The organism is Aquabacter sediminis, assembly GCF_028863665.1.
Taxonomy (GTDB): domain Bacteria; phylum Pseudomonadota; class Alphaproteobacteria; order Rhizobiales; family Xanthobacteraceae; genus L1I39.
Map to the genome: position 1 here is coordinate 56,070 of NZ_JARBFX010000005.1, position 54,614 is coordinate 110,683.

Consider the following 54,614-nt stretch of genomic DNA (forward strand, 5'->3'; position numbering starts at 1 on the left):
CGTCACCGGCGCCGTCGCGCTGAAGACGCGCGGCGTCTATTTCATCATGATCACCCTGGCCTTCGGGCAAATGGCCTTCTTCGTGACGCAGAGCCTGTCCGCCTATGGGGGCGATGACGGCCTCCCCCTGGCGGTGCGTTCCACGCTCGCCGGCCAGCGCTGGCTGAAGGGGGCGGTGCCCTTCCATTACGCCACCCTCGGCTTCCTGGCGGCCACCTTCCTTGTGTGCCTCACCCTCCTGTCCTCGCCCTTCGGCCGCACCTTGCGGGCGGCCAAGGAGAATGAGCGGCGCACGCGGGCGCTGGGCCTTGATCCCTATCCCTACCGCCTCGTCGCCTATGCGCTCGCCGGCGCCCTGGCGGGGCTGGCGGGGGCGTTGTTCGCAAACCTCACCGAGTTCGTCTCCCCGGCCTACCTGTCCTGGCACCGCTCGGGCGAGTTGATCGTGATGGTGGTGGCCGGCGGCATGCTGATGGGGCGCATGGGCACGCTCACGGGCGCCATCATCGGCGCATTGGGCGTGGTGCTGGTGGAGGAAGGGCTCGCCCATTTCACCGAGCATTGGCGCATTCTGTTCGGCCCGCTTTTGGTGCTACTGGTCCTGCTGCCGCCGGCTCTGGCGCGCCTGATGCGGCGGGGGAGGGCGGCATGAGCGCGCCCCTCCTGGAGATTTCCGGCCTCTCCAAGGCCTATGGCGCCCTGGTGGTGACTGATGGGGTGGACCTGTCCGTCCATGCCGGCGAAATCCATGCGGTCATCGGCCCCAATGGCGCGGGCAAGACGACGCTGGTCTCGCAGATCGCCGGCGAGGTGACGCCCGATGGCGGGCGCATCCTGTTCGAGGGGCGGGACATCACTCGCTTGCCGGTGCACCGGCGCGCCAAGGCGGGGCTCTCCCGTTCGTTCCAGATCACCTCGGTCTTTGCTGCCTTCACGGCCCTGGAAAACGTCGCTTTCGCCCTCCAGGCCGCCTTCGGCCCCTCCTTCCGCCTGCTGCCGGCCTTCCATGCGGGGCGGCGGCAGAGGGCGGAGGCGCGGGATCTGCTCGCAATGGCGGGCCTGGAGGCGCGCGGGGATATCCGTGCGGCGGATCTCAGCCACGGCGAGAAGCGGGCGCTGGAGCTGGCCATGGCGCTCGCCTGCCGGCCCCGCCTCCTGCTGCTGGATGAGCCCATGGCGGGCACCGGGCCGGAGGAAAGCCGGCGCATGGTGACGCTTATCGAGCAGGTGCGTCAGCACTGTCCCATCCTTCTGGTGGAGCATGACATGGAGGCGGTGTTCCGCCTCGCGGACCGCATCAGCGTGCTGGTAGCCGGCCGCGTCATCGCCTGCGGCACCGGGGCCGAAGTGCGCGCCGACCCCGCCGTGCGGGCCGCCTATCTGGGGGACGAGGCATGAGCGCGCCTGTCCCGCTCCTCAGCGTGCGCGGCCTCAAGGCGGGCTATGGCGGCGCGCCGGTCCTGTTCGGCGTGGAGCTGGAGGTGCCCGAGCGGGGCATCCTGGCGCTGCTTGGGCGCAACGGCATGGGCAAGACCACCTCGGTGCGGGCCATCATGGGCCTGGTCACGCCGCAGGCGGGCGAGATCGTCTTTTCCGGCGGCGCCATGGCGGGCGCGCCCCCGCACCGCATCGCCCGCGCCGGCATCGGCCTCGTGCCCGAGGGGCGGCAGGTGTTTCCCACCCTGACGGTGGAGGAAAATCTCGTCGCCACCTCGGCCCCGGCGCGGGCCGGCCTGCCGGCCTGGACGCTGGAGCGCGTCTATGGCCTGTTCCCGCGCCTTGCCGAGCGGCGCGGCCATTATGGCAACAAGCTCTCCGGCGGCGAGCAGCAGATGCTGGCCATCGGCCGCGCCCTCATGACCAATCCGCGCCTCCTGATCCTGGACGAGGCCACCGAGGGCCTCGCACCTTTGATCCGGGCGGAAATCTGGGCCGTCATCCGCACCCTGAAGGGGGAGGGGCTCTCCATCCTCGTCATCGACAAGCATGTGGACGTGCTGGCGGGTCTCGCCGACCGAATGGTCGTGCTGGAAAAGGGACGGACGGTGTTCGCTGGCACGCCCGCCGACCTGCTGGCGGACCCGCAGGTGCGCGCGACTTATCTTTCCGTCTGACCCGCCACCGCCAGATGGTGGAGCACGATGCCGGAGGTGGTGGCGACGTTCAGGCTGTCGAATCCTGCGGCCATGGGAATGGAGACGGTGTGGGTGCGCGCCAGGATCTCGCCCGGCAGGCCTGGCCCTTCCGTTCCGAACACGGCGGCGATCCGAGGTGGCCGCGCCAGGCGATGCAGCGGCGTCGCGCCCGCGGGTGAGAGGGAGGCGACGGCGAACCCCGCCTCCTCCAGCAGGGCGATCATGCCCGCGCCCGTCTCCACCCGCGCATAGGGCACGATCAGGCTCGCCCCCACCGAGACGCGGATGGCTTTGCGATAGAGCGGGTCGCAGCAGGCGCCGTCCATGAGAACGGCATCCACCCCGAAGGCCGCCGCATTGCGGAAGATGCCGCCCACATTGTCGTGGTTGGTGATGCCCACCAGCCCCGCCACCACGGCGTGCTCCGGCAGTTCGGCCAGGAGCGTGGCGGCCTCCGGCACCGGACGGGGCGCCACCAGGGCGAGGATGCCGCGATGGATGTGGAAGCCGACAATGGCGTCCATCACCTTCTGCTCGGCCACGTGCACGGGCACTGCCGGATCGAGGCCCGAAAGGGCCGGCGCGAGGCGGGCGAGGCTCGACTGGGAGAGCAGCAGCGAGAGGATGCGGTGTTCGGGCCGCGACAGGAGCAAGCGCAACACCACCTCGCCCTCGGCGATGCAGCGGCCTTGCCGGCCCACCAGGTCGCGTTCCCGCACGGCGAGGAAGTCGGCGATGCGGGGGTCGTCGGGATCGGTAACGGGCAGGATCATCTGGCGTGGCGCGTGACCGGCTTGGGCGGCCCGGCGGAGCCGCGCACCACCAGGTTCGGTTCCAGCACCACCCGCTCCACCGGCCGGGCGGGGTCGGCGATGCGGGCCAATGCCAGGGTTGCAGCTGCCCGGCCATATTCGGGAATGCGCGTATAGACCGTGGTGAGGGCGGGATGCCACAGCGCCGCTTCGCCAATGTCGTCATAGCCGACGATGGAGACATCCTCGCCCACCACGAGCCCGGCGGCCTGGACACCGATCATGGCGCCGAAGGCACACAGATCGTTGAAGCTGACGGCGGCTGTGGGCGGCTCGGGCAGGGCCAGCAACTGCTCCATGGCATGGCGGCCATGCTCACGCGTGCCCCGGCCGGTCATGACGAGGGCTGGATCAAGGGGCTGGCCCGCCGCCTCCAAGCCGGCCTTGTAGCCGGCAAAGCGCCGCCGCCCGGTGGACGCCGCCTCGAAGCCCCCAATCATGGCGATGCGCCGATGGCCGAGCGCCACCAGATGGGAAACGGCCAGCCGCACGCCGGTCACGTCGTCCGAGCCGGCAAAGTCGAAGCCGGAGCCTTCCACCTCCCGCGTCACCTGCACCACGGCGATCCCGGTGGCAGCGAGCGCCCGCAAGTCATCCACGCCGGTGCCGGCGGCGGGGGAGACGATGAAGGCGTCGGGCCGGTATTCCGCCAGCGTGCCAAGCACCTGCGTCTGGCGCGCCACGTCCTCCTGCCCCACGCCCAGCAGCACCGTCTTGCCGGCGGCACTGAGCGCATCCTCCAGGGCGGCCAGAAGCTCGGTGAAGGAGGGGTTGATGATGTCGTGGAGGCCCACCCCGATGATGTTGGTGCGCGCCGTGCGCAGCGAGGCGGCACCGCGATTGGCCACATAGCCGCGCGCCCGCGCCACCTCTTGCACCTTCTGCCGGGTGGCTTCCGCCACCACCGGGCTGTCACGCAAGGCGAGCGAGACCGTGGCCGTGGAAAGGCCAAGTTCCAGAGCCAGGCGCTGGAGCGTCACCTTGCCCCGGCCGGCATGCAGCGTGTCGTCCATCGCCCCTCCCCCGATTGCTGTTCTTAGACGTTTCATGTGGGCGTTTCATCCATGCTAAACGATTTAATCCGCGCGACCAAAAGGCAATCTGCAGGGAAGGAGAGACCCCATGGAAAAGCCCAGGATCGGCTTCATCGGCGTCGGGCTGATGGGCCACGGCATGGCGAAGAACATCGTGGAGAAGGGTTTTTCCCTCACGGTGATGGGCCATCGCAACCGGGCTCCGGTTGAGGATCTGGTGGCGCGGGGCGCCCGCGAGGCGAAGACGCCGGCCGAGTTGGCCTCAGCTTCCGACATCGTTGTCCTGTGCGTCACCGGGGCGCCGCAGGTTGAGGCGGTGGTGCGCGGGCCGCAGGGCCTGGTGGCGGGCGCGCAGCCCGGGCTCCACATCGTCGACACCTCCACCTCCGAGCCGGCCTTGACCATGGCCCTGCACGCGGAGCTGAAGGAAAAGGGCATCCACTATTGCGACGCCCCTCTCGGCGGCACGCCGATCCAGGCAGAGGAGGGCAAGCTTTCCGCCATGGTGGGGGCGGAAGAGGCTGCCTTTCGCACGGTCGAGCCGGCCATTGCCGCCTTCGCCGCGCGCATCATCCATGTGGGCGGCCCGGGCGCCGGCCACACCATGAAGCTGCTCAACAATTTCCTGTCGCTGGGCTATGGCGCCATCTATGCGGAAGCACTGGCCATCGCCGCCAAGGTGGGGGTGACGCCGCAGGTGTTCGACAGCGTCATTTCCGGCTCGCGCATGGATTGCGGCTTCTACCAGACCTTCTTCAAATATGTGCTGGAGCGGGATGTGAACGCCCACCGCTTCACGCTGTCCAACGCCCACAAGGACATGCGCTACGTGAACAATCTGGCGAGCGCCGTGGGGGCGGCCAATTTCGTCGGCGCCAGCGTCAAGAATGTCTATGCGGCGGCAGAGGGTCTCGGCCGGGGGGACTGGAATGTCCCGCAGATTTCCGACGTGGTGGCGGAGCTGAACGGCGTCTCGCTCGGCCCGGTGCCGCAGCTGGAGCAGGAGGGCTAGGGCGCGATCCGGCGACATCGAGCCGCGACGCGGCTCTATCCGGTCGGTGGATCCGGCTCTGGCTTATTGAACAGAGGCGGATTCACCGAGCACATGGAATCGCCGTGCAATTCAATGTGCTGGGATCCGGCTCGAGGCGCGCTCAGCCCGTCGCGGCTGCCGGCGCTTTTTCACCCGCGCCGCAAGGGGCGCGCGTACCATAGGCCCTCAGGAAGAAGGTGGCGGCGCGCCGCGCGGACGTCTCGATCTGCTCAGGGGACGGCGTCTCCTCCGAGCCGCCCAGCAGGATGGGGGTCATCACCCCATCCTTGCACAGGAGCAGGAACTGGCTGGCGGCGGTCTCCAGGTCCTCGATCTCCAGCAGGCCCTGGTCCACCTTCGTCTTCAGGAAGGCGGCGACTCGCCGGTTGCCGGACATGGGACCCGCCTCCAGAAAGCGGCGCCCGATCTCTGGGAACTTGCCGGCGATGGCGATGACGGTGCGCAGGATGGCCACGTTGCAGGGCAGAACCATCATTTCCAGATAGGACGTGCCGAGCCTGGTGAGCGCCGTTGCCAGATCCAGGCCGCTGGCTTCCAGATGGAAGGTGCGCTCCGCCGTCCCGTCGCACTGGTGGGTGACCAGCGAGGCGAACAGGTCCACCTTGTCCTCGAAATAGACGTAGAGCGTGCCTTTGGAGACACCTGCGGCGCGGGCGATATCCCCCATGCTGGCGGCATCGAAGCCGCGCTCGAAGAACACCTGCCGGGCGCCATCAAGGATCTGGCGCCGCTTTTCCGGATCCTGCCCGGCGGCCGGCGAATCCCTCGTCTCCACATGCGTCAACTGGTGAACTCCTGCCGGACCCACGCCCCCCTTCAGCCCGCGTGCGAGCTTAGAAATGTTCTCCGGTAGAAATTGAGGCAAGGCAAGCGTTGCAGGGGGGGTGAGAGAAAAATTTTGACCGAACCGTTCGGTTTGATGTTGCGCGCGTCGGGAAAGAGGTCTAAAACACTTCCATTGACTGAACGGTTCGGTCTGATTTCGGACCGCAACCCGGGATCCGGCCGTTCCGGAGGGAGGAGAGCACCGCCCCCGCTCTCCTCCCTCCCTCCCTCCCTCCCCTCCTCCCCTTCGCCGCTCAGGCGTACGGGAAAGTCCATTCCGAAGCGGCGGACACTCCTCCCCTCATCTTTCCTGTCATCGGGTGACCGAGGGCCAGTTCGCGCCCTTTCCGGGACCGGAACGGCGCGCGCTGCACACAGGCTACGCCTCGACCCGAGGTGAACGGCGCGACGGCTTGCCGCGTACGTCTTGAGACTGTGAGCATCCTGGGCCATTTTCCGCACAGGCAGTCGTCAGGAGCGTTCAGATGCTCCGGACCCAACAGCGGATAAGACGCATGATGTTCGGCACGAAGCTTGGCGGCCTTGCCGCCGCCGCGGCCATTGCCGCACTGTCCGGCCTCGCGGCAGACGAGGCGCGCGCGGAGCCGTGCATCGAGCAGATCGTGGCTCTCCAGCAGAGGCTCAAGGCCACCGATCCGTCCGCCGCTCCCAAGCCGCCCACGCAGCCGCAGAGCATCGGCGCGCAGATTGATCGGCAGCCGACCCCCTCGTCGGTAGCTCAGGCCGAGGGCAACCTGCCTGCGCCGGTCGGGCCGGCCGCAGCGCTCAACGCCGCCCAGAATTTCCAGGCGGCCGGCGACGAGCAGTCCTGCCTCAAGGCCGTCGCCGAGGCCCGCAAGATGATGGACGGCAAGTGAACGCAGGTTGGTGATCCCAACGCCGGCCGGCGGCGCCGGACGGTCGCGGCCGGTCAGAGCCGGTCGCGCAGCGCGTAATAGGTCAGGCCGGCCACCATCATGGGATAGCGTAGAAGGGTGCCGCCAAAGAAAGCCGGCACTGGCAGCCTGCCGAGCAGGTCAAACCGGCCGACCTGCCCCGCCACCGCCTCGGCGAGGATCTTGCCGTAAAGCGGGGCGAGGGCGACGCCCTGGCCGCTATAGCCGGCAGAGACCATCACCTGGCTCGACAGCCTCCGCACGTAGGGCAGGCGGGTCATGGTGATGCCCAGCGTACCACCCCAGGCATAATCCAGCCGTGCGTCCGCCAGTTGCGGGAAGATGCGCAGCATGAAGGGCCGCACGAAGCTCTTCACGTCCGCGCGGAGCGTGCGGCGGTAGTTTTCGCCGCCGCCGAACAGCAGGCGGCCGTCCGGCGTCATCCGGTAATAGTTCACGACGAAACGGCTGTCGGCCACCGCCGCGCCATTGGAGATGATCTCCTTTGCCCGCGCGCCCAGGGGCTCGGTGACCGCGATGTAGTTGTTGATGGGCATCACATGGGTGTCCACCCGCCCGTCGAGCCCGTCCATCAGCCCATTGCCGCACAGGAGCAGCATGTCGGCCTTCACGGAGCCGCCGCCGTCCGTCACCACGGTCACGCCGCCGCCGGCCCCGTTTTCCTGGAAACGAACCGCGCGGGTCCCCTCATGGATGCGCGCCCCTGCCGCCAAAGCCGCGCGGGCCAGGCCGAGGGCGAAGTTGAGCGGATGCAGGTGCCCCGCCCCATGGTCGATCATGCCGCCATAATAGCCGTCTGACCCCACCAAAGCGCGCAACTGCTCGCGGTCCAGGAGGTCGATGCGGTCATAGCCGTACTCGGCTTTGAGACGCCGCACATAGGCTTGCGTCATCGGGACGTAATTGGGCTTGTGGTCGGCGATGATCAGGCCGTCGGACAGGTCGCAGGCGATGGCATGGCGCGTGACGAGGTCCCGCACCAAGCCCTTGGCTTCCTCCGCGAGCGCCCAGAGCTTGGCGGTATCGTCCTTGCCGACGGCGCCTTCCAGATAGTCCACGTCGCGGCGCTGGCCGGAATGGATCTGCCCGCCATTGCGGCCGGAGGCGCCGGAGGCGATGCGTCCGCCCTCCAGCACCACCACGCTGAGGCCGCGCTCGGCAAGGTGCAGGGCGGCGGACAGGCCCGTATAGCCGGCTCCGACAATGACGACGTCCGCCGTGACGGGACCGCGCAAGGCAGGCTGTTCGGGCAGGAGGTCCGCCGTCGCGGCGTACCAGGAAGGGGGATGGCCGGTAAGATTCATGTCGTGCACGCCGCATGCGCCGCGCGCCGAAGCGCGCGGCAGGGAAGCGCTGCGCCTCAGACGTTGAGCAGGAGATATTCCCGCTCCCAGGGGGAGATGACGCGCATGAAGGTCTCGAACTCGGCCTGCTTGACCGCCGAATAGGTGGTCACGAAGCTCTTGCCGAGCACTTCGGCCAGGTCGTCATTCTCCTCGAAGGCGGCGACCGCCTCCAGGAGTCCGCGCGGCAGGTCGAAGTCGAGATTCTTCGCGTCGCCCTCCAGCGGCTCGGTGGGGCGCAGGCCCTTGATCATGCCGAGATAGCCGCAGGCCAGTGACGCCGCGATGACCAGATAGGGATTGGCGTCGGACGAGGGGACCCGGTTCTCCACCCGGCGCGCGGCGGGTGTCGCCGGCGGCACGCGCAGGCCGGCGGTGCGGTTGTCATAGCCCCACTGCACATTGATGGGCGCCATGGAATCGCGGGTCAGGCGCCGGTAGGAATTCACATAAGGCGCCAGGATGCACATGACCGCCGGCAGGTATTTCTGGTGGCCGGCCAGGAAGGAAAAGAATTCGGGCGTCGGATCGCCGTCCTCGTCGGAGAAGATGTTCTTGCCGTTCTCCGCCGAGACCACCGACTGGTGGATATGCATGGCGCTGCCCGGCTCGTTGGCGATGGGCTTGGCCATGAAGGTCGCGTAGATCTTGTGGCTGAGCGCCGCCTCGCGAATGGTGCGCTTGAACAGAAACACCTGGTCCGCCAGTTCCAGCGGGTCGCCGTGGCGCAGGTTGATTTCCATCTGCGCCGCGCCGTCCTCGTGGATCAGCGTGTCGATCTCCAGGCCCTGGGCCTCGGAATAGTCGTAGATGTCCTCGAACAGCGCGTCGAACTCGTTCACGGCCTGGATCGAATAGGACTGGCGGCCGATCTCGGGCCGGCCCGAGCGGCCCACCGGCGGCTTCAGCGGATAGTCCGGGTCGGTGTTGGGCTCCACCAGGTAGAACTCGATCTCGGGCGCCACCACCGGCTTCCAGCCATGCTTGGCATAGAGGCCGAGCACGTGCTTGAGCACCTGGCGCGGCGCCAGTTCCACGGGGCGGCCGTCGCGGTGGAAGGCGTTGTGGATCACCTGGGCGGTGGGGTCCTGGGCCCAAGGCACGGTGCACAGGGTGGAGAAGTCCGGCTCCATGACCAGGTCGGAATCGGCGATCACCGAATCCACCAGCCCGTCATAGTCGGGATATTCGCCCGAAATGGTCTGGAAGAAGATGGAGAGCGGCAGGTTCATGACGGGCGAGGAGAAGAACTTCGACGCCGGCATGATCTTGCCGCGCGCCACCCCGGCGAGATCCGGCACGGTGCACTCGATTTCCGTAATGCCCCGCGCGGCCATCCAGGCCTTCGCTTCGGCAAGGGTCTTCACACCGCGCGGCATCTGAGCCGCTTCCTGATCGCCCGCTTTTCGTTTCGCCATGATGTCCTCTGGCGTGACCAAACGCACGCCCGCCAAGGGAACACCTCCACACGGCGAGGTGTCAACGCGGGCGTCGCAGTTTCATTTCGGGATTTAGGGGAACGGGAGCGGAACGAATCGCGAGCGAATCGCGTCGAAGTCCAGTTCGCGCTTCGCCCCCTCTCAAAAGTCGTGGGTTACGCCGGGCGGGTCACAAACGCGCGGCGCACTCTCACGGCCTGGGCCGAAAGCGTCCTAGGATCTGGTCCTAGGGCTTGGGTGAATTCACCGGGATGGTCTTCTCCTTGGCTTCCGTCTTGAAGCTGGTGGCCTCGAACAGGACGGTGCCCACCAAGGTGGCCACCTGCACCTTGAACGGGGCCATCAGCCTTGTGCCCGCGATCGGCACCAGCCAGACGGACATATCCTTGTTTTCTTGCATGTATTTGACGGTGCTGCGGGTCGGGCGGTGCCCGGCGACGGGGACATAGCGCACCTGGCACACCACCGCCTTGCCGGCAAAGCCCTTCTCGATCTTCACGTCCTCGACCCGATCGAAGGACAGGACGATGTCGTAGCGCTGCCGGCCGTCGAAGACCGGCACGGTCCGGTCGCAGGCGGCGGCGGAGAGCATGTCGGCCTTGCCCGGAACGGACACGAACGCGCCCGTCAACGGATCGGTCACGTTGAGGAGATGAGCGTCGGTGATTTCGATGCGGTCGGGATAGGGCTTGGGCGGCGGGCTGACATCCAGGTCCTTCACCACATTGTCAGTGATGGCGAACTTGATCAGCTCGTCCTTGCCGTCGGCCCGGGCGCTGACGACGAACAGGCGTGGCACGGACTTGCCGGCCGCCATGCCCCCGCGCGCCGCCACGCTGCCCTTGCCGGACGAAACGGCGCGCAGGACGCCCGTCACCCGGCCGGTTCCCAGAATGTCGTAGCCCGCATCGGTGGCGTTTACCGTCACTTCCGCGCGGCCCACCTCGATCCCCGCCAGCGACAACGCATACTTGGCTTCAAGCTGGCCATCCGCCGCGGCGGGAGAGACCGAGGCGAGAAGTCCGCTTCCCAGAAGCGCGGCCAGCGGCGCCTTGGACGCAAGGTGAGAAAACGCTTGCATCATGCGGGTTTCCCTGCCCACGAGTGGTTCAGCGGGGCGATGCATCATGACTGATCGCATGGCGCCGGAAGGCGGCTGAACTGTGGCTGCGGCGCGCCGAGGCCGCGGAAGCGGCAGGCGCGATGTGCGCCAATCGCCGCGAAACCGTTGTTGGTCATTGACTTTAAGCACGACAATCCCGATGTTCCCTCTTCGCCTGACATGGTGCCGGGCCTAGGCGCGTCGATCCGCGCCGGCTGTGCCACGTCCGGTCATGTTCAATGGCAGAGGAGATTATCGCCATTCGCCGCCCCATGAGACCCGTCGCGCCGGAGAAGGATGGCCCGCGCGTCAACGAAGAGATCCGCATCCGCGAAGTTCAGCTCATCGACCAGGAAGGCCAGAACCTGGGCGTCATGGCCACGCGCGACGCGTTGCTGCTGGCTCAGGAGGCCGGGCTCGATCTCGTGGAGATCTCGCCGAACTCCGCGCCGCCGGTGTGCAAGATCCTGGATTTCGGCCGGTTCAAATACCAGAACCAGAAGAAGGCCAGCGAGGCGCGCAAGAAGCAGAAGGTGGTCGAGGTCAAGGAGATCAAGCTTCGCCCCGGCATCGACACCCATGACTACGAAGTCAAGATGAAGGCCATGCAGCGCTTCTTTGAGGAAGGCGACAAGGTCAAGGTGACCCTGCGCTTCCGTGGACGCGAGATGGCCCATCAGGACATCGGCTTCAAGCTGCTTCAGAAGCTGAAGGAAGATGTGTCCACCATCGCCAAGGTGGAAGCCGAGCCCATGCTCGAAGGCCGCCAGATGATCATGATTCTCGCGCCGCGCTGACGCGCGCGAGACTGTCTTCGTGAAAACGCCTCCGCGGATGCCGCGGAGGCGTTTTGCGTTCTAGCGGTTGCCTCGCCGTTGGAGGCACATGCACCGGTCAGGACTTACTGACAGGCATGGCGCTTGCCGTCATAGCCCAGATAGGTGCCGCTTGCCGGATCGAAGGAGCGGTACTTGGACGAGCAATAGGCCACCCAGTCGCTCCCGCCTGCGCGGGCTGAGGCGGAATTGTTGGCGGCGGCAGCCGCGGCTGCCCCAAGGGCCAAGCCTCCGATCACACCGGCCGCGACGGCCGCACCATTGTTGTTACACCCGCCCCAACCGCAATTGCGGTAGCCGGGACCGTAGGCGTAAGGACCGCCGCGCCAGCCCGGGCCGCGATAGCCGGGATTGCCACGCCAGCCTGGATTCCCGCGCCAGCCCGGCTTACCCCGGTATCCTGGGCCACTGCGCCAGTTGCGGTCGCCTCGATACTGGACCTCGGTGGCCGCGCCCTGGCCCTTCAGGGCCGTTCCCTGCAGCGGGGCCACGGGTCCGAGTGCGCCGGCGGCGGCGCCCGCAATGCCCGACAGGAAGAAGGCGCCCGCCGCGGCCACGGCCATGACGCGGCCCTTGAAGCTGTGAGAAGTGCGTTTCATTGGCAATGTCTCCTTGCGGAAACAACGCCAGACGGGCGATTGAGGTCATCCGGCTCGCGGACCTGTGATGCCAGGCCGGGGCGGAAAAGGCGCTCCCCTTGGCAGGGGAGGCGCAGGGCGCGTGCGCTAAGACTAAACAATCACAAGGGGTTGTCCAAATGAACATCCGCCGCCCGAGGGCGGCGGATGAAGGGCTGCTGCGGCTCACGGGCAGGCGTGGCGCCGCCCGTCATAGCCCAGATAGGTGCCGGTGCGCGGGTTGTAGGACTTGAAGCGCTGGGAGCAATACGCGACCCAATTGCCATAAGCGGGCGCTGGCGGCGGGGGGCTGGCGGCGGCGGAGCCGATGATGATGCCGGTGGCCAAGCCCGGCCCGAAGCCCCAGCCCGGTCCCCAGCCCCAGCCTGGGCCATAGCCGGGCGCATAGCCCCAGCCCCCGTTCCAGACCGGCCGAGGTCCCCAACCAGGCCCCCAGCCCGGCCGTGGACCAGGCCCCCATCCCGGCCCCCATCCCGGGCGAGGCCCCCATCCGGGGCCGCCCCAGCCGGGTCGCGGGCCTGGCCCCCATCCGGGGCGTGGTCCAGGTCCCCAGCCGGGGCGTCCGCCCCAGCCCGGCCGACCGCCCCATCCGGGGCCGCCGCGATACTGGACCTGCTCGGCGGCCAGGGGGGAGGCCAGGGCCGTGGCCTTGAGGTGTGGAGCCGCCCCGAGGCGCAAGGCCTGGGCCTGCGCTCCCGACGTGGGAAGCATCAGGGCGGCGGTGAGGAGGGCGGATGAAAGACACAGCGTGCTGCGCATGGGACGTCTCCTTGCCGACAACCTGATAGAAGGCGCGGCGACAAGCTTTTGATCCGCTTGGTTTGGTCCATCTCACAGAAGTGACGCGGCGGCATGAGGGCGCCAACAGGGCGCCTTTGGGCACCTTCGCGGCGTCCGTGAGGCGGCTTGCCTTTTCGGCGCGCCTCCTGTAACGAGTGCGGCCTTCGGACCGGCCGGCTGATAAAGGGCTGCCGCGCTGGTCCCTGATGCTCACAGCAACAACCGGCTGGAGAGGTTGCGCCCCGCGCGCGATGCGTCTCGGCCACGGAGAGCCAAATGCCCAAGATGAAGACCAAGTCGGGAGCGAAGAAGCGCTTCCGCCTGACGGGTTCGGGAAAAGTGATTGCGGCCCAGGCCGGCAAGCGCCACGGCATGATCAAGCGGACCAACAACCAGATCCGCAATCTGCGCGGCACCACCATCCTGTGCGAGAGCGATGCGCGCATCATCCGCAAGTCGTTCCTGCCGAACGGCTGACGCCACCGCGATCTGAAGGAGATTTCCCATGGCCCGCGTCAAACGTGGCGTTACGTCCCACGCCAAGCACAAGAAGGTCTTCAAAGCCGCCAAGGGCTTTTACGGCCGTCGCAAGAATACCATCCGCGCTGCGAAGTCCGCCGTCGAGCGGTCGATGCAGTATGCGTATCGCGATCGCAAGGTGAAGAAGCGGAACTTCCGCGCCTTGTGGATCCAGCGCATCAATGCCGGCGTGCGCGCCCTTGATCTCGACCTGACCTATTCTCGATTTATCGATGGTCTCGGCAAGGCCGGGATCGAGGTCGACCGCAAGGTGCTCTCGGATATCGCCATCCACGAGCCCGACGCGTTCAAGGCCCTGGTGGAGAAGGCCAAGGCCGCTCTGGCCTGACCTTTCACCCCCGCCCTTTCCGAGACCCGATGAGCCCCGGCGGAATTCCGTTCGGGGCTTTTCGTCTTGGGGATGGGCTGGCTATAAGACCGCGCCCTCTCCGGGATGCCTTCGTCGCCGGGTCCACCGGCCATCCCCCAGGGCTGCGCCTCGATTGTGCCGTGATCGTGCTTCGACCGCGCGCGAGCCATTAAAGGACTAGGGTCCATGTCCGAACTCGTTCTCACCGATCATCCCGGCCTCGACGCGCTGGAGCGCGAGATCGCAAGCGGCATCCTGGCCGCCGGCGACGAGGCGGCCCTCGAACAGGTGCGCATCGCCGCGCTGGGCAAGAAGGGCTCGGTCTCCGAGCTTCTGAAGTCGCTGGGCGCCATGAGCCCCGACGAGCGCAAGATGATGGGACCGGCCATTAACGGCCTGCGCGACCGCATCCAGGGCCTGATGGCCGTGCGCCGTGAGACGCTGAAGGCCGCCGCCCTGGAGGCCCGCCTCGCCACCGAGCGGGTGGACGTCACTCTGCCCCTGCGCGAGACGCCGGCCGAGATCGGCCGCGTGCACCCCATCGCCCAGGTCACCGAGGAACTGACCGCCATCTTCGCCGACATGGGCTTCGCGGTGGCGGAGGGGCCGGACATCGAGACCGACTTCCATAACTTCACGGCGCTGAACTTCCCTGCTGGCCATCCGGCGCGGGAGATGCACGACACCTTCTTCCTGCCGCCCGGCCCCGATGGCGAGCGCAAGGTGCTGCGCACCCATACCTCCCCGGTGCAGGTGCGCACCATGCTCACCCAGAAGCCGCCCATCCGCGTCATCTGCCCCGGCCGCACCTATCGCTGCGACAGCGACCAGACCCACACGCCCATGTTCCACCAGGTGGAGGGCCTCGTCATCGACAAGGGTTCCCATCTGGGTCACCTGAAGTGGATCCTGGAGGAGTTCTGCAAGGCCTTCTTCGAGGTGGACCGCGTGACCATGCGCTTCCGCCCCTCCTTCTTCCCCTTCACGGAACCTTCCATGGAGGTGGACATCCAGTGCGACCGCTCCCGCCCCGGCGAGATCCGGTTCGGCGAGGGCAATGACTGGCTGGAAATCCTGGGCTGCGGGATGGTGCATCCCAACGTGCTGCGCAATTGCGGCATCGACCCGGACGAGTATCAGGGCTTTGCCTGGGGCATGGGGATCGACCGCATCGCCATGCTGAAATACGGCATGAACGACCTGCGCGCCTTCTTCGAGGCCGATGTGCGCTGGCTCTCCCATTACGGCTTCCGGCCCCTGGACTTCCCCACCCTGGCGGGCGGGCTGAGCGCGTGAGCTGGAAGAGGATCTGAGATCATGAAATTCACCCTCTCCTGGCTCAAGGAGCATCTGGACACCACCGCCTCCCTCGACGAGATCGTCGAGCTCCTCACCCTGATCGGGCTCGAGGTGGAAGGGGTGGAGGACAAGGCCAAGGCGCTTGCCCCCTTCGTGGTGGGCGAGGTGCTGACCGCCGAGAAGCACCCCAATGCCGACAAGCTGCGGGTCTGCACCGTCTCCACCGGCGGCGCGCCCATCCAGGTGGTGTGCGGCGCCCCCAATGCGCGGGCGGGCCTGAAGACCGTCTTCGCCGCCCCCGGCACGGTCATCCCCGCCACCGGCACGGAACTGAAGATCGGCAAGATCCGCGACGTGGAAAGCCGGGGCATGCTGTGCTCGGCCCGCGAGATGGGCCTCTCCGAAGAGCATGACGGCATCCTGGAACTGCCGGCGGATGCGCCCGTCGGCGCGCCGTTTGCCGAAGTGCTCGGCCTTGGCGATCCCGTCATCGAGATCGCCGTCACCCCCAACCGGGCCGATTGCCTGGGCATCTGGGGCGTGGCGCGCGATCTGGCCGCCGCCGGCCTCGGCACGCTGAAGACCCGCGACGTGAAGCCGGTGGAAGGCACCTTCCCCTCGCCGGTCCAGGTGCGGCTCGACTTCGGCGACACGCCCTCCCTCTGCCCGCTCTTCGCGCTGCGTGTGGTGCGGGGCGTGAAGAATGGCCCGTCGCCCGAATGGCTCCAGGCCAAGCTGCGCGCCATCGGCCTGCGGCCCATCAATGCGCTGGTGGATATCACCAACCTGCTCACCATGGACCGTGACCGGCCGCTCCATGTCTTCGACCTGAAGAAGGTTCATGGCGACCTTGTGGTGCGGCGGGGCCGGACGGGCGAGAGCCTCCTGGCGCTCGACGGGCGCACCTATGCGCTCGATGACACCATGTGCGTGATCGCCGACGACAAGGGCGTGGAGAGCCTCGCCGGCATCATGGGCGGCGAGGAATCGGGCTGCGACGAGGACACCACCGACGTGGTGATCGAATCTGCCCTCTGGGAGCCCATCAACATCGCCCAGACCGGCCGCAAGCTCGGCATCAATTCCGACGCCCGCTTCCGGTTCGAACGCGGCATCGATCCTGCCTTCGCGCTGCCCGGCCTGGAACTGGCCACGCGCCTGGTCATGGACCTGTGCGGCGGCGAGCCCTCGCAGGTGGTGGTGGCGGGCGCCGAGCCCGACACCCGCCGCACCCTCGACTTCCCCCTCTCCGAGGTGAAGCGCCTGTCTGGCCTCGAGGCCTCCGAGGCTGAGATGATCGGCGTGCTGGAGCGGCTCGGCTTCGTGGTGAGCGGGTCTGCGCCTGTGGTGCAGGTGGTGCCGCCCTCCTGGCGCGCAGACGTGGAGGGGAAGGCGGACCTGGTGGAAGAGGTGGTGCGTATCCTGGGCCTCGCCCGCGTGCCTTCCACCGAACTGCCGCGGGATGGCGGTGGCCGCCGGCCGGTGCTCACCGCCCTGCAATTGCGCACCCGCAAGGCCCGCCGGGCGCTGGCCGCCCGCGGTCTTGTGGAAGCGGTGACCTGGTCCTTCGTCTCCAAGGCGCAGGCGGAGCTGTTTGGCGGTGGCAAGCCGGAACTGGCCTTGTCCAACCCCATCGCATCCGACCTCTCCGACATGCGCCCGAGCCTCCTGCCCGGCCTCATCCGCGCGGCCCAGGCCAATGCGGACCGGGGCTATGGCGACGTGGCCCTGTTCGAGGTGGGCCAGGTGTTCGCGGGTGACCAGCCCAAGGACCAGACCATGTCCGCCGCCGGCCTGCGCCGGGCGACTGCCAAGCCCTTTGGCGCCGGCCGCCACTGGTCGGGCGCGGCCAAGCCGGTGGATGTGTTCGACGCCAAGGCGGACGCGCTGGCAGCGCTTGCCGCCTGCGGCGCGCCGGTGGGCAATCTCCAGGTCACGGCGGATGCGCCCGGCTGGTACCATCCCGGCCGCTCGGGCAGCTTCCGCCTGGGGCCGAACGTGATCGGCGTGTTCGGGGAGCTGCACCCCACGGTGCTGGAGGCGCTCGACGTGTCCGGCCCGCTGGTGGCGTTCGAGCTGACGCTGGACCGGGTGCCGGAGCCCAAGGCCAAGGCCACCAAGGTGAAGCCCCTCATCGACCTCTCCGCCTTCCAGCCGGTGCGGCGCGACTTCGCCTTCATCGTCGACCGGACGGTGGGCGCGGCCGATATCCTCAAGGCGGCCCAGGGCGTCGACAAGAAGCTCATCACCGGGGCGAGCGTGTTCGACGTTTATGAGGGCGCGGGCATCGACGCGGCCAAGAAGTCGGTGGCCATCGAGGTCACTCTCCAGCCGCGCGAACGCACGCTCACCGATGCGGAAATCGAGACGGTGGCGGGCAAGATCGTCGCCGAGGTGACCAAGAAGACCGGCGCCACGCTGCGTGCGTGATCTCGGTCTTAAGGGATGGGTGCGGGCGGCTCAGGCCGCCCGCGCCACCACCACCAGTCCCGGCACCGGCACGCTTTTTTCGGTGCGGGTGGAGACGGCGGCAAGCTCCAGGGGCGTGAACCCGGCCTTAGCGAGCGCGCGCTCCACATAGGCGCGGCCATGGGCATAGCGCAGGGTGTCGCGCAGGATCACGCCGTCCGCCTCGTGGGTCTCAACGGTGAAGGCGAGCAGCCCTTCTTCTTCTAGCGCTGTGCGCGCGGCGGCAAGAATGTCGGCAAGATCGCCGAGATAGCAGAAGGCATCCGCCGCCAGCACCAGATCGGCGCTTCGAGCCTCCTGGTCGCGCAGGAAGGCCACCATCTCCCCCACATGGAGCGCGGCATAAAGGCCGAGCCGCTCCGCGCGCTCCACCATGGCGGGGGCAAGGTCCACGCCCTCCAGCACGGTGCACCAGGGGGCAAACAGCGGCGCGGCGAGGCCGGTGCCGCATCCCAGATCCAGCGCGCGGGCAAAGGCGGGGGCGCGGCCGAGGCGCCGGCAGGCCGCCTCCACCGCCGCCGCCAGCACCTCCGGCCCGCGATAGGAGAGCTTCTCCCGCAAGGCGGTGTCGAATCGGCCGGCATATTGGTCGAACAGGGTGCGGACAAAATCCGCCGACATGGCCCCTTCCGCCGGCCGCGCGCCGAGGCGGGCGAGGCGCAAGGCCGCGCCCAGCGGGTCGGCGGCATCACGGGCCAGGGCCGCCTCATAGGCGGCGATAGCGGCGGCGGTCTGGCCCAGCCCCTCCCGCACCTCGCCCAAGAGGAACCACGCCGCGAGAAAATCCGGCGCCTCTTCCACCAGGTCCGCCAGCATGCCTTCGGCGGCTTCGCGGTCGCCGCCTTCCGCATAAGAGCGCGCCCAGTCCAGGCGCCGGTCGAGGGCGGGATGTCCCGAAGAATGCAACATGGCGCGCTACCTGGTCTCGCCCTTATGGATCGCGCCCCCATATAACGGAGAACCATGCGCCCGGAAGACCTGCTGCGTCCTTCGCCCCGCGGCCTTTATTGCCCCGTCGGCGACTTCTACATCGATCCGACCCGCGCGGTGGACCGGGCGGTGATCACCCACGGCCATTCCGACCATGCCCGCGCCGGCCACGGCCATGTGCTGGCGACGGAGGAAACCCTGCGCCTCATGGCCATCCGCTATGGGGAAGGATTTGCCGGCGCCAGCCAGCCGGTGGCTTATGGGGAGAGCGTGGAGGTGGGCGGCGTGCGTCTCACGCCCCATCCGGCGGGCCATGTGCTGGGCTCGGCGCAATGGGAATTGTCCTGGCGCGGGCTCACCATCGTGGCGTCGGGTGACTACAAGGACGCTCTTGATCCCACCTGCGCGCCGTTCGAGCCGGTGCGCTGCCATGTCTTCATTTCCGAGGCGACCTTCGGCCTGCCGGTCTTCCGCCATCCCGATGCGGCGGCGGAGACGGCCAAGCTGCTGGCCTCCGTGCGGCTGTTCCCGGAGCGCACCCACGTGGTGGGCGCCTATTCGCTGGGCAAGGCGCAGCGCATGATGGCGCTGATGCGGGAGGCCGGCTTTAGCGCGCCCATCCTCATCCATGGGGCGCTGGAGGCCATCAGCGCCTATTATGTCAGCCAGGGCATCCCGCTCGGTGAATTGCGCCCGGTGCGCGGCCTGAAGAAGGCGGAGCTGGCGGGCGCGGTGGTCATCGCCCCGCCCATGGCGCTCTCCGACCTGTTCCTGCGCGGCTTTCCCGAGCCCGTGAGCGCCTTTGCCTCCGGCTGGATGCGGGTGCGCGCGCGGGCGCGCCAGCGGGGCGTCGACCTGCCGCTGGTGGTCTCCGACCATGCGGACTGGGACGGGCTCATCGCCTCCACCCTCGCCACCGGCTGCGAGGAGCTGTGGGTCACCCATGGGGCCGAGGATGCCCTTGTTCATTGGGCCGGCACAAAGGGCCTTCGGGCGCGTCCGCTCCACATGGTCGGCTATGGGGAGGAGGAAGAGGAGGCGGCTCCTGCTCCCACGTCCGAGGCCAAGGAGGCGGCGCCATGAACCGCTTCGCCGCTCTTCTCGACCGCATGGGCTATGAGGCCGGCCGAAATGCCAAGATCCGCCTGATGGCGGACTATTTCCGCTCGACGCCCGATCCCGAGCGCGGCTTTGCGCTGGCCGCCCTCACCGGGGCGCTGTCCTTCGCCAATGCCAAGCCGGGCCTCGTGCGCGGCCTCATTGCCGAGCGCACCGATCCGGTCCTGTTCGCCATGTCCTATGACTATGTGGGCGACCTGTCGGAGACGGTGGCCCTCATGTGGCCGGTAGCGCCCGAGGCGCGGCCGAATCGTTCGCCGGAACTGTCCGAGATCATCGAGGCGCTCCACACCACGCCCAAGCGCGAGCTGCCCCAGCGTCTCGCGCATTGGCTGGACGGCCTGGACGAGACCGGCCGCTGGGCGCTCCTGAAGCTTATCACCGGCGCCTTGCGGGTGGGCGCGTCCGCCCGCCTCGCCAAGACGGCGGTGGCGAGCCTGGGCGACCTGGAGCCGGACGCGGTGGAACTGGTCTGGCCCGGTCTCACGCCGCCTTATCTGGATCTCTTCGCCTGGGTGGAAGGGCGCGGTCCCGCGCCCCGCAGCGACAATCCCGCCCCGTTCCGGCCGGTCATGCTGTCCCATCCCCTGGAGGCGGCCGACCTCGAAACTCTCGCCCCCTCCGAATTCCGCGCCGAGTGGAAATGGGACGGCATCCGCGTCCAGGCGGTGGCGGGGCGCATGGCGGATGGGAGCCGCATGGCGCGCCTCTATAGCCGCACCGGGGAGGATATTTCCCCCGCCTTCCCGGACCTCATGGAGGCCCTGGACTTCGAGGGTGCCATAGACGGGGAATTGCTGATCCTGAAGGAGGGGCGCGTCCAGTCCTTCAACGTCCTGCAGCAGCGCCTCAACCGGAAGGCCGTGACCCCGAAGATGCTGCGGGACTTCCCCGCCCATGTGCGGGCCTATGACCTGCTGGTGGATGGCACCCAGGACCTGCGCGACCTGCCTTTCCTGGAGCGCCGCGCGCGCCTGGAGGCCTTGGTCGCGCGCACCGCCTCGCCCCGGCTGGATCTCTCCCCGCTCGTCCCCTTCGCCACCTGGGAGGAGCTGGTCGCCGCCCGCGCCGAGCCGGCCTCCGCCGGGGCGGGGGAGGATGCCGAGGCGGTGGAGGGGGTGATGCTCAAGCGGGTGGACAGCCTCTATCTGCCCGGCCGTCCCAAGGGACCGTGGTGGAAGTGGAAGCGCGATCCCCACTCCGTGGATGCGGTGCTCATGTATGCCCAGCGCGGCCACGGCAAGCGCTCGTCCTATTATTCCGACTACACTTTCGGGGTCTGGACGGTGGCCGAGGGGCAGGAGGTTCTGGTACCCGTGGGCAAGGCCTATTTCGGCTTCACCGACGCGGAGCTGTTGCAGATCGACCGCTTCGTGCGGGGCCACACGGTCAACAAGTTCGGCCCGGTGCGGGAGGTGGTGCACACGGCGGACGAGGGGCTGGTGCTGGAAGTGGCGTTCGAGGGGCTCGCCCGCTCGGCCCGGCATCGCTCGGGGGTGGCCATGCGCTTTCCCCGCATCGCCCGCCTGCGCTGGGACAAGCCGCCCCGCGAGGCGGACCGGCTTGAGTCGCTGGAAGCCTTGCTGCGCACCGAACCGGGCGTGGCGCAGGACTGAAACCGCCCCGCGCCTGAACGCCCCGCGCCCTCGGCTTTACTGCGTGACCCAGATCACCCGCGCGATCCACAACAGGTCGGTGGTGGCGAACTGGCGGTCCTCATGGTCGGGATTGAGTGAGCGCAGCTCCACCGTGCGGGCGGTGCGGCGGACCAGCTCCTTGGCCAGCACCTCGCCCTCGCGGGTCTTGACGATCACCCGGTCGCCGCGCCGCACGGAGGCGGTGGGGGAGACGATGACAATGTCGCCTTCCCGGTAGACCGGCAGCATGGAATCGCCCGCGATTTCCAGCGCATAGGCATGCTCGTCCTCGACGCCGGGGAAGACGATCTCGTCCCAGCCCGCGCCAACCGGAAAGCCGGCATCGTCGAAATAGCCGCCCTTGCCCGCCTGGGCGAGGCCGAGATGGGGGATGGTGCGCACCCGGGCGGGCGCGGGCGCTTCCTCGGCAAAGCCGGGATGGGGCGGGCGCGGGGCCGGGGGCGGCGGCTCCCGTCCTTCGAGGAGGGCGGTGAAATCCTCGATGCTGGCGCCGGTGGCATCCAGCACCTTGGCGATGCTCTCGGTGGAGGGCCAGCGGGGGCGCCCGTCCGCGGTGATGCGCTTGGAGCGGTTGAAGGCGGTGGCATCAAGCCCCGCTTTCTTGGCGAGCCCCGACGCCGAGAGGCCGTGCAAGGCGGCGAGGCGGTCGAGGGCGGTCCACACCTGGCCGTGGGTGAGCATCTGCATGTGGCGTTCCGTCAAGCCGAAGCGCTGAAAGCGTCGCCTGCGCCCCATGCGCAGGCAGGAGACCGGAGAGAGCGCCCTGCTCGCCCCAACCGCCCCCCGTCACGCCAGAAGGAGAACTGCTGCCATCGGGTGCGCACAGCTCTCCTCGCCTTTAGGAAAATATGGTTTAAATGCGTCCCTGTCCAGGAATTTTGTCTTTAAAGCAACGCTTCTGTTTTCCCCCGCCCAGGACATTTGAATTGCCACGCCTCCTCAAGACTTTATCGCACCGCCACAGCTTTCAGGCGAGTGCTGTCCCGAGGTCGGTGAGTTGCAGGCGAGGGTGAAAACCCGCAGTGCGGGCGTCCGCAATACTGTGGCGCAACCGGGCCCCATCTTCCCAAGGGCACGCGGCCATGCTGTAGAGCCGGCGGAAGAAGGAGACGAGCGCATGACCGGCACCGATCCCGTGGTTTTCAAGATCGCCCCTGCGGCCCTCTGGGCTGAGGCCGAGGCGGCAGGGCGGTTCGGGGGCGCGCCGGTGGACCTCGCCGACGGCTATATCCACTTCTCGACCGCCGCCCAGGTGGCCGAGACCGCGCGCAAGCATTTCGCCGGGCAGGGTGACCTCTTGCTGGTGGCGGTGGATGCGACGGCTCTGGCAGAGGGATTGCGCTGGGAAGTCTCCCGGGGCGGCGCACTGTTTCCCCACCTCTATGGCCCTTTGCCCCTGTCGGCGGTGCTCTGGGTGAAGCCGCTGCCGCTGGGGGCGGACGGCGTCCACGCCTTTCCCGATCTGTCCGCCTGACGCTTCAGATCAGGGCAAGGGAAAAGGGCTCGCCTTCATAGGCGTCGCGGCCCCGGCCGATGGACTCGATGGCGCGCACCATCCGGCCGTCCCGCCGCAGCGCCCGGTCCGCCAGCGCCACCAGGCGCGCATTGGGCGTCGCGGTGGGGGAGGCGGCGCGCAGGCGCGTGGCAATCTCCGCCTCGTCCTGCTCGGGCAGCAGCGCGCACACGGTGGCATAGGCGGCGGCGGTGGAGCGGGAAATGCCCGCATAGCAATGGATCACCAGCGGCGCCTCGCGCGGCCAGGCGCGCACGAATTCCAGCAGCTCGTTCATATGCGCCTCGCCTGGGGCGACGAGGCCTTCCATCTCTTCCACGATGTCGTTGATGCCAAGGAAGAGGTGGTTGGTGGGGTCCACGTTCGAGGGACGGGTGAACACCGTATTGCCATTGATCAGGCTGATCACATGGCGGGCGCCGGTGGCCTCCACCGTCGCATGGAGACGGGCGAGGGAGCAGACATGGATCATGGCGCAAGCTCCTCGAAACGGGCGATGAAGCGGGCCTTCGCCGCATCCGCCGTCCAGGGTGTCAGATAATCCTTCTCGACCGTGTCGTCGAGCCGCACTGGGCGGCCGAAAAAGGCCAGGGCTTCCTGCGGCTCGAACCCGGCAAGGTGGGTCGCCTCCAGATAGGCGGCAGCCCGGTCCGCGCCCTTGGCCAGCTTCACCAGGGCGTCCGGCCACACCGGCGGCAGGCCGAAGCGGATGGAAATCGCCCCCAGCAGGCGCGCCTCCACCGCCTTGTAGTCGCCGCCCAGCACCGCCTTGAAGGGCGAGATCATGTCGCCGATGACATATTCGGGCGCGTCATGCAGCAGTACGGCGAGGCGCCAGCGCGGTTCGATATTGGGCGCGGTGCGGCGGGCGAGGCGTTCCACCAGGAGGGAATGCTGGGCCACCGAGAAGATATTGTCGCCCCGCGTCTGGCCGTTCCAGCGCGCGACACGCGCCAGGCCATGGGCGATGTCCTCGATTTCCACATCGAGCGGGGAGGGGTCGAGCAGGTCGAGGCGCCGTCCGGAGAGCATGCGCTGCCAGGCGCGCGGGGGAGGGGGCGCGGCCTTGCCGGCGGCGGGCGCGCGGCCAGGGGATGGGGTTTGGGGCGTCTGCGCCATCTGAAACTCGATCAGCCTTCACTCACGACACGAAAGGCGGGCCCCAGGGGGGGGCGCCTTTCCGTCCCGGTCCCGCGCACGCGACGCGCTGGCCCGGGCCGTCCTCCGGGTATAAGGAGGCGCACCGCAGGAGCAAGGCCCCGATGACACAGCCGGTCCGTCCCACGCTTGCCGCCAGCGCCGCCGTGTTCCGCGAGGGGCGGGTGCTTCTGGCCCGGCGCGGCTTCAATCCCGGCCTTGGCCTGTGGAGCCTGCCCGGCGGGCGGGTGGAGCCGGGCGAGACCGTGGCGCAGGCGGCGGCACGGGAGGTGATGGAAGAGGTGCAGGTCGAGGCGCGGGTGCTGGGCGTCGCGGCGGTGCTGGACTTCATCACCACGGACGAAGCGGGCGTGCTGAAAAGCCATTTCGTCGTCATTGCCCATGCCGCCCTCTGGCTGGCGGGCGAGCCGCAGGTGGGGGAGGAGGCAACCGAGATCGGATGGTTTCGCCCGGAGGAGGTGGCGGGCCTTGCCACCACGCGCGGCCTTGCCGATGTGGTCGCGCGCGCCGCGGGTCTCGTGTCGCTCCCGACGGCGACCGGCGCGGCTTGACCCGGCGCCCGGAACGCGCGACGACACACGCATGCGCCTGGCTGCCGTGCTCCTTGCTCTCCTCTGTGTCGCCTTAGGCGGGGCCGGCGCGCGCGCGGCGGAAGGCTCGACGCCGCCTTACGAGAGCGATCTCCTGCGTCTCGCCGAAATCCTGGGCGGGCTGCATTATCTGCGCCCCCTGTGCGGCATGAGCGCGGAGGCCCAGAGCTGGCGCAACGAGATGCAGGGCCTGATTGAGACCGAGCAACCTTCCGACACCCGCAAGAGCCGGCTCGTGGCGGCCTTCAACCAGGGCTATAACAGCTATGCGCAGGTCTATCGCACCTGCACGCCGGCCGCCGCCGTGGCGGTTCAGCGCCAGCTGGACGAAGGGGCCCGCCTCTCCCACGAAATCGTCGTGCGCTACGGCGGAAACTGACGCGCTGTCGGCCCACGCGATTGTGCGGGGCCTCTTCAAGGGCCGTTAACCTTTCGTTTAGAACTTCCACGACGCGCGGTCGTGCTGTGCTAGTGAAAGGGCGCGCCCGGGAGACGGCGCGCCGGAGGCCCCCTTGTCCAGCATCAGTTCATACCGTCCCTCCAAGGAGATCGCCGAGGCCGCGTCCGACGAGCGCCATGCGGCCTTGTCCTACCTGGACGATGCCTGGGTGGAAGCCATGCGGGATGGCCTGGACGAGGATTGCATGGTGCATGCGGCCCTGTTCACCGCCCTGCGCCGCCTCGTCTCCACCTATGGGGAGGACGCCTGCGCGGACTATGTGGAGAGCCTCTCCGCCCGCATCCGCGCCGGGGAATATACGGTGATCGGCCCGCGCCAATAATCCGCCGGGAGATCCCGGCGGTTCGTCTCAGGCTTCCGCCGGCTCCAAGGCCAGGCGCGCATAGGCCAGGAAGGCCCTGTCGTCCCGTGCGGGTCCACGGGCGGCGATGAACTGGTCCGGCCGCACCAGCACCCACCCGGGTTCCGAAAAGCCATAGCGCTGCAGAAGCTCGGGCGCCTCGCTCTCTTCGATGCCCAGCGCCGGCCCGATGCGCGCCGCATGGGCCCGCAGGGCCCCGTGGGCATCGGGGGCTCCCAGGAGCAGCAAGGTGTGCCGGGCACCGGAAAGGCGCGGCCAGAGGGTGGTGCCGTCGAAGGTGGCATCCAGGGCCCGGTGGCCGGGCGCGGGCGTCCCGCGGGCGGTGGTGCGCTCCACCGCCTCGATCAGCGGGCCGCTGTCATAGGCGATGTCGGTCTCCGACAATTCCACCTGTAGCTTGCGCCGCACCGCCGGCACCCGCGAGGCCACCGAGACCAGGGCGTCGCGCACCACCCGCGTCGCGGTGCTCGTGGACACCATGCCGAACCGCAATTTCTGGGCCGCACCCGCCACCACGTGGCGGGCCACCGGCCGTCGTTCGGCCTCGTAGCTGCCCAGGACCGCGTCGGCCACCCCTCGCCCGGACAGGACGGTGGCAAGTTTCCAGCCGAGATTCATGGCATCCTGGATGCCCGTATTCATCCCTTGGCCACCGGCCGGGCTGTGGATGTGGGCGGCATCGCCCGCCAGGAACACCCGTCCCCGGCCATAGCTGGCCACCAGGCGTTCATTCACCCGGAAGGCGGACAGCCAGGTGGGATCATGGGCCACCACGCCGAGACCCGAGGCGGTGAGGTGGCGCTGGATTTCTTCCAGCGTCGGGGGCGCGTCGGAGGCGGGGTCCTCCCGCATGGCAAAGGTGCGCCAGACGCCCGGCGTCACCGGGAAGAGGGCCACCGAGCCCGCCTGGCTCCACCAGATATAGATGGAGGCGGGGTCGAGCGGTCCTTCCATGCGGGTGTCGGACAGGATGAAGGTCTGGGGCTCCGTATAGCCCTCGAAGGGAATGTCGAGGCCGTGCCGCACCGCGCTGCGGGCACCGTCGCACCCCACCAGGAAAGAGCAGGCCACTTCCTCCTCGTCCCCGTCGGCGTGCACGAGGCGGGCTTCCACCACGGGGCCGGCCTCGGTGAAGCCGAGCAGTTCCACCCCGCGCTCCACCGTGATGCCGCTTCGTGCGAGACGCTCCGCCAGGATGGCCTCGGTGCGCGACTGGGGCAGGATGAGGGTGAAGGGGAACGGGCTGTCCACGCCCTCGGCGATGGGCATGGCGGCGAGGGGGTGGGAAGTGTCTCCAATTCGGATGTTTTCCATCCGCATTCCCTCGGCGATGAAGCGCTCGGCAAGGCCCAGCGCCCCGAAGGCCTCAAGGCTCCCGCTCCACACCGCCAGCGCCTTTGAGACGGTGGCGGGAGCGGCGAGCTTGTCGATGATGCGGAAGGCAATGCCCTGTGTCAGCAAGGCGTTGGCCAGCGTCAGGCCGGTCGGGCCGGCGCCGACGATGAGAACGGGGGAGGGCGGCGCCATCTTCGAACTTCCCTGCTTGTCCCACCACCTTCCAGGGAACGATGGATGCACGCAAGGGTCAAGCTGAGAATGTTCCACGCACCAAAGCGGGCAGGCGCAGGGCCTGGAAGCCGCCGCGCGCCGCCAGGAACACCAGAAGCGACAGCCACAGCCCGGCATTGCCCAGGAATGAGAGGGCGAAGAAGGCCATGAGATAGGCGGCGAGCGCCGCCACCATGAGGTTGCGCATGTCCCGCGACCAGAGCGCACCAATATAGATGCCGTCGAAGGCATAGGCGAACACGCCCACCATCGGCAGGATGGCCGCGAAGACCAGGAATGTCCGCGCGGCGGCCCGCACCTCGGCATTTGTGGTCATGAGGTCGATCACCATCGGCCCGGCGCTGAGATAGGCAAGGCAGGCGGCGATCGCCACGCCAAAGCCCCACAGGATCACCAGCCGCATGCCCTTCATGAAGGAGGTGCGGTCCCGCGCGCCCACCGCCTGGCCGCAGATCTGCTCGGCGGCGGTGGCGAAGCCGTCGAGGAAATAGGCGGCCAGCAGCACCATGTTGTTCAGGAGCGCATTGGCCGCCAGCGTCACGTCGCCCGCCCGCGCGCCTTGGGCCGCGAAGAAGCCGAAGGCGAACATGAGGGCGGCCGTGCGGATCATGATGTCGCGGTTCAGCGCGAGCGTCGCCAGCAACTCCCGCCGGTCCAGCAGCACCGCGCGGGGGACGGCGAGGCGGAACCCCAGCAGACGGGCGCACAGGACAAGCCCCACCAGCGCGCCGGCCATCTCGGCCGCCAGCGTGCCCGCCGCGGACCCCGCCACGCCCCAGCCGAGGCCCAGCACCAGCCAGATGGTCAGGGCGGTGTTGAGGAGGCCGATGCCCACCTGCAGCGCCAGCGCGTGCCCTGTGCGGCCGAGCCCCGTGAGCCAGCCCAGCAGGGCATAATTGGCGAGGCTGAAGGGGGCGGCGAAGATGCGCACCTGAAAATAGGTGGCCACCGCCGCGTTCACCTCGGCCGACGCCCCGCCCAGCGCCAGCGCCGCAGTCTCAATGGGATGGCGCAGCAGGATGAGGGCCAGGCCGCACACAAGGGCCAGCATCAGGGCACGGGCGAGGACCGCCCGCTCCTCCAGCTTGTCCCGGCGCCCCAGCGCCTGGGCGGCAAGGCCCACGGTGCCCATGCGCAGGAAGCCGAAGCCCCAGAACAGGAAGTCGAACACCACCGCGCCCAGGGCGACGCCGCCGAGAAGCGCGGCATCGCCGAGACGCCCGACCACGGCGGTGTCGATGATCCCCAGGAACGGCGTCGTCAGGTGCGCCACCGTCATGGGCAGCGCGATGGCGAGCACCCGGCGGTGCGTCACCGCCTCCGGGCTCGCGGTCAGGGCGGTGTTCACCGTCCCAGGCCGTTGAAGAGGCGCAGCAGCAGCCAGAGGGGGATGACCACCACGGCGCCCAGAAGGAAATAGCGCCAGACCCGTTCCACCGCGCCGAAGCCGAGGTCATAGAGGCCATGGGCAAAGCTCACCAGGCTGTCGAGGATGTTGCGCGGATCAAGCCCGATGGCGGCGAGGATGACCCCCACCACCACGCACAGGATGACCAGGCGCAGCAGGACCATGGTCGGCGATCCGCCGAAAAAACGCGTGAGCTGGTCATTCGCCATGGCAACCTCCGTCCGGTGCGGCCCGATCTAGCACGGGGCTGCGCCGGACGGGAGGCAGGCGCTTAGCGATACAGCTTCTTCTCCGCGAGCCAGGTCTGGATGAGGCCGGCCACCTCGTCGCTGTTGCGGTCCATCATGATCATGTGGCTGTTGCCCTTGATGCCCTTCTCGGGAAGGTTGACCACATCCACCGTGCCGCCGGCCTCGCGAACCAGCTTGGCGAAGTCCATGCCGCGCTGGCGGATGGTCGGCCAGCGGCTGTCGGTCTCGATATAGTCGCCATACAGCATGAGGACCGGCACGCCCGCGAGCTTGGCCGCCAGCTTGGGATCGCCTACGGCGGCGGGCTCCACGGCGATGAGCGCCTTCACCTTGTCCGGGTGCTTCTGGGCCATGTCGAAGCCGAACTTGCCGGCCTGGCTGTGCACCAGGATCACGCAGGGGCAGACCTTCTCGATCTCCTGGCTGTAGGCGTCGAGGATGAGGCTGTCGGTGGTGGTCCAGCGCGGCACGTTCTGCTTTATGAACTGGGTATAGGCGTCCACCGGGAACTGGTTGCCCGGCAGCACCTTGCGCTTGGCCGGATCATCCGACCAGGAGCCTGCGCCATCGCCGATGCGGAAGCGGTCGAAGGGGCCGGAGACGGTCAGGAAGACCGGTTCGCCGGGAAAGATGTCCGGATATTGCGCCCAACCGGAGCGGCCGCGCTCCACGGCGTCGGAATTATAGACCGCCCAGCCCTTGCGCAGGAAATAGTTGAGCCAGCCCTCGCGGCCATCGGGCGTGGTCTCATAGGTCACGCCCGTGAGCCCGCCGCCGTGCCACATGAGCAGGGGATAGGCGCCGCGCTCCTCCTGGGGAATGAAATACTGCACATACATCTGACCGGCGATGTAGGTGCCGTTGGGGTCGATCTTGGCCGGCACGCCGCCGGGCGAGAACAGGACCTCCTTCACCGGCTTGCCCGAGATCTCGAAGGTCTTGCCGCCGATATGGAAGGAGCCCATGGCCTTCAGGCTGATGGGCGGCTGCTGTGCCAGAGCAGGGGCAGGGCCGCTTGCGGCGGCGCAGGCCAGAAGCGTGGACGTGACGGCGGCTGCAAGCGTGGACTTCATTCAGGCCTCCCCGGGATGCCGGTGGCATCTCCATGAACCCGGTCCGCCCCGGCGCTTCGGCCGGAGGTCCAGGCGATTGTGGGAATGCCCCAGACCCTTCAGCTGGGGCATTCACCGGGGATTTCAGCTGAGCTTAGACCAAAGTCCAATGCGTGTTTTCTGCGTATTGATGCGCGCGGCGCATGAACGCCACGCGCGCGGGCGAAAGGCCTTGAGGAAACGGGCCTCACTTGCCGGGCTGGGCCACCACGCGGAGATACGGCTTCACCGTCTTCCAGCCCTCGGGGAACTTGGCCTTGGCGGCCTCGTCGGAGACGGAGGGGACGATGATGACGTCATCGCCCTGCTTCCAATCCACCGGGGTTGCGACCGCGTGCTGGGCGGTCAGCTGGAGGGAATCGATCACCCGCAGGATTTCCTGGAAGTTGCGGCCCGTGCTCGCCGGATAGGTGAGGGTGAGCTTCAGCTTCTTGTCCGGCCCGATCACGAACACCGAGCGCACGGTGGCGGTGTCGCTCGCATTGGGGTGGATCAGGTCATAGAGGTCGGAGACCTTGCGGTCGGCATCGGCGATCAGCGGGAAGTTGAGTTGCGCGCCGGTGGCATCGGCGATGTCCTGGACCCAGGCGGGATGGTTGTCGAGGCTGTCCACGGACAGGCCGATGACCTTGACGCCACGCTTGTCGAACTCGCCCTTCAAGTGCGCCACCTGGCCGAGCTCGGTGGTGCAGACCGGGGTGAAGTTCTTGGGGTGCGAGAACAGCACGCCCCAGCCATCGCCCAGCCATTCATGGAAGCTGACCGGGCCCTGCGTGGTCTCGGCGGTGAAATCGGGGACCACATCTCCCAGGCGCAGCGTCATGGCTCTCTCCAATAAACATTAAATCCATGGATTTAATTCTAATTACCATGGGTACCTGGCAATGGGAAGGGTCGCCGCGTTGCTTGCGTGAGATGTCGCAGGCCGTTCGGCGCGCGGCGGCGCCGCGCGCCGCACCGTTCAGCCGCGGGTCAGTTCCCCGGCGAGCGCCTTGGCAATCAGCGCCCGTGTCTCGGGAATGCCATAGGCGGCCACGAAGGTGCCGAAGCGCGGCCCTTCCTTCTCGCCCAGCAGCAATTCGTAGAGCGCGCTGAACCAGGCGAAGGAAACGCCCGGCCCGCCATTGGGGCCCTTCTTCTTCAGGTCCTGGTAGCGCGGAATGGCGCGGGCCACGTCGAGCACTGCATTCTGGATCGCCTCGCGATCCTCCCCATCCAGCACAGCCAAGGCCGCGTCGAGGGCGCTGAGCGCCTCCGCCTCGGTCTCGTCCGGCAGGCGATAGGTGCGGTGCGGCTTCACTCGGTCGACGAAATAGCGCACCGCATAGCCGGCCAGCTTGTCCACGGTGGGATGCGTGGCGGCGGACACGCCGGGCGCATAGCGCTCAATGAAGCGCCACAGCACGCCCTTCTCCTCCGCATTGGAGGCGGAGGCGAGCTTCAGCATCAGGCCGAAGGACAGAGGCAGCTCTTCCACCGGCGGGTTGCCCGCATGGATGTGCCACACCGGATTGCCGAGGCGGGTCTTCCAGTCCTGCGCGGGATAGCGGGCCAGGAAGTTGAAATATTCGTCCACCGCCTTGGGGATCACATCGAAATGCAGCTTCTTGGCCGAGCGGGGCGACTGGAACATGTAGAGCGCCAGGCTTTCCGGGCTCGCATAGGTCAGCCACTCGTCGATGGTCAGGCCATTGCCCTTCGACTTGGAGATCTTCTGGCCCTTTTCGTCCAGGAACAGTTCGTAGACGAAATGCTCGGGCGCGACGCCGCCAATGATCTCGCAGATGCGGTCATAGATGGGGGCGTTGGTCTGGTGGTCCTTGCCGAACATCTCGAAGTCCACGTCGAGCGCGGCCCAACGGGCGCCGAAGTCCGGCTTCCACTGCAGCTTCACCTTGCCGCCGGTGACGGGCAGCGTGGTCTCGGTGCCGTCCTCGTCGTCGAAGGTGATGGTGCCGGCCTCGGCATCCACCGCCTTCAGCGGCACATAGAGCACCCGGCCCGAGATGGGGGAGATGGGCAGGAAGGGCGAATAGGTGGCCTGCCGCTCCTCGCCCAGCGTGGGCAGCATCACCTCCATGATGGCGTCGTACTTTTCCGCCGCCTTCAGCAGCACCGGGTCGAGCTTGCCGGAGGCATAATACTCGGTGGCGCTGGCGAATTCGTACGCGAAGCCGAACGTGTCCAGGAAGCGCCGCAGCATGGCGTTGTTGTGGTCGCCGAAGCTGGCATAGCCGCCGCCGAACGGGTTCGGCACGCGGGTCAGCGGCATCTGGAGATAGGGCTTCAGCGCGGCGGGGTCCGGCACGTTCTCCGGGATCTTGCGCATGCCGTCCATGTCGTCCGAGAAGCACAGGAGCCGGGTGGGGATCTTGTCTTCGGTGAGGATGCGGAAGGCATGGCGCACCATGGTGGTGCGGGCCACCTCGCCGAACGTGCCGATATGGGGCAGGCCCGAGGGGCCATAGCCGGTCTCGAACAGCACCTCATCCTTGGGATGGCGCTTCAGCCGCTCGACGATTTTGCGGGCTTCCTCGAACGGCCAGGCGGCGGCGGTCTCGGCGACAGCCTTCAGCTCGCGGGCGAGATCGGCCGGATCGGCGAGGGCGGACGAGGGTTCGGTCATGACGGCAAGGCTCCCAAACGGGCCGCGGCGAGAGGTGTCTTCCCCGCCGTGGCACCGCCTCGATTTAGGTCGTGCGGGGCTCTCTATCAACGATTTAGAGGCGCAAAGGATGGGGGAGGACGATTCGACCTGCCCGATACCGCCTCTACGGGGCGTCCGGCCGGCTCGTCAACGCTGGCCTTGCCCGCCTGTGTCCTCGCCCCGCTTGCCTTTCGCGCGGTCTGCCTCACTTGGCGCGGCGACGGGCCAGCGGGATCACCAGATGCACCATGCCCACCACCATGAAGGGGACGGCCAGGAGCGTCGTGCCCCAATGGGTCCAGCCGGCGGTGAGGGGTGCCAGGAGTTCGAGCAGGAGGTTGATGAGCGTATAGGCCCCCGCCATCAGGATGCCGAGGAAGCGGATATGGCCGAGGAGAGCGAGCAGCGGCATGGGACTGTCTCTTTAATAAACGAAACGATCCGTTTCGATTGGAATTTGATATATACGATCCGTTTCGTTATGCAAGAGGAAAGAGCGCTTTCGCGCAGGGGAGACCATGGTGCCGGAGCAACAGGCCAAGACCGTCCGGCGAGCCTCCATCGGAGCCCGGCGCAATCCCGCCACGGAGGAGGCCATCATCACCGCCGCGCGGGACCTGCTGGCGGAGCGCGGCTATGCCGGCTTTTCCTTCGATGAGGTGGCCCGCCGCGCCGGGGCAGGCAAGCCTACCCTCTATCGCTGGTGGCCCACCCGTGCGGACCTGTTGATGGAGGTCTATTCCGCGGAGAAGGCGGCCACCATGACGGCGCCCGACACCGGGACTTTGTCCGGGGACCTCCTGGTTTACACCCGCGCGCTGTGGTCCTTCTGGCGGGAGACGCCGACGGGGAGGGCCTTCCGCGGGCTGATCGCCGAGGCGCAGGCGGGCGAGGCGGCGCAGGCGCTGCTTCGCGAGAAGTTTCTGCCGGAGCGTCTGAAAGACGTGCGGGCCATGTTCGCGCGGGCGGGGATGCGGGGCGAGATCGACGCAGAGACGGTGGACGACCTGATCGCCCTCTATGTGGGCTTCAACTGGTTCCGCCTCACCACCGGATGCATTGCCGACGATGCGCCCGCCATCACGCGCATGGCCCTTCTGCTCACGAAAGCGGGGGCTCCCGCAGGGGCGTGAGCGGAGGCGGCCGTCAATTCTGGCCGGGACCGGCCGGCGCCGCCGACGCACCTGCCTGGGTTCCACACGGCTCGCTGCCCATGAAGGCCAGCACCTCGGTGAAGGGTGCGCGGGGCACGCGCAACTGGCCCGTGAAGGGGCCATTCATTTCGATCACCAGGAAGATGGCGGATGCGATGCACACCATGGCCGCCAGGAAACCGCACAGGACCAGCGGCGTGCGCGGCGCGAACACGCCGAGGTTTCCATAGATCAAGGCCAGCCAGAAGATGACGGCGATGATGAAGGTGTTCGGTGTCCGGTCGCTCGTGTAGTCGCTGATCCGCCAGCGATATTCCAGCAATTGGTGGCCCAGCGAGAGAAGGGTCTCGCGCACGTCGTTCTGCGGCGTGAGATGGGAGAGCTTTCGGGTCAGGTCCAGCAGCAGGGCGGTGGCCGGGCGCGCATCCGTGAGGACCGGGGTGTCGTCCGTCTTGGGCCAGGTCTGGGCCAGAAGATGCGTGATGAAGTCTCGCAGCGGCCCCCGCAATTCACAGGCCGGGCCGCCGAAATTGGTGAGCTCGATGTCCATCCGCATCAGCGTGGTGGCATACATATGGACGTCCTTTTCGGCGTCCGAATATTGGTAGCGGGCGGAATTGACCATCAGGCCGAGGATGAGCGCGGTCATGGTGGCGACCAGGGCCATGGCCGCCTTCAGGCTTTCGATGGAGGGTTCGCCCAGAAAGCTCTCCGGCAGCCGGCGCGCCACCAGCGAGCCGCACGCGGCCGCACCGGCCATGGCGAGGAAGGCGACGATGGCCAGGGGCAAGGCGTTCATGGCACGCTCGATTCTCGCGGGAGCCGACTGTTCCAGTGGTAGCCACTGCGTGCCTTGACGCCAAGCTCACGCCATGTGCGTCATGGCGTGTTCTCAATAGAAGCCCACCGGGAACCAGCGCAAATAGAGGTCGGCATAGACCCCCTTCTCCCAGATCCGTTGCAGGGCATAGTCGATGGCCCGCTTCAACTGGTCGTTGCCGCTCTTCACGGCCACCGCGAGCCCATCGCCGAAATAGCGGCTCTCCGTGAAGGGGCCGCCCGCGAAGACGCAGCAGTTTTCCGAACTGGTGCCGTTCAGCCAGAGCGAGAGGCCGATGCCATCGCCGAAGAGGAGGTCCACCTCACCCTTCTTCAATGCCTCCCGCGCCGCAGCGGAATCGGGATAGGGACGGATGGCCGCTTCGTTGAAAAAGGCGCGCAGATACGCCTCGTGGGCGGTGCCCTGCACCACCGCCACGCGCTTGGCCGCCACTGCTTCCGGCGTGACCTGCGAGAGCACGTTCGCCTTGCGGGTGACGAACCGGGCGGGTGTGCCGAGATAGCGTTCGCTGAAGTCAGCCCTCTGGCGGCTCGCCGGGGTCGAGGCAAGGCCCGCAATAACCGCATCGCCCCGGTTCTGCTCAAGCCCGTCCAGCAGCGTATCGAAGGCAGCGGCCTCGATGGTGCAGGTGAGGGACAGCTCGGCGCAGATGGCGCGCGCCAGATCCACATTGAACCCGAGCAGCGCGCCGTCCTGGCCGACAAAGTTGAAGGGGGGATAATCGTCCGAGGTCAGGAAGCGGATGGAGGAGGGCAAGCGGGTGGCATCCGGCCGCTCCACCCGCCGTTCCACGTTCCAGAAATTGGGCACGACGGCGCCTTGCGCCCAGGCCCGGTCCACACTTTCCCCAAGCCCGCCGAGGAATGCCGCACACGCCAGCATATAAGAAATCAGGTTGCACAATCTTGATGCTGTCCGGATCGGTTGCTTCATCTTACGCTTCGGCATGCTGGGGCTCCCAGGCTGGGAGGGTGGGGCATGTTGGAAGAGCCGGGCGCGCGCCGCAAGCCGGTGGCGTGCGCGCGAAGCGTTGTGCGCACGCCGGACGGCCGCGAGCCGGGCGTTCGCGCGCTGGTGCCGCTCGAATTGAGGGCTCTCGCGCCGCTGGTGGATTGGCCCACCATGCAGTGGGCCATCGCGCGGGCGCAGTCCCTCGGGGTCAGCGCCGACGAGGTGCTGGTGGCCCATGGCTTCGTACATGCCGACACTGTGGCCGCCTGGCAGGGCGCCCATCTGGGGCTGGCCCCGGCGCCCCGGGAGCCGTTCGGCCTGCCGCCTGGAAGCGGGCCTGCGGCCCTTGCCATGGGCTTTGCCCTTGGGCCGCGGGACGGACCGGACCCGCGGATCGTCGTGGGCGCCCGGGGACGGGTGCTGCGGCGGCTGCGCCGTGCCCTCGCGGAGGATCCGGGGCTGCGGGAGCGCCTGCACCTGGTGTCGCCGGAGCGCTTCCGGTCGAAGGTGCGCAGCGAGTGCGCGGCGGACTTCGGCGTTCGCGCCGCCTTCGGCTTGAGGGATCGGGCACCGGACCTGTCCGCACAGACCTTGCGGCCCGGGGTGGTGCTTCTTCGCATGGTGGTCGCGCTGGCCCTTCTGGGCGCCCTCCTGGTGCTCCTTGTCCCGGATTTTGCCGCCGTCGCGCTCCCCGGTGCCTTGTCCGCCTTGTTCCTCGCGACCATCGGGCTGAAGGCGGCGGCCTGCCTTGTGCCCGCCGAGGTCGCGGCATCCCCGGACATGTCGGCAGGAGATGACGGGCGGCTCCCCGCTTATACCCTGATCGTTCCGCTCTACCGCGAGGTGGCCGTCCTCCCCCGCCTGCGCGACGCCTTGCTGGCGCTGGATTATCCGGTGGAGAAGCTGGACATCAAGATGGTGGTTGAGCCGGACGACCACGAACTGCGTCATGCCTTGGCCGCCACACCCTTGCCGCCCCACTTCGAGGTGGTGGTGGCCCCTGACATCGGGCCGCGCACGAAGCCGAAGGCGATGAACGCGGCGCTGCCGTTGGCGCGGGGAACCCTGGTTGCCATCTTCGACGCGGAGGACGTGCCCCATCCCCGCCAGCTGCGCGAGGCGGTGGCCGCGTTTGCCACCGGAGGCCGGCGCCTGGGCTGCGTGCAGGCGCGCCTTGCCATCGACAATGCCGCCGACAGCATCATCAGCCGCTGCTTCGCCATGGAATATGCGGTGCAGTTCGACGTGCTGATCCCGGCCCTTGCGGCGTTCGGGCTGCCCTTGCCGCTTGGCGGCACCTCCAATCATTTCCGGCGCGCCGCGCTGGAGGATGTGGGCGGGTGGGATCCGTTCAATGTCACCGAGGACGCCGATCTCGGCCTGCGGCTCGCCCGCATGGGGTGGCGCACGCGCACCATCGCCTCTACCACCCAGGAGGAGGCGCCCGTCACCGTGCGGGCCTGGCTGCGCCAGCGCGGGCGCTGGATGAAGGGCTGGATGCAGACCCTGATGGTTCACGGCCGCGCCCCCCGCCGCCTCTGCGCCGACCTGGGGCTCCTGACGGCGCTCGGCTCCGCCTTGGTGATGGCCGCGCCCATCATCGCCGTTCTGGTGCACCCGCTCTGCCTTGCGGTGGTGGCCTATGATGCCTGGGCCGGCGCCGTCTGGCGCGCGCCGACATCGCTGGCGCAGGTGCTCACCTGCGCCATGTGCTACACCAACCTGCTGCTGGGCTATGGGGTGATGGCGGCCTCAAGCATCCTGGGCGCCTGGCGCCGCCAGATGGTGGCATATCTGTGGGTGCTGCCCTTCATTCCGCTCTATTGGCTGCTGCAGAGCCTGGCCACCTGGCGGGCGGTGCATGGCCTCGTCACCGCGCCGCATCATTGGGACAAGACGGAGCATGGCCTCGCCAGGCGAGGTGCCGCTTGGCACAGCCAGCCGGCGGAGCGGCCGTCAAAGATTGCGACGTAGATCCGCCGCCGCCTCCGCAGGCGGGCGCTTGGCGTTGAAAGGCGCGAGGAAGGCGCCGGACTTGTCCATGAGGTAGATCACCGCCGTGTGGTCCATGGTGTAGTCGCCCCCGTCGAGCGGCACCTTCTTGGAATAGACGCGGTAGGCCCGCTTCATGGCGTCGATCTGCTCCGGCGTGCCGCTGAGGCCGCGGACTTGCGGATTGAAGGAGCTGAGATAGGTCTTCAACACCTCCGGCGTGTCCCGCTCGGGATCGACAGTGACGAACATGACCTGCACCTTGGAGGCATCGGGGCCGAGCGCGGCCAGGATCTCCGACATCTCGAACAAGGCCGTGGGGCAAATGTCGGGGCAATGGGTGAAGCCGAAGAAGATGAGGGTGAGCTTCCCCTTCAGGTCCGCCTCCGTGACCCGGGCGCCGGTCTGGTCCACCAGTTGGAAGGGTCCGCCGACGCTGGCGCTGCCGCTGCTTGTGCCGCCTTGCCGCGACGGCATGAGCGCCGTGGCGGCGATGACCAGCAGCAGGGCGCCGATGGCAAAGGCGGACAGCGGGAGGAGAAGCTTGGAACGGGACGACATCAAAAACTCCGGGCGGGGCAGGGCGAGGGCCCGTTGCCGGGACTGAACGGGCCGGAGGGGCAGGGGACGGCTGCGCGGGAGGTTCCGACGGGGGCCGGGGCAAGCCGGCAATGCACCATCACGGCATCACAGGCAGGTGCCGAGGCCGGCGGTGAGCGTATCGAAGAAGACCGTTCCGCCATGGCGCGCCCACAGCCAGCCCGCCCCCGCGAACAGGACCAGGCCAAGCCCGGCCACCAAAGCGATGCGCAAGGCGCCGACCGGGCGCCCCGTCTCGTCCTCCGCGACGCCAAGGCGCACAGATGCGGCGCCGACATCGCCGGGTCGCGCATATGTGTCGTGGCTCGAAACGGATGACATCGGACAAGCCTCTGATGCGACGCCCTGGTGCGATGGGTGGTGCGGCGTTGAACTCAGATGGGTCTTTTACCCCGCCCGCGCCCTCAGCGCCAAGCGGCCGGCTGTCACGCCGGCCGCACGTCACGCACAGTTGTTGGGGCCTGTGTCGCGGGCCGGGAAGCTTTTACCGCCTGGCGAGCTGGCCCCAGGCGAGCAGGACGATGATGGCGCCCACCACAGCACCGATGAAGCCGGCACCCTGGCCCGCCTCGTACCAGCCGATGGCCTGGCCCAGATAGGTGGCGACAATGGCGCCGACGATGCCGAGGACCGTGGTCAGGATGAAGCCCTGCGGCTCATTGGGCCCGGAATAGATGAGCTTGGCGACGATGCCCGCCACGAAGCCGATGATGATGGTCCACAAGATACCCATGTGCCCCTCCATGATGGACTAACCCGAAACGGCAAAGTCCGCGCTGGGTTCCCACCACTTCCTGTCATCTAGGGATTTTCAGCGCGCCCGCAACAGTCCCCGCGGTTGACGCCTTCCGCGCATGCGCCTAGTTTGCCGGCCATGTGCAGCATGCAGGCAGAGAGGCGCACGGCCATTGCGGCGCGGCGTCGAATTCTCCGCCCGGTCGATCAGGTCGGCCGGGACACCTGAGGCTTGTCTCTTCCCTTCTGCACGTGAGTCCTTCCATGTCCATGTCTTCCGGCACGCCGTCCGGCGTCGCGCCCTATCGTCTCGTGGTCGAATCCGAGCCGTCTTCCAATGCGCTGCTGCGCCTCCTGGAGCCGTTCGTGATCCATGATGTTCTTCCCCGCTCGGTGCGGTCCGAGCATGAATGCGGGGTGGTGAGCATGGTGATCGCCTTTTCGGCAACGTCAGACTTGGCCGCGCGTCTCCTCGCCCGCATGGAAGCCATGGTGACGGTGCGCGCCGCCGCCCTTGTCCCTTGCGACATGCCCATGAACGCGCCCACAAGCGCGTCCACAAGCGCGTCCGCATGCGCGCCCATCAGCGCGGCGGCCTGAGATCGATCAAAAATGGGTGCCATCCTCGCAGACATCGCCCTTGTGGTGCTTCCGGTGTTCGGCGTGGTGGCGATGGGCTTCGTCTCCGCAAGGACGCGCCTGATCTCCGACAAGGCCTCGGATGGCCTGGCCGAATATGTGTTCGGCCTCGCCGTCCCGATCCTCATCTTCAAGACCTTGAGCGAATCCCGCCTGCCCGAGGCGCAGCCCTGGGGCTATTGGATCGCCTATTTCACCGGCGCCTTCGCGGTGTTCGGCATTGCCATGGTGCTGGCCATCAAGGTCTTTCACCGCAGCAGGACCGAGGCGGTGGTTCATGGCTTTTCCGCGGGACAGGCCAACACGGTCTTCCTGGGCGTGCCTCTCATCCTGAAGGCCTATGGCGAGGAAGGGGCGGTGCCCCTCTTCCTGCTCATCGCCATCCACCTGCCGGTGATGCTGGTGGCCGCCACCGTGCTGGTGGAAGGCAGCGCGGGCATGTCCCTGGCCACTGGCCGCAAGCTTCTGCGCACCCTTGCCCTCAATCCGATCCTTCTCGGCATCTATGCGGGCGGCATCGCCAAGCTGCTGGGGGTGCAGGCGTCCGGCGTGCCCAAGCAGATCCTCGACCTGGTTTCCGCCTCCGCCTCGCCGTGTGCGCTCATATCGCTCGGCCTTGCGCTCAATCGCTACGGCATGTCCGGCGACCTGAAGGCCACCGCCATCATCTCCGCCCTCAAGCTGCTGGTCCATCCGGCGCTGGTGCTGCTGCTGACGCTGCTTCTGCCCATGCCGCCCGTGTGGGCAGGGGTGGCCGTGCTGTTCGCCGCCATGCCGTGCGGCATCAACGCCTATCTTCTCGCCCAGCGCTATGGGGCCGGCGTGCAGACCAGCGCCAGTGCCGTCTCCCTTTCCACCGCGCTGGGGCTGGTGACCATCGCTTTCTGGCTCTACGTGCTGGGCGTCGGCTGAGCCGCCGGTCAGCCAAAGCCCAGCCGCGCCCGCACGGTGCGCGCATCCGCGCCCGATTGCCGCAGCGCCGCCAGGCTCTGCGAACCCACGCTCTTGGACATCTTGCGTCCGTCCCCGTCGAGGATCAGACGGTGGTGGTGGTAGATGGGGGCCGGCAGGCCGAGGAGGCGCTGCAGCACCAGGTGCACGGCGGTGGACGCCCGTAGGTCTGCCCCCCGGATGACATGGCTGATCTCCTGCTCCGCATCGTCGATCACCACGCACAGATGATAGCTGCCGGGAACGTCCCGGCGGGCCAGGATGACATCGCCCCAGGCGGCGGGATCAGCCGCGACCTCCACGGGCGGGGCGAGGGGATCGTCGGGGGCTTCGCGCCAGGAGAGGTTCGGCCCCACATTTTCAAGCGCCGCGGCCATATGCAGACGCAGCACATGGGGGGCGCCGTCCGCCCGCCGCTTTTCCCGCGCCGCATCCGAGAGGGAGGCGCGGGAGAAGGGATAGAGCGGCGCTCCGTCCGGGTCGCGCGGCCAGGGCGCCTCATGCTCGCGCCGGCTCACCTCCTGGGCGATCTCCGCACGGCTCTCGAAGGCCGGATAGACCAGCCCGGCGGCCTCAAGGTGCGCCAGGGCGGCCGCATAGGCCGGCAGGTGCGCGCTTTGGAAGCGCGGGGGCTCAGGCGGCAACACGCCCAGCCAGGCGAGGTCCTCGCGAATGCCGGCCACGAAATCCGGGCGGGATCGGGTGGCGTCGATATCCTCGATGCGCAACAGGAAGGCTCCGCCGGCGCGCGCGGCGGCGTGGTGGTTCACCAGGGCGGAATAGGCATGGCCCAGATGCAGGCGGCCATTGGGGCTCGGAGCGAACCGGCAGCGGAAGGTCATGAGGAGCGTCCGGGGAACACCGGGGTCCGCGGGGCGGTTGCGGGGCGGATGTGTTTTGCCGGATCTTCGCCGGCATGTCGACGGGGAGGCGCGGAATGAGCAGGACGCATGCGGAGCCGCAACTTCATGACCAAGCCACGTTCGATGCCGCGTTCGATGAACTGCTCGCCCTCGATCCGCGCCTGGCGCCGCTCGCCACCCTCGCCGGCCGCCCGGCCCTGCGTCGCCGCCCGCCCGGCTTCGAGGGGCTGACCGCCGTGGTGGTGGCGCAGCAATTGTCGGTGGCGGCGGCCCGCTCCATCCAGCGAAAGCTGGAAGACGCCTTTGACGGGCCTCCCGCGCCGCAGGCTCTGCTTGCGGCGGATGCGGCGCACCTGCGCGCGGCGGGCCTGTCCGCGCCCAAGATCCGCACCCTCAAAGGCATTGCCGCGGCCCTCGTCTCCGGCGCGGTGGACCTGACGCATGTGGAGGGCATGGAGGCGGACGCTGCGGCGGAGTATCTCACCCGGCTGCCAGGCATCGGAACCTGGACGGCGGACATCTATCTCTTGTTCTGCCTCGGGCGGGGCGATGCCTTCCCCCATGGCGACCTGGCGCTCCAGGTGGCGGTGGGGGACGCCTTCGGATTGCCTGGGCGGGCCTCGGCCGTGGGGCTGCAGGCCATTGCGGAGGACTGGCGGCCGTTCCGGGGCGTGGCGGCGCATCTCCTCTGGGCCTATTATGGCGCCCGCCGCGCCCGGCTGGGCGCTCCCGCCTGAAGGTCGTCCATGCCGCTCATCGATGGTCCCCGTCTTCCGCCCCGCTCCGGCGGCGCGCCCGATGCCCTCGTGGTCCTGCTGCACGGCTATGGGGCCGATGGGCGGGACCTGATCGATCTGGGGTCGGCCTGGGGCGGCCTGTTGCCGGGCGCGGCCTTCGTTTCTCCACACGCCCCGGAGCCGTGCGGACAGGCGCCGATCGGGCGGCAATGGTTTGCGCTCACGGACCTGGATCCCCGCGAGCTGGCCTTGGGCGCGCGGGCGGCGGCGCCGGGACTTGCCGCCTTCATCGGCGCGGAGCGCCGGCGCCTGGGCCTTCCGGCGTCCCGGGTGGCCCTGATGGGCTTCAGCCAGGGCTGCATGATGGCGCTCCAGGTGGCATTGACCGGCGAGGAGCGCTTTGCCGCGGTGCTCGGCTATTCCGGTGCCTTCGTCGCCGCCGGCGCGCCACTCATTGCCGAGCCGCCGCCGATCCTGCTCATTCACGGCACCGATGACGAGGTGGTGCCGGCGCCGCTCATGATGGCCTCCGCCAATGCCTTGGCTTCGGCGGGCGTGCCGGTGGAGTGGCACCTGTGCCCCGGCCTCGGGCACGGCATCGACGAGGAGGGGTTGAGCATGGGCGGGACCTTCCTCGCCGACCACCTCGCCGGCCCCGCCCGCGCTTCACAAGACTGACACGGTCCATGTAGACTATGCCGGCGCGCCGGTCGGGGGCGTCCCGATTCGGCGAAGTTGGGGCGGGGAGTTCTATCCTTGACCGCTGCCGTATCGCCTGGAGCTTGGCCTGCACTGGTGCTCAACGCGGACTATCGTCCGCTGAGCTACTATCCTCTGTCTGTCTGGTCCTGGCAGGATGCCATCAAGGCGGTCTTCCTGGATCGGGTGAATATCGTCGAATATTACGACAAGGCGGTGCGAAGTCCGGGCTTCGAGATCCGCCTGCCCAGTGTGGTGTCCCTGCGGACCTTCGTGCGGCCCGCCCGCAACCCGGCCTTCACCCGCTTCAACGTCTTCCTGCGCGACCGCTTCACCTGCCAATATTGCGGCTCCCGCGAGGACCTGACCTTCGACCACGTCATCCCGCGCTCACGCGGGGGCCAGACCACCTGGGAAAACGTGGTGGCCGCCTGCTCTCCCTGCAATCTGCGCAAGGGGTCCGCCATGCCGGCGGACGCGGACATGTGGCCGGCGCAGATGCCGTTCCAGCCCACCGTTCACGATCTGCACCAGAATGGGCGCCATTTCCCGCCCAATTATCTGCACCAGAGCTGGCTGGACTATCTCTACTGGGACACCGAGCTGGACCCGTAGGGCCGTTCCTCAGCGCGCGCGGCGCGCCGGTATGGCGCCGAGGGCGGCAATGGCCGCGAGAGACAGCGCAATCAAAGCGTTCCAGCCGGCCATGGAGAGGCCGAACAGCCGCCACGCCGCCTCGTCGCACCGCGGCACATGGGCGGTCTTCAGCGCCGACATGATGTCGCCCACCGCCATGGGAGCGGTGCCGCTGCAGGTGGTGGGGCCCTGCCAGAACTGCCACTCGACGCCCGCGTGATAGATGGCGACCCCCGCATTGCCCAGCATGAGCAGCGCCAGCAGGCCCAGGCCCAGCCGGGGCGCGCGGTCATAGCCGCGGGCGATGAGCACCGCCACCGCCAGGGACAGCGGCACGGCCACGTAATAGGGAATGCGCTGCGTGAGGCAGAGGGGGCACGGGGCAAGGCCCACCACCAGCTGGAAATACCAGGCGGCCGCCAGCGCGAAGGTGGCGCCCAGCGTCACCAGCAGGCAGGCGGTCCTCGGGGCGTGCAAGTCCATGGGGTCGTTTCTCGAATGAGCGGTGGCGCAGCAGGATGCGGGGGTCGAGTAGCGGACGCCGCCCGCCAAGTCCACCACCGCCACATTCACAAGCAAGGCATTGGTGCCATTGAATTACATTAGTGCAACTACAATCTATAACGGTAGCAAATCGCGGCCCGATCCGTTATATCCGTATGTTCATGAGCGCGGACACGGGGTGCCGGGATCCGCAGGTCGATTGCCAGATTCGAGATTGTAGACACGACGATGACCGAGATGACACGTATCAGAGCCAGCATCGGCGACGGCGTGACGCTCCGCAGCTCGACTGTCGACGGGGACGCCGTTCTCCCGGTGGCGCAGCTGCGCGACGTGACCTCCGCCCGGCGCACCGGCTGTCCTTTTCATGACGTGCGCGAAATGCTTCGCGAAGTGGGCTTGCGCCCGACCCGCCAGCGCCTGGCCCTGGGCTGGCTGCTGTTCGCCAAGGGCGACCGGCACGTGACCGCGGAAATGCTGCACGAGGAAGCCATTCGGGCCCGCTTCCCGGTGTCGCTGGCCACGGTCTACAACACCTTGCACCAGTTCACGGAAGTGAGCCTGCTGCGCGAGGTGGCGGTGGACGGGTCCAAGACCTATTTCGACACCAACGCCTCGGACCATTACCACTTCTATGTGGAAGGCCATAACGAGCTGGTGGACATCCCCTCCGCCGAGGTCGCCGTGGATCGCCTGCCCCAGCCGCCGGAAGGCTTTGAGGTGGCGCGCGTGGACGTGGTGGTGCGCCTGCGCCGCAAGTCTGGCAAGGCCTGAACGTCCGGCCAGGCCTGAACGGTTTCCTTGCCCGCCAAGGGGCAAGACGCAGGCATGGCGTTTGCCCGCGCTTGCAAGAGCGGATTGCCAGAGTTGATGGACCGGGCCTGCATCGATGGATGCGGGCCCGTTTTCGTTTTGGCGCGCGTTCACGCCTGGTGCTCGTCATGGAAGCTGGCCGTGCCGCGCTTCCAATAGCCCGACGCGCGAATCCACGCGCCCGGCTGTCCCCGGTCCACCAGCATCTGGCGCAGGCGCTTGGCGGCCTGCGTCTCGCAGGCGATCCAGCAATGGCCGTCGCCTGCGGGCAGGGCCGTGCGCGCGAGGGCCTGTTCCAGCAGATCGGTGGTGCCGGCCTCCCGGCCGTCCCGGTGCAGCCAGGTGAGCTGGGTGCGCCGGTGCAGCGCGAAAGGCTGCTCGTCCGCGCGCGATGCCACCTCCACGAAGACGAGGCTGGTGGCATGGGGCGGAAGGGAGCCGAGGCGCCGGCCGATGGCGGGCAAGGCGGTTTCGTCGCCCATCAGCAGGTACCAGTCAAAGTCGTCGGGCACGAGGAAGGAGCCCTTCGGTCCGCCAATCATCATCTCCTGACCCGGTTGCGCCTGGAGCGCCCATGCGGTGGCGGGGCCGGCCTCGTGGAGGGCGAAGTCCACGTCCAAAGTCAGGGCCGATGGGTCGAAGGCCCGGGGGGTGTAGTCGCGCATGAGGGCAGGCGCGCTGCCCGGCACGGCGGTGCGGCCATCGGGGGCAAAATCCGGGAACCGGGCGGTCCCGTTCTCCATGTGTGGCAGGATCAGCTTGATGTGGTCGTCGAAACCAAGGCTCGGAAAATCCGCCAGGTCCGGGCCATGGAAGGTGACGCGCACCATCTGAGGCGTCAGGCGCGTCACAGCCTGGACACGGACGCGGCGCCGCTTGAGCTCATGGCGCACGCGGCGCACCGTATGACGCGGCTCGCCCTGCGGCGGGACCAAGGGAGCGCTTGCGGGCTCAGACATAGGTAAGAGATGAGACATGGGCCTTCCTTTCGAAGGCCCAGGCGAGTCACGTGAGAACTACACTTTTCGCGCGACGCGCCTGGGCTTCCAGGATCGTTCAGCGCGTTGGCTCACGTTAACGCCTACGTGCGGCGGTCAAGACGCCGCAATGGGGTAAGACTAGATCGCGCCGGCGCGCTCCGCAAGATGGAGCCGCGCCGGGACGCTTCGGCCCGCGACAGGCGCTCAGTCCACCTTTTCGTTGGGATAGACGCCCCAGAGCTGGCTTTGCTCCATATAGCCGTCGAACCCCTGGCCGATGAAGCGGCACCATTTGCCGTCGCAGCTCTTCAGGGTGCCCAATACGCCGTGCTCCAGCTGGGCTTCCACCTTCGCATCGGCCTTGGGCTCCGCCCGCAGCGCCACTGTGCCGGTCTTGTTCCACGGCGCCACCAAAGCGGTGCGGCGCCCCGACAGCATGGAATGATAGACCCAGCCTTCCGAGCCTTCCGCGTCGCGGATGCGCCGCCAGGTCTCGAACTCGGCGGTGATTTCCACCGGCAGGCCGGCGCGGGAGAACACCCAGGCCACGTCCTGGTTCTTGTTGGGGCCGTTGCGCACATTCACCTTGTCGGCCTTGAGCGAGACGAAGCGGGGAACGGGCAGTCCCGTGCCGGTCTCGTCGGCGCCATGTGCCAGTCCGCCCGCTGCGACCAGCATCGCCGTCGCCAGAAGAGCGGCGGCTGTGTTCGGCAGGAAGGAGGCTTTTCCCGACATCGGCATGGTCCGAGGATCCCTTTCAATGGTGTCCAGGTCGTCCCTGCATGTGTCTTACAGAAACATGAATCTTGTCTTCACGCCGGCGGACGGCGCCAAGCGGTGCCCTTGAGGTGCGCCTCTCGGGGGGCTGCGTCAAGGCACCGGCCCTTCACACCCTTTGTCTTTCCCCGATGGTCTGCTAGAGGGGGTGAGAAGTGTTGAAATCTCGGGACGGGGAAGCACATGGGGCGCCGCAAACCGCTCGTCGTCGTCACGCGCAAGTTGCCTGACACGGTCGAGACGCGCATGCGTGAATTGTTCGACGCTCGCCTCAACATCGACGATACGCCGATGGATCAGGCGGCACTGATCGAGGCGGTGAAGACCGCCGACGTGCTGGTGCCCACCGTCACCGATCGCATCGATTCGGCGGTGCTGTCCCACGCGGGCGACAATCTGCGCCTGATTGCGTCCTTCTCGAACGGCGTCGACCATATCGACGTGGCGAGCGCGCTCAATCGCGGCATCACGGTCACCAACACCCCCGGCGTCCTCACCGAGGACACGGCCGACATGACCATGGCGCTCATCCTCTCCGTGCCGCGCCGCCTCGCGGAGGGCGCGCAGCTGATGACCTCCGATCTCGACGAGTGGTCCGGCTGGTCGCCCACCTGGATGCTCGGCCGGCGGATCTGGGGCAAGCGCCTCGGCATCATCGGCATGGGCCGCATCGGCCAGGCGGTGGCGCGCCGCGCCAAGGCGTTTGGCCTGCAGATCCACTATCACAACCGTCGCCATCTGCCGGCCGCCATCGAGGAATCGCTGGAAGCCACCTATTGGGACAGCCTCGACCAGATGCTGGCCCGCATGGACATCGTGTCGGTGAACTGCCCGCACACGCCGGCCACCTATCACCTCCTGTCCGCCCGCCGCCTCAAGCTCTTGAAGCCGGACGCCTATGTGGTGAACACGGCGCGCGGCGAGGTGATCGACGAGAATGCGCTGACCCGCATGCTGGAAGCCGGCGAGATCGCCGGGGCCGGCCTCGACGTGTTCGAGCACGAGCCGGCGGTCAATCCCAAGCTGGTGCGCCTTGCCAAGCAGGGCAAGGTGGTGCTGCTGCCGCACATGGGTTCGGCGACCCTGGAAGGGCGCGTGGACATGGGCGAGAAGGTCATCGTGAACATCAAGACCTTCATGGACGGCCACCGACCGCCGGACCGCGTGCTGCCCTCCATGTTGTGAGGGCGGGCGCCTGCGCGATTCCCCCGGTTGCCGACCGCCGCCGGGGCCGTTATTTAGGCGGCCAATTCGCATCAAGGCGATCCGCCAGCCATCAAGGCCGGTGGGTGGACGCCGTGCCGTCGGTCCGGTTGAAGCCGGCACCGGGAGGAAGAGGGTCATGTTGGACCGGTTGGAGATCGCAGGAGCCGTCTCCCGCACCGTAGGCCGTCGAATCGGGCGCACCGCCCGAAAATGACGGCGGCCCGGCGCGCCGCGAAATCGCGCCCGTTCCACTCCTTTCCCAGATCACAAATAGAAAGACACGAGCCATGGCTCGGCTGGTGATGAAGTTCGGCGGCACCTCGGTCGCCACAATCGATCGCATCCGCAATGTGGCGCGCCATGTGAAGCGCGAAGTGGAGGCGGGCTATTCCGTCGCCGTGGTGGTCTCCGCCATGTCCGGCAAGACCAACGAGCTGGTGGGCTGGTGCCGCGAGGCGGCGCCCCTGCATGATGCCCGCGAGTATGACGCCGTGGTCGCCTCTGGCGAGCAGGTGACGTCGGGCCTCCTGGCCATCACGCTCCAGAATATGGGCCTGAACGCCCGCTCCTGGCAGGGCTGGCAGATTCCCATCTCCACCGACGATGCCCACGGCTCGGCGCGGATCATGGAAATCGACGGGCGGGTGCTCGGCGAGCAGATCGACGGCGGCGAGGTGGCGGTGATCGCCGGCTTCCAGGGCATCCACCTGCCGTCGGGGCGCATCACCACGCTGGGGCGCGGCGGTTCCGACACCAGCGCGGTGGCGGTGGCAGCGGCGCTGGGCGCCGAGCGGTGCGACATCTATACGGACGTGGACGGCGTCTACACCACCGATCCGCGGGTGGTGCCGAAGGCCCGCCGGCTCGGCTCCATCGCCTTCGAGGAAATGCTGGAAATGGCGTCGCTGGGCGCCAAGGTGCTCCAGGTGCGCTCGGTGGAGCTCGCCATGGTGCACAAGGTGCGCACCTTCGTGCGCTCCAGCTTCGAGGACCCTGACGCCCCCCACATGAAGACGGTGGAAGCGGCCGGCACGCTGATCTGCGACGAGGAGGAAATCGTGGCCAAGCAGATGGAATCCCAGGTCGTCACCGGCATCGCCTTCGCCCGGGACGAGGCCCAGGTCTCGATCCGCCGCGTCGCCGACAAGCCGGGCATTGCCGCGGCGGTGTTCGGCCCGCTGGCCGAGGCGCACATCAATGTGGACATGATCGTCCAGAACGTGTCGGCGGACGGCTTCACCGACATCACCTTCACCGTGCCCACCGCCGATTTCGAGCGGGCCAAGGCGGCGCTCGGCGCGGCGCGCGACGCCATCGGCTACCAGACGCTGGAAGGCGAGACGGATGTGGTGAAGGTGTCGGTGATCGGCATCGGCATGCGCTCGCACGCGGGCGTTGCAGCCGACGCCTTCCAGGCGCTCGCCGCCAAGGGCATCAACATCCGCGCCATCACCACCTCGGAGATCAAGATCTCCATCCTGATCGATGCGGCATATACCGAGCTTGCGGTACGGACTCTGCATTCGCTATACGGACTCGATAGCTGACGTCTGACTGGGCGCATGACCTGGCGCGGGGGGCGCCACCTGCAACCCTTCCGGGTACGCGGTCCCCGGTTTATTTTTTGAGGAACGGCCGATGCGTGGCGCGCTCGGCGGGCCCCGCGTGCTCTTGAGACGGCTCCGCGAGGTGATGGCGGAGCCGGTCAGTGCGCAGGACCGCCTGGACAAGATCGTGGTTCTGATCGCTGCCAACATGGTGGCGGAAGTCTGCTCGGTCTATGTGCTGCGCGTCGACCAGACCCTTGAGCTCTATGCCACCGAGGGCCTGAACCGGGACGCCGTCCACCAGACGGTCATGGATGTGCGCGAGGGCCTGGTGGGCCATGTGGCCCGCGAGGCCGAGTCGCTGGCCATTTCCGACGCCCAGAACCATCCCGAATATTCCTACCGCCCGGAAACGGGCGAAGAGATCTACAATTCCTTCCTCGGCGTGCCGATCCTGCGGGGCGGCAACACGCTGGGCGTGCTGGTGGTGCAGAACCGCGCCCGGCGCACCTATGCGGAGGAGGAGATCGAGGCGCTCCAGACCACGGCCATGGTGCTGGCGGAGATGATCGCCTCGGGCGAACTGACCTCGCTCGCCAAGCCCGGCGCCGAACCGGCGGTGCGCCGCTCGCTCCATCTGAAGGGCACGCCCCTGGCCGACGGGCTGGGCCTTGGCCATGTGGTGCTGCACGAGCCGCGCGTGGTGGTGACCAATGTCATCGCCGATGACGTGCAGCGGGAGGCCGCCCGGCTCGATGCGGCCATCGGCAAGCTGCGTGCCTCCATCGACCTGCTGCTGGAGGATGACGGCCTGTCCAAGGCCGGCGAGCACCGCGAGATCCTGGAAGCCTACCGCATGTTCGCCCATGACCGGGGCTGGATGCACAAGATGCGCGAGGCCGTGCTCTCCGGCTTGACGGCGGAGGGCGCCGTGGAGCGCGTGCAGTCCGACACCCGCGCCCGCATCATGCGCGCCTCCGACCCCTATCTGCGTGAGCGCCTGCACGATCTGGACGACCTGGCCAACCGGCTGCTGCGGGAACTGACCGGTCGCGGGCGCGCCTCGGACCGCACGGACCTGCCGGAAAACGCCATCCTCGTCGCCCGCAACATGAGCCCGGCGGCGCTTCTGGACTATGACCGCACCCGCATCCGGGGCCTCGTCCTGGAGGAGGGCGGCACCACCAGCCATGTAACCATCGTCGCCCGCGCGCTCGGCATTGCCGCCGTGGGGCAGGTGGAGAATGCGGCCGGCCTTGCCGATCCCGGCGACCCGGTGATCGTCGACGGCCAGGCCGGCGAGGTGCATCTGCGCCCACCCGGCGACGTGGAAGCCGCCTATGCGGAAAAGGCCCGCTTCCGTGCCCGCCGCCAGGCGCAATATGCGGCCCTGCGTGACAAGCCCACCATCACCAAGGATGGCGTGAAGGTCGACCTGAACCTGAATGCCGGCCTGCTGGTGGACCTGCCGCACATCGCCGAGACTGGCGCCTCCGGCATCGGACTTTTCCGCACCGAACTCCAGTTCATGATCGCGTCCACCTTCCCGCGCATTTCAGAGCAGCTGAAGCTCTATCGCGCGGTGCTGGACGCGGCGGAAAGCCGGCCTGTCACCTTCCGCACGCTCGATATTGGCGGCGACAAGGTGCTGCCTTACATGCGCATGGTGGAGGAGGAAAATCCGGCACTTGGCTGGCGCGCCATTCGCCTCGGCCTCGACCGCCCGGGCCTGCTGCGCAGCCAGCTGCGCGCGCTGCTGAGGGCAGGGGCGGGGCGTGAGGTGCGCATCATGTTCCCCATGGTGGCCGCCGCCTCCGAGTTCGATCAGGCCAAGGCCATCCTGGAGCGCGAGATGACCCATCTGCGCCGGCACGGCCACGGCCTGCCGGAACGGGTGTTCGTGGGCGCCATGGTGGAGGTGCCATCCCTCCTGTTCCAGCTCGATGAAGTGCTCTCGCGGGTGGATTTCCTTTCCGTCGGGTCCAACGACCTGGTGCAGTTCCTGTTCGCGGTGGATCGCGCCAACATGCGGGTGGCCGATCGCTTCGATCCGCTCTCGCCGCCGGCTCTGCGCGCGTTCCGCATGGTGGCGGAGGCCGGGGCGCGCCACGGCAAGCCGGTCACCTTGTGCGGCGAGCTGGCGTCCCGTCCGCTGGAGGCCATTGCGCTGGCGGCGGTGGGCTATCGCTCGCTGTCCCTGTCGCCGGCGGCCATCGGACCGGTGAAGGCGACCTTGCTGCAACTGGATGTGGCCGCGGCGCGCTCCGTCCTGATGCCGCTGCTGGAAGATACGTCCGGCCTGGTGGACGTGCGCTCCACCTTGCGGGCCTTTGCCGAACTGAGCGGGATGTCCCTTTGACGCTGTCTTTCCCGGTGCCCGCCATCCGCAGGGCGCGCCCATGAGCCCGGACCTCCAGCAGACCGGCCTTCCCGTGGCTAAGCTCGACGCGCTCGTCGCCCGCCATGCGGAGGTGGAAGCCCTGCTCGCCGCCGGCGCGGAGGGCGAGGAATATGTGCGGCTCGGACGCGAATTCTCCGACCTGACGCCCGTGGTGGACGAGGTCCGCGCCCTGCGGGCCGCCGTGCGGGACCTTTCCGACACACGCGAGCTGATGGCCGATGCCACCTCGGACGCGGAGATGAAGGCGCTGGCCGAGGCCGAGGAACAGCGCCTCCTGGGCGAAGTGGAGCGCCTGACCCAGGCGGTGCGCATCGCGCTCCTGCCCAAGGACGCCATGGACGAGCGCGGCGTCATCCTGGAAGTGCGCGCCGGCACGGGGGGGGACGAGGCGGCTTTGTTCGCCGGCGATCTCTTCCGCATGTATTCCCGCTATGCGGCCGAAAAGGGCTGGACCGTGGAGGTGCTCTCCGAAAGCGAAGGCACCATGGGCGGCTTTAAGGAAGTGGTCGCGGCCCTGCATGGGAAGGGCGCATTCGCGCGGCTGAAGTTCGAATCGGGCGTCCACCGGGTCCAGCGCGTGCCCCAGACCGAGGCGTCCGGCCGCATCCATACCTCGGCTGCCACCGTTGCCGTCCTGCCCGAGGCGGAAGAGGTGGACGTGGCCATCAATGATGCGGACCTGCGAATCGACGTGTTCCGCGCCCAGGGCGCGGGCGGCCAGCACGTGAACAAGACCGAGAGCGCGGTGCGCATCACCCATTTGCCCACGGGCATCGTGGTGGCGGTGCAGGACGAGCGCTCCCAGCACCGCAACAAGGCCCGCGCCATGGCCCTGCTGCGCGCCCGCATGCTGGATGAGGAGCGCCAGCGCAGCGAGGCGAGCCGGGCTGCCGACCGGCGCGGCCAAGTGGGCTCGGGGGACCGCTCCGAACGCATCCGCACCTATAATTTTCCCCAAGGTCGGGTCACCGACCACCGCATCAACCTGACGCTCTACAAGCTGGAGGAGGTGGTGGCGGGAACCGCGCTGGACGAGATCATCGACCCGCTCATCACCGAGCACCAGGCGGCGCTGATGGCTTCCGCGGACGGGGCCTGACCCCGTGCCCGCTTCGACCCGCAGCGGCTTGCGCCGGCAGATGGCCGAGCGCCTTGCGCAAGCGGGCGTGGAAACGCCGGATCTCGATGCACGGATCCTGATGGCCGAGGCGCTCGGGCTTGATCCGACCGAGATCGTCACGGATGGTCGGGCACTGGTGGGGGCGGCCGACGCAGCCCGCATCGCGGCGCTGATGGACCGGCGTCTGGCCGGAGAACCCGTGGCCCGGATTCTGGGCCATCGGGAATTCTGGAGCCTGTCCTTCCAGCTGTCCTCCGAAACCCTCGTCCCCCGCCCGGATACGGAAACCTTGGTGGAGGCGGCGCTGGACGTGCTGGGCGCCACACCCGCGCCTCGCATTCTCGACCTTGGCACCGGCAGCGGCGCCATCCTCGCCGCGCTGCTCTGCGAGCGGCCGGACGCTTTTGGCGTGGCCGTGGACCTGAGCCCGCAGGCGGCGCGCACCGCCCGCGACAATCTGGCGCGACTGGGCCTTTCCGACCGCTCTGCCGTGCTGGTGGGGAATTGGGCGAGCGCGCTTGCCGACCGCTTCGACCTGGTGGTCTCCAACCCCCCTTACATTCCCAGCCGCGACATTGCGGCCCTTGCCGTGGAAGTGCGGGCCCACGATCCGCACGGCGCGCTGGATGGCGGGGCGGACGGGTTGGACGCCTATCGCGCGATCCTGGCGGCCCTGCCGGGACTGCTGAAGCCCTCGGGCCGCGCGGTGCTGGAATTGGGGATCGGCCAGGAAGGCGATGTGGCGGCACTGGCGCAAGGGTATGGCCTGGACGTCTGCGGTCCCGCCCGGCGGGACCTCGGGGGTGTGGCCCGTGCCCTTGTGGTGCGCCCGCCTGCTGGCGGTACGGCAGCGCAAATGTGAGGCGCGGCGCGCAAAAAGTCCTTGGACACGGGCGGTGAACTGGCTAGTGTCGGGTACAGGAGTCGAACCGAAGCGTTGGCCGGGAAGGCCGAAGCGCGCTCCCGATTAATCCATATGGGTTCGGGTGTGGTCGGAGACGGTGTCGCGAAGGCGCACGGGCGAAGCGCCATTGCGGGTCTCCACGGTTCGTTCATTTGCCACTTTCTCACGCCACCGGCTCGGACACGGTGCGTGATGATCGGGCGTGCTGACCGCGCGCGAGCGCGGAGCGGGGCTCATGGTCGAATTGATCCAGATCAAGCTTTGTGCTCGGCAGTGCGAACCCGCAGCGTGCATGTGCGCGCAGCCGGACGGACCGCCTGGAAGCCGCTAGCTGGGGATCGCTTGATCGAGCCTTAGGAATGTCGTTGCGGCGCTGCGCAGCCGCGACGAGGGGTCCTGTCGGCGCGGTCCGTCCTTGGCGGCCCGCAGGCGGGAAAAGGGTGCGGTTCCGTGCGCCGCGAGGCGGATGGAATGAAGAACGGCGGTTCGCCGAGCGAGTAGAGAACGATCCAGATGAGAAATGGTCAGCAGAAGCGCATGCGCGGCCGGAACAATCGCCGCAGCTCCAACCCGGCGACTCGGGTCTATGAGTCGAACGGACCTGACGGAAAGGTCCGCGGCACCGCCCACCACATCACGGAAAAGTACCAGCAGCTGGCGCGGGATGCCCAGGCGTCCGGCGACCATGTGGCGGCGGAGAATTTCTTCCAGCACGCCGAGCATTATCTGCGCCTGATCGCCTCTCTCCAGGGCCAGTATGCGCCCCAGGCTGGCTTCGGCCGGGCCGACGACGAGATGGACGACGACGAGATGGACGATGTGGGCGGCCTCGACGCGCCCCAGCCGTTCGTGCGTGAGCCCTATCCCCAGCGTGAGCCGCGCCAGGGCCGTGACGACCGGCAGCCCCGTGACGACCGCTCGTCTCGCGACGACCGCCAGCCGCGCGAGGAGCGTCCCTATCGGGAAGAGCGCCAGTTCCGCGACGATCGGCAGCCCCGTGAGGACCGTCAGCCCCGCGATGACCGCCAGTTCCGGGATGACCGTGGCCCCCGCGAGGATCGTGGTCCCCGTGAGGATCGCCAGCCCCGCGATGACCGCCAGCCGCGCGACAATCGCCAGGGCAATTATCAGCGTCGCAATCGCGACGAGGAGGCCGGGGAAGGCTATGCGCCGCGGGAGTATCGCGGACGCAATCGCGAGGAGGAGGCCGGTGGAT

58 protein-coding genes (2 of these 58 cut by a window edge) are annotated in these 54,614 nt (G+C 68.2%); 30 read left to right on the forward strand and 28 right to left on the reverse strand.

The features are described from left to right. The 3 genes in view from PV781_RS11175 to PV781_RS11185 are tightly spaced (each overlapping or abutting the next) and all read left to right on the forward strand, a layout consistent with a single transcriptional unit that may run on beyond the window. Positions 1-652: the 3' portion of a branched-chain amino acid ABC transporter permease gene (locus PV781_RS11175; protein ID WP_274775714.1), read on the forward strand. It extends 284 nt beyond the left edge of the window; only the last 652 of its 936 coding nucleotides appear in the window; its start codon lies beyond the left edge, outside the window; it ends in the stop codon at positions 650-652. Continuing rightward, positions 649-1,398, forward strand: coding sequence for an ABC transporter ATP-binding protein (locus PV781_RS11180; protein WP_274775715.1), 750 nt, complete (start codon positions 649-651; stop codon positions 1,396-1,398). The genes PV781_RS11175 and PV781_RS11180 overlap by 4 nt, the downstream gene beginning before the upstream one ends. Then, positions 1,395-2,114 carry an ABC transporter ATP-binding protein gene (locus tag PV781_RS11185; RefSeq protein ID WP_274775716.1) on the forward strand — a complete coding sequence of 240 codons (720 nt, stop codon included), beginning with the start codon at positions 1,395-1,397 and terminating at the stop codon, positions 2,112-2,114. Before PV781_RS11180 ends, PV781_RS11185 begins: the two co-directional genes overlap by 4 nt. On the opposite strand, the gene PV781_RS11190 is transcribed toward PV781_RS11185, so the two are convergent. After that, on the reverse strand, positions 2,099-2,908 hold the full coding sequence (locus tag PV781_RS11190) for a TrmH family RNA methyltransferase (RefSeq protein ID WP_274775717.1): 810 nt from the start codon (positions 2,906-2,908) through the stop codon (positions 2,099-2,101). The two genes, PV781_RS11185 and PV781_RS11190, sit on opposite strands and share 16 nt — an antisense overlap. Further along, on the reverse strand, positions 2,905-3,960 hold the full coding sequence (locus PV781_RS11195) for a LacI family DNA-binding transcriptional regulator (RefSeq protein ID WP_274775718.1): 1,056 nt from the start codon (positions 3,958-3,960) through the stop codon (positions 2,905-2,907). The genes PV781_RS11190 and PV781_RS11195 overlap by 4 nt, the downstream gene beginning before the upstream one ends. A 109-nt stretch (positions 3,961-4,069) precedes the next feature. Here PV781_RS11195 and PV781_RS11200 point away from each other — a divergent pair, with 109 nt between their 5' ends. Beyond that, positions 4,070-4,993 carry an NAD(P)-dependent oxidoreductase gene (locus PV781_RS11200; RefSeq protein ID WP_274775719.1) on the forward strand — a complete coding sequence of 308 codons (924 nt, stop codon included), beginning with the start codon at positions 4,070-4,072 and terminating at the stop codon, positions 4,991-4,993. 142 nt (positions 4,994-5,135) lie between these two features. Here PV781_RS11200 and PV781_RS11205 read toward each other — a convergent pair whose 3' ends face one another. After that, complete coding sequence (locus PV781_RS11205; protein WP_274776145.1) at positions 5,136-5,810, reverse strand: TetR/AcrR family transcriptional regulator; 675 nt, start codon at positions 5,808-5,810, stop codon at positions 5,136-5,138. 565 nt (positions 5,811-6,375) lie between these two features. Between PV781_RS11205 and PV781_RS11210 the strand changes: the two genes are divergently transcribed. Beyond that, positions 6,376-6,738: a hypothetical protein gene (locus PV781_RS11210; RefSeq protein ID WP_274775720.1), complete on the forward strand. Its 363-nt coding sequence runs from the start codon at positions 6,376-6,378 to the stop codon at positions 6,736-6,738. 53 nt (positions 6,739-6,791) lie between these two features. Here PV781_RS11210 and PV781_RS11215 read toward each other — a convergent pair whose 3' ends face one another. The 3 genes from PV781_RS11215 to PV781_RS11225 form a co-directional block, all read right to left on the reverse strand. Continuing rightward, complete coding sequence (locus PV781_RS11215; protein ID WP_274775721.1) at positions 6,792-8,081, reverse strand: NAD(P)/FAD-dependent oxidoreductase; 1,290 nt, start codon at positions 8,079-8,081, stop codon at positions 6,792-6,794. 56 nt (positions 8,082-8,137) lie between these two features. Beyond that, a complete protein-coding gene (locus PV781_RS11220; RefSeq protein ID WP_274775722.1) occupies positions 8,138-9,538 on the reverse strand; it encodes a glutamine synthetase family protein in 1,401 nt (466 codons plus the stop codon). A gap of 247 nt (positions 9,539-9,785) precedes the next feature. Next, a complete protein-coding gene (locus PV781_RS11225; protein ID WP_274775723.1) occupies positions 9,786-10,643 on the reverse strand; it encodes a DUF3108 domain-containing protein in 858 nt (285 codons plus the stop codon). A 278-nt stretch (positions 10,644-10,921) separates the two neighbouring features. Here PV781_RS11225 and infC point away from each other — a divergent pair, with 278 nt between their 5' ends. Then, a complete protein-coding gene (infC, locus tag PV781_RS11230; protein ID WP_274776146.1) occupies positions 10,922-11,458 on the forward strand; it encodes a translation initiation factor IF-3 in 537 nt (178 codons plus the stop codon). A 104-nt stretch (positions 11,459-11,562) separates the two neighbouring features. Here the strand turns inward: infC and PV781_RS11235 are convergent, their stop codons facing one another. Further along, positions 11,563-12,096: a BA14K family protein gene (locus tag PV781_RS11235; protein ID WP_274775724.1), complete on the reverse strand. Its 534-nt coding sequence runs from the start codon at positions 12,094-12,096 to the stop codon at positions 11,563-11,565. Between the two features lie 204 nt (positions 12,097-12,300). Then, positions 12,301-12,462: a BA14K family protein gene (locus tag PV781_RS11240; protein WP_274775725.1), complete on the reverse strand. Its 162-nt coding sequence runs from the start codon at positions 12,460-12,462 to the stop codon at positions 12,301-12,303. A gap of 729 nt (positions 12,463-13,191) precedes the next feature. On the opposite strand from PV781_RS11240, the gene rpmI reads away from it, so the two are divergent. The 4 genes from rpmI (at position 13,192) to pheT (ending at position 17,533) form a co-directional block, all read left to right on the forward strand. Next, the gene (gene rpmI, locus PV781_RS11245) at positions 13,192-13,392 is read left to right on the forward strand and encodes a 50S ribosomal protein L35 (RefSeq protein ID WP_274775726.1); all 201 of its coding nucleotides are present in this window, start codon (positions 13,192-13,194) and stop codon (positions 13,390-13,392) included. A 28-nt stretch (positions 13,393-13,420) separates the two neighbouring features. Beyond that, complete coding sequence (rplT, locus tag PV781_RS11250) at positions 13,421-13,783, forward strand: 50S ribosomal protein L20 (RefSeq protein ID WP_121622522.1); 363 nt, start codon at positions 13,421-13,423, stop codon at positions 13,781-13,783. 207 nt (positions 13,784-13,990) lie between these two features. Next, positions 13,991-15,100, forward strand: coding sequence for a phenylalanine--tRNA ligase subunit alpha (gene pheS / locus PV781_RS11255; RefSeq protein WP_274775727.1), 1,110 nt, complete (start codon positions 13,991-13,993; stop codon positions 15,098-15,100). Positions 15,101-15,121: 21 nt separating this feature from the next. Beyond that, a complete protein-coding gene (gene pheT, locus PV781_RS11260) occupies positions 15,122-17,533 on the forward strand; it encodes a phenylalanine--tRNA ligase subunit beta (protein ID WP_274775728.1) in 2,412 nt (803 codons plus the stop codon). A 30-nt stretch (positions 17,534-17,563) separates the two neighbouring features. Here the strand turns inward: pheT and PV781_RS11265 are convergent, their stop codons facing one another. Continuing rightward, positions 17,564-18,481: a class I SAM-dependent DNA methyltransferase gene (locus PV781_RS11265; RefSeq protein ID WP_274775729.1), complete on the reverse strand. Its 918-nt coding sequence runs from the start codon at positions 18,479-18,481 to the stop codon at positions 17,564-17,566. Positions 18,482-18,535: 54 nt separating this feature from the next. On the opposite strand from PV781_RS11265, the gene PV781_RS11270 reads away from it, so the two are divergent. Further along, a complete protein-coding gene (locus PV781_RS11270; protein WP_274775730.1) occupies positions 18,536-19,585 on the forward strand; it encodes a ligase-associated DNA damage response exonuclease in 1,050 nt (349 codons plus the stop codon). Beyond that, a complete protein-coding gene (locus PV781_RS11275; protein ID WP_274775731.1) occupies positions 19,582-21,237 on the forward strand; it encodes a cisplatin damage response ATP-dependent DNA ligase in 1,656 nt (551 codons plus the stop codon). The genes PV781_RS11270 and PV781_RS11275 overlap by 4 nt, the downstream gene beginning before the upstream one ends. 36 nt (positions 21,238-21,273) lie before the next feature. Here the strand turns inward: PV781_RS11275 and PV781_RS11280 are convergent, their stop codons facing one another. After that, complete coding sequence (locus PV781_RS11280; protein WP_274776147.1) at positions 21,274-21,960, reverse strand: helix-turn-helix transcriptional regulator; 687 nt, start codon at positions 21,958-21,960, stop codon at positions 21,274-21,276. Between the two features lie 436 nt (positions 21,961-22,396). Between PV781_RS11280 and PV781_RS11285 the strand changes: the two genes are divergently transcribed. Then, positions 22,397-22,753, forward strand: coding sequence for a DUF952 domain-containing protein (locus PV781_RS11285; RefSeq protein WP_274775732.1), 357 nt, complete (start codon positions 22,397-22,399; stop codon positions 22,751-22,753). Between the two features lie 4 nt (positions 22,754-22,757). On the opposite strand, the gene PV781_RS11290 is transcribed toward PV781_RS11285, so the two are convergent. Both PV781_RS11290 and PV781_RS11295 read right to left on the reverse strand, forming a co-directional pair. After that, a complete protein-coding gene (locus tag PV781_RS11290) occupies positions 22,758-23,264 on the reverse strand; it encodes a tyrosine phosphatase family protein (RefSeq protein WP_274775733.1) in 507 nt (168 codons plus the stop codon). Beyond that, entirely contained in the window at positions 23,261-23,824 is a 564-nt protein-coding gene (locus tag PV781_RS11295; protein ID WP_274776148.1) for an HD family hydrolase, read from the reverse strand. The genes PV781_RS11290 and PV781_RS11295 overlap by 4 nt, the downstream gene beginning before the upstream one ends. Before the next feature lie 230 nt (positions 23,825-24,054). Here PV781_RS11295 and PV781_RS11300 point away from each other — a divergent pair, with 230 nt between their 5' ends. The 3 genes from PV781_RS11300 (at position 24,055) to PV781_RS11310 (ending at position 25,322) form a co-directional block, all read left to right on the forward strand. Continuing rightward, positions 24,055-24,501 (forward strand): NUDIX hydrolase, encoded by a 447-nt coding sequence (locus PV781_RS11300; RefSeq protein ID WP_274775734.1) that lies wholly within the window; start codon positions 24,055-24,057, stop codon positions 24,499-24,501. 31 nt (positions 24,502-24,532) lie between these two features. Next, entirely contained in the window at positions 24,533-24,919 is a 387-nt protein-coding gene (locus PV781_RS11305; RefSeq protein WP_274775735.1) for a TIGR02301 family protein, read from the forward strand. 133 nt (positions 24,920-25,052) lie between these two features. Further along, positions 25,053-25,322: a hypothetical protein gene (locus PV781_RS11310; RefSeq protein ID WP_274775736.1), complete on the forward strand. Its 270-nt coding sequence runs from the start codon at positions 25,053-25,055 to the stop codon at positions 25,320-25,322. Between the two features lie 27 nt (positions 25,323-25,349). Here the strand turns inward: PV781_RS11310 and PV781_RS11315 are convergent, their stop codons facing one another. From PV781_RS11315 to PV781_RS11345, 7 genes are all read right to left on the reverse strand, one after another. Beyond that, positions 25,350-26,888: an FAD-dependent monooxygenase gene (locus PV781_RS11315; RefSeq protein WP_274775737.1), complete on the reverse strand. Its 1,539-nt coding sequence runs from the start codon at positions 26,886-26,888 to the stop codon at positions 25,350-25,352. 58 nt (positions 26,889-26,946) lie between these two features. Beyond that, positions 26,947-28,278, reverse strand: a complete 1,332-nt coding sequence (locus PV781_RS11320; protein ID WP_274775738.1) for an MATE family efflux transporter — start codon at positions 28,276-28,278, stop codon at positions 26,947-26,949. Continuing rightward, a complete protein-coding gene (locus PV781_RS11325) occupies positions 28,275-28,547 on the reverse strand; it encodes a DUF6460 domain-containing protein (protein WP_274775739.1) in 273 nt (90 codons plus the stop codon). The genes PV781_RS11320 and PV781_RS11325 overlap by 4 nt, the downstream gene beginning before the upstream one ends. A 62-nt stretch (positions 28,548-28,609) precedes the next feature. Further along, positions 28,610-29,662: an alpha/beta hydrolase gene (locus PV781_RS11330; protein ID WP_274775740.1), complete on the reverse strand. Its 1,053-nt coding sequence runs from the start codon at positions 29,660-29,662 to the stop codon at positions 28,610-28,612. Positions 29,663-29,888: 226 nt separating this feature from the next. Next, positions 29,889-30,524: a peroxiredoxin gene (locus PV781_RS11335; protein ID WP_274775741.1), complete on the reverse strand. Its 636-nt coding sequence runs from the start codon at positions 30,522-30,524 to the stop codon at positions 29,889-29,891. A 138-nt stretch (positions 30,525-30,662) separates the two neighbouring features. Next, a complete protein-coding gene (locus tag PV781_RS11340; RefSeq protein ID WP_274775742.1) occupies positions 30,663-32,327 on the reverse strand; it encodes a lysine--tRNA ligase in 1,665 nt (554 codons plus the stop codon). 226 nt (positions 32,328-32,553) lie between these two features. Continuing rightward, positions 32,554-32,760, reverse strand: a complete 207-nt coding sequence (locus PV781_RS11345) for a hypothetical protein (protein ID WP_274775743.1) — start codon at positions 32,758-32,760, stop codon at positions 32,554-32,556. Positions 32,761-32,866: 106 nt separating this feature from the next. On the opposite strand from PV781_RS11345, the gene PV781_RS11350 reads away from it, so the two are divergent. Continuing rightward, on the forward strand, positions 32,867-33,481 hold the full coding sequence (locus tag PV781_RS11350; RefSeq protein ID WP_274775744.1) for a TetR/AcrR family transcriptional regulator: 615 nt from the start codon (positions 32,867-32,869) through the stop codon (positions 33,479-33,481). A gap of 13 nt (positions 33,482-33,494) precedes the next feature. On the opposite strand, the gene PV781_RS11355 is transcribed toward PV781_RS11350, so the two are convergent. Both PV781_RS11355 and PV781_RS11360 read right to left on the reverse strand, forming a co-directional pair. After that, positions 33,495-34,301: a bestrophin-like domain gene (locus PV781_RS11355; RefSeq protein ID WP_274775745.1), complete on the reverse strand. Its 807-nt coding sequence runs from the start codon at positions 34,299-34,301 to the stop codon at positions 33,495-33,497. Positions 34,302-34,394: 93 nt separating this feature from the next. Continuing rightward, the gene (locus tag PV781_RS11360) at positions 34,395-35,276 is read right to left on the reverse strand and encodes a transporter substrate-binding domain-containing protein (protein WP_425532391.1); all 882 of its coding nucleotides are present in this window, start codon (positions 35,274-35,276) and stop codon (positions 34,395-34,397) included. A gap of 45 nt (positions 35,277-35,321) precedes the next feature. Between PV781_RS11360 and PV781_RS11365 the strand changes: the two genes are divergently transcribed. After that, on the forward strand, positions 35,322-37,268 hold the full coding sequence (locus PV781_RS11365; RefSeq protein WP_274775747.1) for a glycosyltransferase: 1,947 nt from the start codon (positions 35,322-35,324) through the stop codon (positions 37,266-37,268). Here PV781_RS11365 and PV781_RS11370 read toward each other — a convergent pair. The 3 genes from PV781_RS11370 to PV781_RS11380 form a co-directional block, all read right to left on the reverse strand. Beyond that, the gene (locus tag PV781_RS11370; RefSeq protein ID WP_274775748.1) at positions 37,251-37,847 is read right to left on the reverse strand and encodes an SCO family protein; all 597 of its coding nucleotides are present in this window, start codon (positions 37,845-37,847) and stop codon (positions 37,251-37,253) included. The genes PV781_RS11365 and PV781_RS11370 overlap by 18 nt on opposite strands. A 126-nt stretch (positions 37,848-37,973) precedes the next feature. After that, on the reverse strand, positions 37,974-38,207 hold the full coding sequence (locus tag PV781_RS11375) for a hypothetical protein (protein WP_274775749.1): 234 nt from the start codon (positions 38,205-38,207) through the stop codon (positions 37,974-37,976). A 163-nt stretch (positions 38,208-38,370) separates the two neighbouring features. Beyond that, positions 38,371-38,619: a GlsB/YeaQ/YmgE family stress response membrane protein gene (locus tag PV781_RS11380; protein WP_274775750.1), complete on the reverse strand. Its 249-nt coding sequence runs from the start codon at positions 38,617-38,619 to the stop codon at positions 38,371-38,373. 266 nt (positions 38,620-38,885) lie between these two features. Here PV781_RS11380 and PV781_RS11385 point away from each other — a divergent pair, with 266 nt between their 5' ends. Together PV781_RS11385 and PV781_RS11390 are read left to right on the forward strand one after the other, a co-directional pair. Continuing rightward, complete coding sequence (locus PV781_RS11385; RefSeq protein WP_274775751.1) at positions 38,886-39,221, forward strand: hypothetical protein; 336 nt, start codon at positions 38,886-38,888, stop codon at positions 39,219-39,221. A gap of 12 nt (positions 39,222-39,233) precedes the next feature. Beyond that, on the forward strand, positions 39,234-40,172 hold the full coding sequence (locus PV781_RS11390; RefSeq protein ID WP_274775752.1) for an AEC family transporter: 939 nt from the start codon (positions 39,234-39,236) through the stop codon (positions 40,170-40,172). A gap of 8 nt (positions 40,173-40,180) precedes the next feature. On the opposite strand, the gene gluQRS is transcribed toward PV781_RS11390, so the two are convergent. Then, positions 40,181-41,053 (reverse strand): tRNA glutamyl-Q(34) synthetase GluQRS, encoded by an 873-nt coding sequence (gluQRS, locus tag PV781_RS11395; RefSeq protein ID WP_274775753.1) that lies wholly within the window; start codon positions 41,051-41,053, stop codon positions 40,181-40,183. Between the two features lie 95 nt (positions 41,054-41,148). Between gluQRS and PV781_RS11400 the strand changes: the two genes are divergently transcribed. The 3 genes from PV781_RS11400 to PV781_RS11410 all read left to right on the forward strand — a co-directional run bounded on the left by PV781_RS11400 (position 41,149) and on the right by PV781_RS11410 (position 43,125). After that, entirely contained in the window at positions 41,149-41,811 is a 663-nt protein-coding gene (locus PV781_RS11400) for a DNA-3-methyladenine glycosylase family protein (RefSeq protein ID WP_274775754.1), read from the forward strand. A 9-nt stretch (positions 41,812-41,820) separates the two neighbouring features. Then, positions 41,821-42,489 carry an alpha/beta hydrolase gene (locus PV781_RS11405; RefSeq protein ID WP_274775755.1) on the forward strand — a complete coding sequence of 223 codons (669 nt, stop codon included), beginning with the start codon at positions 41,821-41,823 and terminating at the stop codon, positions 42,487-42,489. A 78-nt stretch (positions 42,490-42,567) separates the two neighbouring features. Then, positions 42,568-43,125 (forward strand): HNH endonuclease, encoded by a 558-nt coding sequence (locus PV781_RS11410; protein WP_274775756.1) that lies wholly within the window; start codon positions 42,568-42,570, stop codon positions 43,123-43,125. Positions 43,126-43,134: 9 nt separating this feature from the next. Here PV781_RS11410 and PV781_RS11415 read toward each other — a convergent pair whose 3' ends face one another. Beyond that, positions 43,135-43,629 carry a disulfide bond formation protein B gene (locus PV781_RS11415; RefSeq protein WP_274775757.1) on the reverse strand — a complete coding sequence of 165 codons (495 nt, stop codon included), beginning with the start codon at positions 43,627-43,629 and terminating at the stop codon, positions 43,135-43,137. 258 nt (positions 43,630-43,887) lie between these two features. On the opposite strand from PV781_RS11415, the gene irrA reads away from it, so the two are divergent. Further along, positions 43,888-44,424, forward strand: coding sequence for an iron response transcriptional regulator IrrA (gene irrA, locus PV781_RS11420; RefSeq protein ID WP_274775758.1), 537 nt, complete (start codon positions 43,888-43,890; stop codon positions 44,422-44,424). 149 nt (positions 44,425-44,573) lie between these two features. Here the strand turns inward: irrA and PV781_RS11425 are convergent, their stop codons facing one another. Both PV781_RS11425 and PV781_RS11430 read right to left on the reverse strand, forming a co-directional pair. After that, the gene (locus tag PV781_RS11425) at positions 44,574-45,356 is read right to left on the reverse strand and encodes a siderophore-interacting protein (protein ID WP_274775759.1); all 783 of its coding nucleotides are present in this window, start codon (positions 45,354-45,356) and stop codon (positions 44,574-44,576) included. A gap of 291 nt (positions 45,357-45,647) precedes the next feature. Beyond that, positions 45,648-46,178, reverse strand: coding sequence for an SH3 domain-containing protein (locus tag PV781_RS11430; protein WP_425532392.1), 531 nt, complete (start codon positions 46,176-46,178; stop codon positions 45,648-45,650). 225 nt (positions 46,179-46,403) lie between these two features. Here PV781_RS11430 and PV781_RS11435 point away from each other — a divergent pair, with 225 nt between their 5' ends. The 6 genes from PV781_RS11435 to PV781_RS11460 all read left to right on the forward strand — a co-directional run. Beyond that, positions 46,404-47,405 carry a 2-hydroxyacid dehydrogenase gene (locus PV781_RS11435; protein WP_274775760.1) on the forward strand — a complete coding sequence of 334 codons (1,002 nt, stop codon included), beginning with the start codon at positions 46,404-46,406 and terminating at the stop codon, positions 47,403-47,405. Between the two features lie 308 nt (positions 47,406-47,713). Next, entirely contained in the window at positions 47,714-48,973 is a 1,260-nt protein-coding gene (locus PV781_RS11440) for an aspartate kinase (protein ID WP_274775761.1), read from the forward strand. 91 nt (positions 48,974-49,064) lie between these two features. Beyond that, positions 49,065-51,332 (forward strand): phosphoenolpyruvate--protein phosphotransferase, encoded by a 2,268-nt coding sequence (ptsP, locus tag PV781_RS11445; RefSeq protein ID WP_274775762.1) that lies wholly within the window; start codon positions 49,065-49,067, stop codon positions 51,330-51,332. A 40-nt stretch (positions 51,333-51,372) separates the two neighbouring features. Further along, the gene (gene prfA, locus PV781_RS11450) at positions 51,373-52,473 is read left to right on the forward strand and encodes a peptide chain release factor 1 (protein ID WP_274775763.1); all 1,101 of its coding nucleotides are present in this window, start codon (positions 51,373-51,375) and stop codon (positions 52,471-52,473) included. Between the two features lie 40 nt (positions 52,474-52,513). Further along, positions 52,514-53,356, forward strand: coding sequence for a peptide chain release factor N(5)-glutamine methyltransferase (gene prmC, locus PV781_RS11455; RefSeq protein ID WP_274776150.1), 843 nt, complete (start codon positions 52,514-52,516; stop codon positions 53,354-53,356). Positions 53,357-53,911: 555 nt separating this feature from the next. Beyond that, on the forward strand, positions 53,912-54,614 hold the 5' portion of the coding sequence (locus PV781_RS11460; RefSeq protein WP_274775764.1) for a DUF4167 domain-containing protein. The gene runs 401 nt beyond the window's last position; the window shows 703 of its 1,104 coding nt (coding positions 1-703); it begins with the start codon at positions 53,912-53,914; its stop codon lies beyond the right edge, outside the window.

Coding starts and splice junctions, on each gene's coding strand:
- PV781_RS11315 (WP_274775737.1), bottom strand. CDS start 26,888: ATGGCGCCGCCCTCCCCCGTTCTCATCGTCGGCGCCGGCCCGACCGGC.
- PV781_RS11200 (WP_274775719.1), top strand. CDS start 4,070: ATGGAAAAGCCCAGGATCGGCTTCATCGGCGTCGGGCTGATGGGCCAC.
- PV781_RS11355 (WP_274775745.1), bottom strand. CDS start 34,301: ATGAACGCCTTGCCCCTGGCCATCGTCGCCTTCCTCGCCATGGCCGGT.
- PV781_RS11325 (WP_274775739.1), bottom strand. CDS start 28,547: ATGGCGAATGACCAGCTCACGCGTTTTTTCGGCGGATCGCCGACCATG.
- rpmI (WP_274775726.1), top strand. CDS start 13,192: ATGCCCAAGATGAAGACCAAGTCGGGAGCGAAGAAGCGCTTCCGCCTG.
- gluQRS (WP_274775753.1), bottom strand. CDS start 41,053: ATGACCTTCCGCTGCCGGTTCGCTCCGAGCCCCAATGGCCGCCTGCAT.
- PV781_RS11415 (WP_274775757.1), bottom strand. CDS start 43,629: ATGGACTTGCACGCCCCGAGGACCGCCTGCCTGCTGGTGACGCTGGGC.
- PV781_RS11365 (WP_274775747.1), top strand. CDS start 35,322: ATGTTGGAAGAGCCGGGCGCGCGCCGCAAGCCGGTGGCGTGCGCGCGA.
- PV781_RS11340 (WP_274775742.1), bottom strand. CDS start 32,327: ATGACCGAACCCTCGTCCGCCCTCGCCGATCCGGCCGATCTCGCCCGC.
- PV781_RS11345 (WP_274775743.1), bottom strand. CDS start 32,760: ATGCCGCTGCTCGCTCTCCTCGGCCATATCCGCTTCCTCGGCATCCTG.
- irrA (WP_274775758.1), top strand. CDS start 43,888: ATGACACGTATCAGAGCCAGCATCGGCGACGGCGTGACGCTCCGCAGC.
- PV781_RS11385 (WP_274775751.1), top strand. CDS start 38,886: ATGTCCATGTCTTCCGGCACGCCGTCCGGCGTCGCGCCCTATCGTCTC.
- PV781_RS11225 (WP_274775723.1), bottom strand. CDS start 10,643: ATGATGCAAGCGTTTTCTCACCTTGCGTCCAAGGCGCCGCTGGCCGCG.
- PV781_RS11380 (WP_274775750.1), bottom strand. CDS start 38,619: ATGGGTATCTTGTGGACCATCATCATCGGCTTCGTGGCGGGCATCGTC.
- PV781_RS11290 (WP_274775733.1), bottom strand. CDS start 23,264: ATGATCCATGTCTGCTCCCTCGCCCGTCTCCATGCGACGGTGGAGGCC.
- PV781_RS11330 (WP_274775740.1), bottom strand. CDS start 29,662: ATGAAGTCCACGCTTGCAGCCGCCGTCACGTCCACGCTTCTGGCCTGC.
- prfA (WP_274775763.1), top strand. CDS start 51,373: ATGAGCCCGGACCTCCAGCAGACCGGCCTTCCCGTGGCTAAGCTCGAC.
- PV781_RS11435 (WP_274775760.1), top strand. CDS start 46,404: ATGGGGCGCCGCAAACCGCTCGTCGTCGTCACGCGCAAGTTGCCTGAC.
- PV781_RS11215 (WP_274775721.1), bottom strand. CDS start 8,081: ATGAATCTTACCGGCCATCCCCCTTCCTGGTACGCCGCGACGGCGGAC.
- PV781_RS11295 (WP_274776148.1), bottom strand. CDS start 23,824: ATGCTCTCCGGACGGCGCCTCGACCTGCTCGACCCCTCCCCGCTCGAT.
- PV781_RS11375 (WP_274775749.1), bottom strand. CDS start 38,207: ATGTCATCCGTTTCGAGCCACGACACATATGCGCGACCCGGCGATGTC.
- PV781_RS11335 (WP_274775741.1), bottom strand. CDS start 30,524: ATGACGCTGCGCCTGGGAGATGTGGTCCCCGATTTCACCGCCGAGACC.
- PV781_RS11190 (WP_274775717.1), bottom strand. CDS start 2,908: ATGATCCTGCCCGTTACCGATCCCGACGACCCCCGCATCGCCGACTTC.
- PV781_RS11185 (WP_274775716.1), top strand. CDS start 1,395: ATGAGCGCGCCTGTCCCGCTCCTCAGCGTGCGCGGCCTCAAGGCGGGC.
- PV781_RS11400 (WP_274775754.1), top strand. CDS start 41,149: ATGAGCAGGACGCATGCGGAGCCGCAACTTCATGACCAAGCCACGTTC.
- prmC (WP_274776150.1), top strand. CDS start 52,514: ATGGCCGAGCGCCTTGCGCAAGCGGGCGTGGAAACGCCGGATCTCGAT.
- PV781_RS11275 (WP_274775731.1), top strand. CDS start 19,582: ATGAACCGCTTCGCCGCTCTTCTCGACCGCATGGGCTATGAGGCCGGC.
- pheT (WP_274775728.1), top strand. CDS start 15,122: ATGAAATTCACCCTCTCCTGGCTCAAGGAGCATCTGGACACCACCGCC.
- PV781_RS11405 (WP_274775755.1), top strand. CDS start 41,821: ATGCCGCTCATCGATGGTCCCCGTCTTCCGCCCCGCTCCGGCGGCGCG.
- PV781_RS11390 (WP_274775752.1), top strand. CDS start 39,234: ATGGGTGCCATCCTCGCAGACATCGCCCTTGTGGTGCTTCCGGTGTTC.
- PV781_RS11360 (WP_425532391.1), bottom strand. CDS start 35,276: ATGAAGCAACCGATCCGGACAGCATCAAGATTGTGCAACCTGATTTCT.
- PV781_RS11195 (WP_274775718.1), bottom strand. CDS start 3,960: ATGGACGACACGCTGCATGCCGGCCGGGGCAAGGTGACGCTCCAGCGC.
- PV781_RS11370 (WP_274775748.1), bottom strand. CDS start 37,847: ATGTCGTCCCGTTCCAAGCTTCTCCTCCCGCTGTCCGCCTTTGCCATC.
- PV781_RS11280 (WP_274776147.1), bottom strand. CDS start 21,960: ATGCTCACCCACGGCCAGGTGTGGACCGCCCTCGACCGCCTCGCCGCC.
- PV781_RS11270 (WP_274775730.1), top strand. CDS start 18,536: ATGCGCCCGGAAGACCTGCTGCGTCCTTCGCCCCGCGGCCTTTATTGC.
- PV781_RS11350 (WP_274775744.1), top strand. CDS start 32,867: ATGGTGCCGGAGCAACAGGCCAAGACCGTCCGGCGAGCCTCCATCGGA.
- PV781_RS11210 (WP_274775720.1), top strand. CDS start 6,376: ATGATGTTCGGCACGAAGCTTGGCGGCCTTGCCGCCGCCGCGGCCATT.
- ptsP (WP_274775762.1), top strand. CDS start 49,065: ATGCGTGGCGCGCTCGGCGGGCCCCGCGTGCTCTTGAGACGGCTCCGC.
- PV781_RS11235 (WP_274775724.1), bottom strand. CDS start 12,096: ATGAAACGCACTTCTCACAGCTTCAAGGGCCGCGTCATGGCCGTGGCC.
- PV781_RS11220 (WP_274775722.1), bottom strand. CDS start 9,538: ATGGCGAAACGAAAAGCGGGCGATCAGGAAGCGGCTCAGATGCCGCGC.
- PV781_RS11430 (WP_425532392.1), bottom strand. CDS start 46,178: ATGTCGGGAAAAGCCTCCTTCCTGCCGAACACAGCCGCCGCTCTTCTG.
- rplT (WP_121622522.1), top strand. CDS start 13,421: ATGGCCCGCGTCAAACGTGGCGTTACGTCCCACGCCAAGCACAAGAAG.
- PV781_RS11265 (WP_274775729.1), bottom strand. CDS start 18,481: ATGTTGCATTCTTCGGGACATCCCGCCCTCGACCGGCGCCTGGACTGG.
- pheS (WP_274775727.1), top strand. CDS start 13,991: ATGTCCGAACTCGTTCTCACCGATCATCCCGGCCTCGACGCGCTGGAG.
- PV781_RS11305 (WP_274775735.1), top strand. CDS start 24,533: ATGCGCCTGGCTGCCGTGCTCCTTGCTCTCCTCTGTGTCGCCTTAGGC.
- PV781_RS11300 (WP_274775734.1), top strand. CDS start 24,055: ATGACACAGCCGGTCCGTCCCACGCTTGCCGCCAGCGCCGCCGTGTTC.
- PV781_RS11180 (WP_274775715.1), top strand. CDS start 649: ATGAGCGCGCCCCTCCTGGAGATTTCCGGCCTCTCCAAGGCCTATGGC.
- PV781_RS11440 (WP_274775761.1), top strand. CDS start 47,714: ATGGCTCGGCTGGTGATGAAGTTCGGCGGCACCTCGGTCGCCACAATC.
- PV781_RS11285 (WP_274775732.1), top strand. CDS start 22,397: ATGACCGGCACCGATCCCGTGGTTTTCAAGATCGCCCCTGCGGCCCTC.